General features: G+C 61.1%; 49 protein-coding genes, 3 tRNA genes and 8 pseudogenes (1 of these 60 only partly in view). 31 read left to right on the top strand and 29 right to left on the bottom strand.

Annotation, left to right across the window (positions count from 1 at the left end; translation table 11 throughout):
- Positions 1-149: 149 nt before the first annotated feature.
- The 3 genes from ACW4PC_RS03175 to ACW4PC_RS03165 form a co-directional block, all read right to left on the bottom strand.
- Complete coding sequence (locus tag ACW4PC_RS03175; RefSeq protein WP_455872806.1) at positions 150-452, bottom strand: hypothetical protein; 303 nt, start codon at positions 450-452, stop codon at positions 150-152.
- 130 nt (positions 453-582) lie between these two features.
- Positions 583-656: transfer RNA gene (locus ACW4PC_RS03170), tRNA-Gly, on the bottom strand.
- A gap of 25 nt (positions 657-681) precedes the next feature.
- A tRNA-Tyr gene (locus tag ACW4PC_RS03165) sits at positions 682-766 on the bottom strand.
- 203 nt (positions 767-969) lie between these two features.
- On the opposite strand from ACW4PC_RS03165, the pseudogene rlmB reads away from it, so the two are divergent.
- Together rlmB and ACW4PC_RS03155 are read left to right on the top strand one after the other, a co-directional pair.
- Positions 970-1,862, top strand: a pseudogene (gene rlmB, locus ACW4PC_RS03160) (23S rRNA (guanosine(2251)-2'-O)-methyltransferase RlmB).
- An 84-nt stretch (positions 1,863-1,946) separates the two neighbouring features.
- Positions 1,947-2,105, top strand: a complete 159-nt coding sequence (locus ACW4PC_RS03155) for a hypothetical protein (RefSeq protein WP_455872805.1) — start codon at positions 1,947-1,949, stop codon at positions 2,103-2,105.
- A 135-nt stretch (positions 2,106-2,240) separates the two neighbouring features.
- Here the strand turns inward: ACW4PC_RS03155 and ACW4PC_RS03150 are convergent, their stop codons facing one another.
- Entirely contained in the window at positions 2,241-2,561 is a 321-nt protein-coding gene (locus ACW4PC_RS03150) for a hypothetical protein (RefSeq protein ID WP_455872804.1), read from the bottom strand.
- 181 nt (positions 2,562-2,742) lie between these two features.
- Here ACW4PC_RS03150 and ACW4PC_RS03145 point away from each other — a divergent pair.
- Positions 2,743-2,818: transfer RNA gene (locus ACW4PC_RS03145), tRNA-Thr, on the top strand.
- 702 nt (positions 2,819-3,520) lie between these two features.
- Here the strand turns inward: ACW4PC_RS03145 and ACW4PC_RS03140 are convergent.
- Positions 3,521-3,694 carry a hypothetical protein gene (locus ACW4PC_RS03140; protein ID WP_455872803.1) on the bottom strand — a complete coding sequence of 58 codons (174 nt, stop codon included), beginning with the start codon at positions 3,692-3,694 and terminating at the stop codon, positions 3,521-3,523.
- Between the two features lie 193 nt (positions 3,695-3,887).
- On the opposite strand from ACW4PC_RS03140, the gene ACW4PC_RS03135 reads away from it, so the two are divergent.
- The 5 genes from ACW4PC_RS03135 to ACW4PC_RS03115 all read left to right on the top strand — a co-directional run bounded on the left by ACW4PC_RS03135 (position 3,888) and on the right by ACW4PC_RS03115 (position 6,653).
- Complete coding sequence (locus ACW4PC_RS03135) at positions 3,888-4,148, top strand: hypothetical protein (RefSeq protein ID WP_022714901.1); 261 nt, start codon at positions 3,888-3,890, stop codon at positions 4,146-4,148.
- Between the two features lie 149 nt (positions 4,149-4,297).
- The gene (locus ACW4PC_RS03130; RefSeq protein ID WP_246778478.1) at positions 4,298-4,441 is read left to right on the top strand and encodes a hypothetical protein; all 144 of its coding nucleotides are present in this window, start codon (positions 4,298-4,300) and stop codon (positions 4,439-4,441) included.
- A 558-nt stretch (positions 4,442-4,999) separates the two neighbouring features.
- Complete coding sequence (locus tag ACW4PC_RS03125; RefSeq protein WP_455872802.1) at positions 5,000-5,245, top strand: hypothetical protein; 246 nt, start codon at positions 5,000-5,002, stop codon at positions 5,243-5,245.
- A 120-nt stretch (positions 5,246-5,365) separates the two neighbouring features.
- The gene (locus tag ACW4PC_RS03120) at positions 5,366-6,139 is read left to right on the top strand and encodes an NAD kinase (RefSeq protein ID WP_455872801.1); all 774 of its coding nucleotides are present in this window, start codon (positions 5,366-5,368) and stop codon (positions 6,137-6,139) included.
- 4 nt (positions 6,140-6,143) lie between these two features.
- The gene (locus ACW4PC_RS03115) at positions 6,144-6,653 is read left to right on the top strand and encodes a hypothetical protein (RefSeq protein WP_455872800.1); all 510 of its coding nucleotides are present in this window, start codon (positions 6,144-6,146) and stop codon (positions 6,651-6,653) included.
- On the opposite strand, the pseudogene ACW4PC_RS03110 reads toward ACW4PC_RS03115, so the two are convergent.
- Positions 6,628-7,561, bottom strand: a pseudogene (locus ACW4PC_RS03110) (LysR family transcriptional regulator). The gene ACW4PC_RS03115 and the pseudogene ACW4PC_RS03110 sit on opposite strands and share 26 nt — an antisense overlap.
- Before the next feature lie 240 nt (positions 7,562-7,801).
- Between ACW4PC_RS03110 and ACW4PC_RS03105 the strand changes: the two are divergent.
- Positions 7,802-9,310, top strand: a complete 1,509-nt coding sequence (locus ACW4PC_RS03105) for an MFS transporter (RefSeq protein WP_455872799.1) — start codon at positions 7,802-7,804, stop codon at positions 9,308-9,310.
- 14 nt (positions 9,311-9,324) lie between these two features.
- Here the strand turns inward: ACW4PC_RS03105 and ACW4PC_RS03100 are convergent, their stop codons facing one another.
- Positions 9,325-11,163: an ABC transporter ATP-binding protein gene (locus ACW4PC_RS03100; RefSeq protein ID WP_455872798.1), complete on the bottom strand. Its 1,839-nt coding sequence runs from the start codon at positions 11,161-11,163 to the stop codon at positions 9,325-9,327.
- Positions 11,164-11,451: 288 nt separating this feature from the next.
- Between ACW4PC_RS03100 and ACW4PC_RS03095 the strand changes: the two genes are divergently transcribed.
- A complete protein-coding gene (locus ACW4PC_RS03095) occupies positions 11,452-11,628 on the top strand; it encodes a DUF1902 domain-containing protein (protein WP_455872797.1) in 177 nt (58 codons plus the stop codon).
- A gap of 181 nt (positions 11,629-11,809) precedes the next feature.
- Here the strand turns inward: ACW4PC_RS03095 and ACW4PC_RS03090 are convergent, their stop codons facing one another.
- The 4 genes and pseudogenes from ACW4PC_RS03090 to ACW4PC_RS03075 all read right to left on the bottom strand — a co-directional run bounded on the left by ACW4PC_RS03090 (position 11,810) and on the right by ACW4PC_RS03075 (position 17,969).
- A complete protein-coding gene (locus ACW4PC_RS03090; protein ID WP_455872796.1) occupies positions 11,810-12,592 on the bottom strand; it encodes an APH(3') family aminoglycoside O-phosphotransferase in 783 nt (260 codons plus the stop codon).
- A 142-nt stretch (positions 12,593-12,734) separates the two neighbouring features.
- Positions 12,735-13,873 (bottom strand): annotated as a pseudogene (gene prfB / locus ACW4PC_RS03085) (peptide chain release factor 2).
- Between the two features lie 112 nt (positions 13,874-13,985).
- A pseudogene (locus ACW4PC_RS03080) lies at positions 13,986-16,446 on the bottom strand (penicillin-binding protein 1A); the annotation flags it as partial.
- Positions 16,447-16,685: 239 nt separating this feature from the next.
- The gene (locus tag ACW4PC_RS03075) at positions 16,686-17,969 is read right to left on the bottom strand and encodes an N-acetylmuramoyl-L-alanine amidase (RefSeq protein ID WP_455872795.1); all 1,284 of its coding nucleotides are present in this window, start codon (positions 17,967-17,969) and stop codon (positions 16,686-16,688) included.
- A 606-nt stretch (positions 17,970-18,575) separates the two neighbouring features.
- Here ACW4PC_RS03075 and ACW4PC_RS03070 point away from each other — a divergent pair.
- Positions 18,576-21,401 (top strand): Rne/Rng family ribonuclease, encoded by a 2,826-nt coding sequence (locus ACW4PC_RS03070; protein ID WP_455872794.1) that lies wholly within the window; start codon positions 18,576-18,578, stop codon positions 21,399-21,401.
- A 524-nt stretch (positions 21,402-21,925) separates the two neighbouring features.
- Here ACW4PC_RS03070 and ACW4PC_RS03065 read toward each other — a convergent pair.
- A complete protein-coding gene (locus ACW4PC_RS03065) occupies positions 21,926-23,083 on the bottom strand; it encodes a pyridoxal phosphate-dependent aminotransferase (RefSeq protein ID WP_455872793.1) in 1,158 nt (385 codons plus the stop codon).
- 210 nt (positions 23,084-23,293) lie between these two features.
- Between ACW4PC_RS03065 and ACW4PC_RS03060 the strand changes: the two genes are divergently transcribed.
- From ACW4PC_RS03060 to aat, 5 genes and pseudogenes are all read left to right on the top strand, one after another.
- On the top strand, positions 23,294-24,052 hold the full coding sequence (locus ACW4PC_RS03060) for a DsbA family protein (RefSeq protein ID WP_455872792.1): 759 nt from the start codon (positions 23,294-23,296) through the stop codon (positions 24,050-24,052).
- A gap of 145 nt (positions 24,053-24,197) precedes the next feature.
- Entirely contained in the window at positions 24,198-24,635 is a 438-nt protein-coding gene (aroQ, locus tag ACW4PC_RS03055; RefSeq protein ID WP_455872791.1) for a type II 3-dehydroquinate dehydratase, read from the top strand.
- Between the two features lie 20 nt (positions 24,636-24,655).
- A pseudogene (gene accB / locus ACW4PC_RS03050) lies at positions 24,656-25,134 on the top strand (acetyl-CoA carboxylase biotin carboxyl carrier protein).
- Between the two features lie 10 nt (positions 25,135-25,144).
- Positions 25,145-26,493, top strand: a pseudogene (gene accC / locus ACW4PC_RS03045) (acetyl-CoA carboxylase biotin carboxylase subunit).
- A 5-nt stretch (positions 26,494-26,498) separates the two neighbouring features.
- Positions 26,499-27,113 (top strand): leucyl/phenylalanyl-tRNA--protein transferase, encoded by a 615-nt coding sequence (aat, locus tag ACW4PC_RS03040; RefSeq protein WP_455872790.1) that lies wholly within the window; start codon positions 26,499-26,501, stop codon positions 27,111-27,113.
- Positions 27,114-27,309: 196 nt separating this feature from the next.
- On the opposite strand, the gene ACW4PC_RS03035 is transcribed toward aat, so the two are convergent.
- The 6 genes and pseudogenes from ACW4PC_RS03035 to ACW4PC_RS03010 all read right to left on the bottom strand — a co-directional run bounded on the left by ACW4PC_RS03035 (position 27,310) and on the right by ACW4PC_RS03010 (position 31,220).
- Positions 27,310-27,741 carry a DUF2155 domain-containing protein gene (locus ACW4PC_RS03035; RefSeq protein ID WP_022714877.1) on the bottom strand — a complete coding sequence of 144 codons (432 nt, stop codon included), beginning with the start codon at positions 27,739-27,741 and terminating at the stop codon, positions 27,310-27,312.
- 115 nt (positions 27,742-27,856) lie between these two features.
- Positions 27,857-28,255, bottom strand: coding sequence for an NADH:ubiquinone oxidoreductase subunit NDUFA12 (locus ACW4PC_RS03030; RefSeq protein WP_455872789.1), 399 nt, complete (start codon positions 28,253-28,255; stop codon positions 27,857-27,859).
- 102 nt (positions 28,256-28,357) lie between these two features.
- Positions 28,358-28,534, bottom strand: a complete 177-nt coding sequence (locus ACW4PC_RS03025; protein WP_455872788.1) for a hypothetical protein — start codon at positions 28,532-28,534, stop codon at positions 28,358-28,360.
- A 68-nt stretch (positions 28,535-28,602) separates the two neighbouring features.
- Positions 28,603-29,106 (bottom strand): N-acetyltransferase family protein, encoded by a 504-nt coding sequence (locus ACW4PC_RS03020; RefSeq protein ID WP_455872787.1) that lies wholly within the window; start codon positions 29,104-29,106, stop codon positions 28,603-28,605.
- Between the two features lie 5 nt (positions 29,107-29,111).
- A pseudogene (gatB, locus tag ACW4PC_RS03015) lies at positions 29,112-30,623 on the bottom strand (Asp-tRNA(Asn)/Glu-tRNA(Gln) amidotransferase subunit GatB).
- Between the two features lie 81 nt (positions 30,624-30,704).
- Positions 30,705-31,220 carry an N-acetyltransferase family protein gene (locus ACW4PC_RS03010; protein ID WP_455872786.1) on the bottom strand — a complete coding sequence of 172 codons (516 nt, stop codon included), beginning with the start codon at positions 31,218-31,220 and terminating at the stop codon, positions 30,705-30,707.
- 295 nt (positions 31,221-31,515) lie between these two features.
- On the opposite strand from ACW4PC_RS03010, the gene ACW4PC_RS03005 reads away from it, so the two are divergent.
- Positions 31,516-31,773 carry a YjhX family toxin gene (locus tag ACW4PC_RS03005; protein WP_455872785.1) on the top strand — a complete coding sequence of 86 codons (258 nt, stop codon included), beginning with the start codon at positions 31,516-31,518 and terminating at the stop codon, positions 31,771-31,773.
- A gap of 56 nt (positions 31,774-31,829) precedes the next feature.
- Here ACW4PC_RS03005 and ACW4PC_RS03000 read toward each other — a convergent pair whose 3' ends face one another.
- From ACW4PC_RS03000 to ACW4PC_RS02985, 4 genes are all read right to left on the bottom strand, one after another.
- Positions 31,830-32,105: a hypothetical protein gene (locus ACW4PC_RS03000; RefSeq protein WP_074067481.1), complete on the bottom strand. Its 276-nt coding sequence runs from the start codon at positions 32,103-32,105 to the stop codon at positions 31,830-31,832.
- Positions 32,106-32,195: 90 nt separating this feature from the next.
- Complete coding sequence (gene gatA, locus ACW4PC_RS02995) at positions 32,196-33,677, bottom strand: Asp-tRNA(Asn)/Glu-tRNA(Gln) amidotransferase subunit GatA (protein ID WP_455872784.1); 1,482 nt, start codon at positions 33,675-33,677, stop codon at positions 32,196-32,198.
- A 52-nt stretch (positions 33,678-33,729) separates the two neighbouring features.
- Positions 33,730-34,017 carry an Asp-tRNA(Asn)/Glu-tRNA(Gln) amidotransferase subunit GatC gene (gene gatC / locus ACW4PC_RS02990; RefSeq protein ID WP_455872783.1) on the bottom strand — a complete coding sequence of 96 codons (288 nt, stop codon included), beginning with the start codon at positions 34,015-34,017 and terminating at the stop codon, positions 33,730-33,732.
- Positions 34,018-34,087: 70 nt separating this feature from the next.
- Positions 34,088-34,792: a metal-dependent hydrolase gene (locus ACW4PC_RS02985; RefSeq protein ID WP_455872782.1), complete on the bottom strand. Its 705-nt coding sequence runs from the start codon at positions 34,790-34,792 to the stop codon at positions 34,088-34,090.
- 115 nt (positions 34,793-34,907) lie between these two features.
- Here ACW4PC_RS02985 and ruvX point away from each other — a divergent pair, with 115 nt between their 5' ends.
- Complete coding sequence (gene ruvX / locus ACW4PC_RS02980) at positions 34,908-35,396, top strand: Holliday junction resolvase RuvX (RefSeq protein WP_039844596.1); 489 nt, start codon at positions 34,908-34,910, stop codon at positions 35,394-35,396.
- Here the strand turns inward: ruvX and ACW4PC_RS02975 are convergent.
- The 3 genes from ACW4PC_RS02975 to ACW4PC_RS02965 form a co-directional block, all read right to left on the bottom strand.
- Positions 35,339-35,665, bottom strand: coding sequence for a DUF6105 family protein (locus tag ACW4PC_RS02975; protein ID WP_074067474.1), 327 nt, complete (start codon positions 35,663-35,665; stop codon positions 35,339-35,341). The genes ruvX and ACW4PC_RS02975 overlap by 58 nt on opposite strands.
- Entirely contained in the window at positions 35,662-35,829 is a 168-nt protein-coding gene (locus ACW4PC_RS02970; protein ID WP_455872781.1) for a hypothetical protein, read from the bottom strand. The genes ACW4PC_RS02975 and ACW4PC_RS02970 overlap by 4 nt, the downstream gene beginning before the upstream one ends.
- A gap of 120 nt (positions 35,830-35,949) precedes the next feature.
- Entirely contained in the window at positions 35,950-36,609 is a 660-nt protein-coding gene (locus ACW4PC_RS02965) for a TetR/AcrR family transcriptional regulator (protein ID WP_455872780.1), read from the bottom strand.
- Positions 36,610-36,712: 103 nt separating this feature from the next.
- Between ACW4PC_RS02965 and ACW4PC_RS02960 the strand changes: the two genes are divergently transcribed.
- Positions 36,713-36,973, top strand: a complete 261-nt coding sequence (locus ACW4PC_RS02960) for a type II toxin-antitoxin system VapB family antitoxin (RefSeq protein WP_455872779.1) — start codon at positions 36,713-36,715, stop codon at positions 36,971-36,973.
- On the opposite strand, the gene ACW4PC_RS02955 is transcribed toward ACW4PC_RS02960, so the two are convergent.
- Positions 36,970-38,619 carry an acyl-CoA dehydrogenase family protein gene (locus ACW4PC_RS02955; protein WP_455872778.1) on the bottom strand — a complete coding sequence of 550 codons (1,650 nt, stop codon included), beginning with the start codon at positions 38,617-38,619 and terminating at the stop codon, positions 36,970-36,972. The genes ACW4PC_RS02960 and ACW4PC_RS02955 overlap by 4 nt on opposite strands.
- A 178-nt stretch (positions 38,620-38,797) precedes the next feature.
- On the opposite strand from ACW4PC_RS02955, the gene ACW4PC_RS02950 reads away from it, so the two are divergent.
- The 8 genes and pseudogenes from ACW4PC_RS02950 to rpmG all read left to right on the top strand — a co-directional run bounded on the left by ACW4PC_RS02950 (position 38,798) and on the right by rpmG (position 49,589).
- The gene (locus ACW4PC_RS02950) at positions 38,798-39,739 is read left to right on the top strand and encodes an aspartate carbamoyltransferase catalytic subunit (RefSeq protein WP_022714860.1); all 942 of its coding nucleotides are present in this window, start codon (positions 38,798-38,800) and stop codon (positions 39,737-39,739) included.
- Positions 39,736-41,029: pseudogene (locus ACW4PC_RS02945) on the top strand (dihydroorotase). The gene ACW4PC_RS02950 and the pseudogene ACW4PC_RS02945 overlap by 4 nt, the downstream one beginning before the upstream one ends.
- 171 nt (positions 41,030-41,200) lie before the next feature.
- On the top strand, positions 41,201-41,821 hold the full coding sequence (plsY, locus tag ACW4PC_RS02940; RefSeq protein ID WP_455872777.1) for a glycerol-3-phosphate 1-O-acyltransferase PlsY: 621 nt from the start codon (positions 41,201-41,203) through the stop codon (positions 41,819-41,821).
- Between the two features lie 476 nt (positions 41,822-42,297).
- Positions 42,298-44,967 (top strand): type I DNA topoisomerase, encoded by a 2,670-nt coding sequence (gene topA, locus ACW4PC_RS02935; RefSeq protein WP_455872941.1) that lies wholly within the window; start codon positions 42,298-42,300, stop codon positions 44,965-44,967.
- Positions 44,968-44,969: 2 nt separating this feature from the next.
- Entirely contained in the window at positions 44,970-47,342 is a 2,373-nt protein-coding gene (gene rnr / locus ACW4PC_RS02930) for a ribonuclease R (RefSeq protein ID WP_455872776.1), read from the top strand.
- A 108-nt stretch (positions 47,343-47,450) separates the two neighbouring features.
- The gene (locus ACW4PC_RS02925) at positions 47,451-47,912 is read left to right on the top strand and encodes a DUF983 domain-containing protein (protein WP_455872775.1); all 462 of its coding nucleotides are present in this window, start codon (positions 47,451-47,453) and stop codon (positions 47,910-47,912) included.
- 231 nt (positions 47,913-48,143) lie between these two features.
- Positions 48,144-49,328, top strand: a complete 1,185-nt coding sequence (locus ACW4PC_RS02920) for an MFS transporter (protein ID WP_455872774.1) — start codon at positions 48,144-48,146, stop codon at positions 49,326-49,328.
- A gap of 93 nt (positions 49,329-49,421) precedes the next feature.
- Positions 49,422-49,589, top strand: coding sequence for a 50S ribosomal protein L33 (rpmG, locus tag ACW4PC_RS02915; protein WP_003547442.1), 168 nt, complete (start codon positions 49,422-49,424; stop codon positions 49,587-49,589).
- A gap of 750 nt (positions 49,590-50,339) precedes the next feature.
- Here rpmG and ACW4PC_RS02910 read toward each other — a convergent pair.
- Positions 50,340-51,713, bottom strand: a complete 1,374-nt coding sequence (locus ACW4PC_RS02910; protein ID WP_455872773.1) for a PleD family two-component system response regulator — start codon at positions 51,711-51,713, stop codon at positions 50,340-50,342.
- Positions 51,714-51,731: 18 nt separating this feature from the next.
- Positions 51,732-52,103 (bottom strand): response regulator, encoded by a 372-nt coding sequence (locus tag ACW4PC_RS02905; RefSeq protein WP_022714852.1) that lies wholly within the window; start codon positions 52,101-52,103, stop codon positions 51,732-51,734.
- A 132-nt stretch (positions 52,104-52,235) separates the two neighbouring features.
- On the opposite strand from ACW4PC_RS02905, the gene ACW4PC_RS02900 reads away from it, so the two are divergent.
- Positions 52,236-52,544, top strand: coding sequence for a DUF3572 domain-containing protein (locus ACW4PC_RS02900; protein ID WP_455872772.1), 309 nt, complete (start codon positions 52,236-52,238; stop codon positions 52,542-52,544).
- Between the two features lie 5 nt (positions 52,545-52,549).
- Positions 52,550-53,233: a hypothetical protein gene (locus ACW4PC_RS02895; protein ID WP_455872771.1), complete on the top strand. Its 684-nt coding sequence runs from the start codon at positions 52,550-52,552 to the stop codon at positions 53,231-53,233.
- On the opposite strand, the gene ACW4PC_RS02890 is transcribed toward ACW4PC_RS02895, so the two are convergent.
- A complete protein-coding gene (locus tag ACW4PC_RS02890; RefSeq protein WP_455872770.1) occupies positions 53,208-53,795 on the bottom strand; it encodes an N-acetyltransferase family protein in 588 nt (195 codons plus the stop codon). The two genes, ACW4PC_RS02895 and ACW4PC_RS02890, sit on opposite strands and share 26 nt — an antisense overlap.
- Before the next feature lie 79 nt (positions 53,796-53,874).
- On the opposite strand from ACW4PC_RS02890, the gene ACW4PC_RS02885 reads away from it, so the two are divergent.
- Entirely contained in the window at positions 53,875-55,167 is a 1,293-nt protein-coding gene (locus ACW4PC_RS02885; RefSeq protein WP_455872769.1) for a DNA polymerase IV, read from the top strand.
- 129 nt (positions 55,168-55,296) lie between these two features.
- Positions 55,297-56,307, top strand: partial view of a L,D-transpeptidase family protein gene (locus ACW4PC_RS02880; RefSeq protein WP_455872768.1) — the 5' portion only. 228 nt of this gene lie beyond the right edge of the window; 1,011 of the gene's 1,239 nt are visible here — the first part of the coding sequence; it begins with the start codon at positions 55,297-55,299; the stop codon falls past the right edge of the window.

Raw genomic sequence — 56,307 nt, 5'->3', positions numbered from 1 at the left:
GAAACCAAGGGGAAAATCTGGAGCGGGCAGCGGTATCGAATGGGTGATCGCGCAGGCACCTCGTTCAAGCTGTCCTGGTCCCCGCGAACTCCCAAACGAGCGCGAGCGCTGCGAACCTTGGCGGCTGGTGGTGTGGCTTAGCGCCAACCCTAATTCGGGATCTTGTTATAAAAAGACTCTGGATCGTAGACGCAGGCATAATCGAGGACGCAGAGCTTTCCACCGGCATCCCGCAAACTGGTCGTCGAGTGCTTGTCCCCCAGCCTGCAGCGCGCCGGCGGATAGCGGAAGCTGCGGCCGCCGATGCCGATTCGGACGAATACTGTTTTGTTTTGCCGGATGAACTGCGCGAGTTCGCCACAGCTGAGATCGCGAGCCCTGACTTCCATGGCCTCGGCGGCAAGGGCGACCGACGGAAGCAAAAATGCAGCGGCCAAAATCACGTTTCGCATGGCACCTCTCAATGGAGGCCAGTTAAGCAGCAGTATCCGCGTCATTCAAACAGAAATTTTGCGCCCCTGAAGGCGCGGCGCCAGGAAAAAGCGCGCGCAATGCGCGCCATTGCCGAAGAATTGAAAGGCTTGGAGCGGGTAGCGGGAATCGAACCCGCGTATTCAGCTTGGAAGGCTGCTGCTCTACCATTGAGCTATACCCGCGGGGTGGTCCGATCCAAGTGACGAATGGTGGAGAGAGTTGGATTTGAACCAACGTAGGCTGAGCCAACGGATTTACAGTCCGTCCCCTTTAACCACTCGGGCATCTCTCCAGTTTTTCGTCTGGATCGTAACCAAGCTCGACAGACTCCAGGAGCGTTGCCGCCCCTCGATCTGCGCCGCGTATATGACCGGAGCATTTGCCCATGTCAACATGAAGACAATAGAAAAAACACGAAAAATTTCATCGCCTGCTGAAAGCCGCCGCCGGCAAAGAAACCCTATGCGCGGTGAAGCACCGCCGTTATAAAGCCGCATGAGCAAAGACAACAAATCCGGCGGCAAGCCCGCAACCGACAAGTCCCCCAAGGATACGCACTACGCCACTCTGCGGCGTGCCCACCGCGATGCCAAGCGCGAGCGCGGCGAAATCCCGACGCCGCCTGCCGCAGAAGCGCAAACGCGGCGGCGAGGACTGGAAGGCGCCGGCGCTTGCGGCCGACCAGGTCTATCTCTACGGCCTGCATACCGTGCGCGCCGCAATCGAAAATCCCGAGCGGAAAAACGTCAAGCTGACGGTGACGCAGAATGCGCTCACCCGCCTCGAAATCGATGCCGGCCAGCTCGGCATTCCAGTCGAGATCGTCTCGCCGCAGGATATCGACAAGGTGCTCGGCCCCGATGCGATCCACCAGGGCGTGATGCTGGAAACCCGCCCCCTGCCCGTCCGGCGCCTGGAGGCGCTGAAAGACAGCCCGCTGCTCCTCGTGCTCGACCAGGTCACCGATCCGCACAATGTCGGCGCCATCATGCGCTCGGCCGTCGCATTCAATGCCGGCGCCGTTATCACCACGCAAAGACACAGCCCGACCGAATCGGGCGTGCTTGCGAAATCGGCTTCCGGCGCGCTCGAACTCATTCCTTATATACAGATCACCAATCTTGCCGACGCGCTTGGTGAATTGCACCGGCTCGGCTTCTTCTCGATCGGCCTCGATTTCGGAAGGACCGGCGCCGATCGAAGGCACGTTCTCAGGCGACAAGGTTGCGCTCGTCCTCGGTTCCGAAGGCAAGGGTCTCAGGCAGAAGACGCGCGAGACCGTCAGCGCGCTTGCGCGGCTCGACATGCCGGGCGCGATCAAATCGCTGAACGTCTCGAATGCGGCTGCGATCGCGATGTATGCCGCACGCCTTCATCTGAAGAAATAAGCGGACGTCTCAAAATGAACGAATGGTGGGCCTAAGGTGCGCCGAAGCGCAGCGCAACAGCAAGAAAGAAGGAAAATACCCGGCATGGCAATCCGGCCCCTCCTGTTCGGCATCATGTTCATCGCAGTCTTCGTCGCCATCGTTCTCAGTATCATATGGGTCGATCCCACCCAGCCGACGCGCCAGCCGGATCCTCTGGCGCCTGTGACGCCGGTACCCACACCGACACCACCGGTGCAATAGCCGCCGGGAATCGCACCGGCGGCATCGCGTTTGCTGATCGACGGCTGCTCCAGCAGCCCCATTCTCGATATCCCGATAATGCCGCCCTTTTGAGGGCCGGCCACACGAAGCCGGCATCAGCAAGCCAGCGGGCGATCATAGGTTGATGCGGAAATACAAGTAGTGCGGCCGGTGGTGATGACGCCAGTAATGACGTTCGCTCCACCTGCGTTCGGCGCGCCAGGGCCGGTAGTGGCGGCGCTCATAGGCGTACGGATGATGGCGCCAGTAACGGCGCTCATGCCGCCACGAATGGCGCCCATGGCGGCGATGATCACGGTAGTGCACCTTCACGACGTCGCTCTTATCGACGGAAGCAACAGGTGCATATACGGGAGCGGCAACCACTGGCTCGACGGCAACGACGGCCAATCCGAACGACAGGAGCGCTGCAATGGCAAAACGGACAATTCTCATGGCTCATCTCCTTGATGAAAGTGAGCGAAATCTGCGCCTCCTGCCCTGAACTCCTCCTGAATCGCACCTTCAGCTTTTGTTCATGAAATGAAGAGGGATTGGGTCTATGATCGATCACGAAATCGCGCCCAGGCCGGATTTTTCTTTACAGACCGGAAGAATCTGCTAGTTGGCACGCATTGCCCTTGTAGCTCAGTTGGTAGAGCACCTGATTTGTAATCAGGGGGTCGCGGGTTCGAACCCTGCCGGGGGCACCATATATTAGTTAATAAAATCAGTGACTTGATGCTAGCCCGCGCTTAGTTGGCGGGTTTTTCATGCGCCAATGATTTAACCAGAATTGCCATGTTTTCCGGGCTTTCCCGAGGGTAGCGGCGATTCCTTGGAACATGAATCGCGCACAAGAAACAAGACGCCGCATACCAAGGGTCTAGCTTGAGACAACCAACGTATAATGTCGGGAGGCGCGGTCCATTGATATGTTGCCGCTATCGCCTCAACACCCCAACCATAGAGGCGATCAGCTGCGCCAAGCTGCTATCGACTTCGGTGTCTCTCACCCCTCTCTCACCGTGGTCGGCGGATAACGTATCCGCGTTGACCGCCTCGCAGATCGGGGCGGTCTTTTTTTGATGAGGCTGGAAAGAAAAACCCGCGCCAGCTGGTGAGGCCGGTTGCGCGGGCTTGGTGGTCTGCGGACAACGCCGCGATCCGAAACATGCCGCTCACCGGCCGGCGCGCAAATCGCGCCAAGAAAGGAACCGTCCGCCACTCGAGAGCACAAATGGTGCATGACGCGTAGAAGCACTGTAGAATAAGGCATTCTGATTTGTAGTCAGGGTTCGAACCCTGCCGGGGCCCATTTGCATCACGATTTTTTATGGCGCACGGGGCCACCCCGTGCAGCCCGGACGCCCCGATCGCATCGTCTGCCGAGGACAGGCTTTCCATCCTCGTCGTCAGTTGCTGCCGTCGTTCGAGCGTGACTTGCGCGCCTCGCTGTTGGTCGAGGATGACGTCTTTCCGTCGGGTTGCTGGCCGAAATAGGTGCCGCCGAGATGGCCGCCGGCGCTGGTGTTTTCGACTTGGCGCTCGGCCCTCTTCACGAGCTTTTTGACGTCTGTCTTGCTCATTTTATTGCTCCATTGGCTGGTGGTGACATGGGAACAACGACACGCGGCCAAGAGAGTTCCCTCTTCCCGGGGAGCCCGGCGCAACAGGAACCGCGGCGTTGCTTTGAATGGCTGTTTCCTTGACAAATCTACCAGGCGCACGTGAAAGTACCTCGCTCATGGACGCTGTGACAATTATGGATTGCGATATCGAATGCCCAAAAAACCGAAACTCGAATACTCGGAACTCGCCGGCGAATTCACCGAGGACGGCGTTACCGTGCTCGTCGATATCTTCCGGACAGCCGGTTCCAACGAGGACTGGTCGATGGAAGTCGTGACGCAGGAGGAGGACCTCATCCGCTGGGACGAACCGTTCGCGACCGACCGCGAGGCGTTTGACGAATTCCTGGCGACAATCGCCCGCGACGGCATTCGCTCGTTTCTGGACGATACCGAGCAATCCGTGCACTGACCGGCCCTGCATTCGCTATCCACCGACCGACCGGGCATATTCGCGCTGTTGCTAAAATATGATATGGTCGCCGCGGGAGAGCGGTGATGCGACGGTATAATCTCCGGCATGAAGCCGATGATCGGTGGCTTGTTGTTGACGGAATGACCATGCAGCCAGCCGCCCTGGACGGTATCCCGATCTGCGGCATGCAGTGGGCGGAGGCCTGCGATATGGTCGATCTCATGAATACCCTCGACAGCATCGAACGCGCAGCGGATCGCTACGCGGCTTCGTTCCGCCGGAGCGCCTGACGGCCGCCTTTCCGTCTCCTGAAAATCTACAGCCGCAGGCCCAACCGGCCGGTCCCCTTCGGGTCTTGCCGTTGCCGCAGCGGAACAAATCCGCCGTCCACCGGTTCGAATCGTCAAGGAGGATCGAAGCATGGTTGCAGAGTATCTTGGCTCTTTGCTATCGCTGGCGGCGCCTTCCTTCTCGGCTGCGCGATCGCCTACGGCATGCTCACAAACCGCGAGCTCTCGCGCAGTGAGCAGGACGCGCAGGAGGCCGCAAGGTGCGCAAACTCTACGAGAAGCCGCCGCATGAGGCATCGCGATGAGCCGGCGGTATGCTTGGGCGGTTGCCATCGCGCTGGCGCTTGCCGCCGTTCTTGCCGCCGAGAGCGCCGGTTACTTCCATTCGTCCGAAACGCCCGGCCGGCCCGCTCCCCACGCAATCGACCAGTCACGGTCGGAGCCAGTCACAGTAGGAGATCGACATGCCAGGGTCAGGACAAGAGCTTTGATTCCGGCACGGATGATGCACGCTGCTCGGACACTGCGGCCGCTGCCGAGCGTCGGGAGGAAGCCAAATTGCAGGCCGCGCGCGGGCTGGCTTCCGGAATGGGCCATCCGCACGAGGCCTTGCTGGATACCAAGCCGGATGACATCGATCGAGCGCAGGACGGCCGTTTTGGGGAAATCGAGCCCGATGAACGCGCGAAACAGGCCGCCCTGAAGGAACAGGCCCGCCTCCACGGCGATGTCTACATCGTCGAAACCGACCTGGAAGACAGGGATCAGCGCGAAGCAGCGCCGGGCACAAGAGAACAGAAATAGCAGCCGCCATCACCTCTTCGGCAGCCCACAGCGCAGGCGGCAGAGTCTGCCTGCGCGCAAAATACCTTGTCGCATAAGCCCTTTATCCATTAGCTAGGCGAAGTTCATAAAGGGCATCACATGGGCCGTTCATTTCAGACGCTTTGTTTCCTCGCTTCCTCGGCAACAGAGGCGCTTGCCGCGCGGGAAGAGTTGATTCGCCTTTATGGGGAGGTTCCCGCCGAGGAAGCCGATGTCATCGTGGCGCTCGGCGGCGACGGCTTCATGCTGCAAACGCTGCACAGCACGATGAATTCCGGCAAGCTCGTCTATGGCATGAACCGCGGTTCTGTCGGTTTCCTGATGAACGACTATCGCACCGACAAACTGCAGGACCGCATCTGCGCGGCCGTCGAGAATGCCTTCCATCCCCTGCAGATGACGACGGCCAACGCCGACGGCACCAATTCCACGGCACTCGCCATCAACGAAGTCTCGCTCTTCCGTCAGTCCTACCAAGCCGCCAAGCTGCGCGTCGAGGTCGACGGGCATGTGCGTCTCGCGGAACTGATCTGCGACGGCCTCATGGTGGCAACGCCGGCGGGCTCCACCGCCTATAATCTTTCGGCCCACGGCCCGATCCTGCCGCTGGAAGCGCCGCTGCTTGCCATGACGCCGGTCAGCGCCTTCCGCCCGCGGCGCTGGCGCGGCGCGCTGCTGCCGAACAAGGTGACGGTCGACATCCATATTCTCGAGGCCGAAAAGCGGCCCGTGAATGCGGTTGCCGACAATGCCGAGGTCAAATCCGTGCTGCATATCCGCATCGCCCAGTCGGAGCACATGACGGCGCGCATCCTTTCCGATCCGGACCGCTCATGGTCGGATCGCATTCTTGCCGAACAATTCGAGGATTGAGGCCATGCAGCTTCGAACCGCACTTCTTGCCGCAGCGCTCATCACCGGCCCGGCGGGCCTTGCGAAGGCTGTTACGCCGGCCGACACGATCCTTCCGCCCGCCGTGATCTTTGCAACCAGCACCGGCTATTGGGAGGAAAGCCGTGCGGATATCGCGATCGAGCGTGCGCCGGGCGCAGCAAGCGATCCGGCAAAGGCGGAACCTCAGCCGCGCCGCGGCTATTACAAGCTCTTTTCCGTCCGCCAGCCGGACAAGACTTCGAAAATCTACCTGCAGCAAATCGCGCAGGCCGACAGCGGCCCGGAAATCGTCTCCAGCGTCGAGCTGCACGAGTTCACGCAGCTCAAACCCTATGTCACCGATATCCGTCCGGAAAGTTCCACGGGCATGGGCAAGCAGCCCGGCCTCTTCGCCACGGTCTACCTGAAGACCGATCCGAATGCCGAATCCGAGGGCTGGACCGTGCTGATCGACGAATTCGGCGAGATCACCATCGAGAAGGCGACGAACTGACTGCTCGAACCGGCGGCCTGCCCGCACAAACCTCCCGAACGCACTCGCGCAGCCAGCGATGCGCCGGATCGAGGTCCGTCCGCGGGTGCCACAACAGCGAGATCGTAATGTCCGGCGGCGAAACCGGCAGAGGGAAAGAGAACATCCCGTCACGCAGGTTTCCCGTATAGCGTTCGGGGACGCTGGCGATCAGATCCGAGGCACGCGCCAGAGCCAGAGCTTCCGAAAAGCCGCCAACGACCGTTACGATCTCCCGTTTCAGGCCGAATGGCTCAAGCGCGTCATCGATCGGTCCCCTGTCGAGCCCGCGCCGCGAGATGAGGATATGCCGGCCGGCAGCGTAATCCGCAGGCGTGATCGCAACCTCGCACAACGGATGCCCCATCCGGACAACGCCGACGAAGCGGTCTCGGAACAGCGCTTGTGCGCGCACCTCCGGCCCCATGGCTTTTCCGACGACGCCCGTTTCCAGGTCAACGCTGCCGTCGCGCAGCGGCGCGCTGTCCCTGTCCGGCTTTGGTACGAAACGCAACTGCACGCCCGGCGCCTGTTTGCCGACACGTGCAATGAGATCAGGTCCGAAATTCTCGACAAAGCCATCCTGGTTTCTGAGTGTGAATGTCTGCACAAGCCGTGTTCAGGTCGAGTGTCTCGACGGGACGCAGAACGGCTTCGGCGTCCTGCACGATCTGGCCGACGCGCTCGCGAAGCTCGAGCGCCCGCGGCGTCGCAACAAGGCCGCGTCCGGCCCGAACCAGCAGCGGATCGCCGGTCGCCTCCCGCAATCGCGCCAGCGCGCGGCTCATCGCGGACGGGCTTAGCCGCAGCCTTTTGGCGGCGCGGGCGACGCTGCATTCCGTCAGAAGCACATCAAGGGTGATAAGCAGATTGAGATCGGGATGCGACATGCAGCGACCATAGCACGGCCGGTGCAGGATGACATGGCGTCAAACGCACGAATGAGATGCATATGATGCAGCTTCCGCCCTATCTGGCCCCGAGCTATCTCTGTTCCAAACGCAATTTTGGAGTAGCTCTTCATGATATCGGTCCGATTTGTTCCTGCTGCCTTGGCTGTCGTCTTCGTAGTCGCGCCGCTCGCGCGCCGGGTCGTCAACAGCCTCGTAGAAGCCTGAGGGGCAAGGGCAATGACCTCCTGCACAGATGACGCCACCAACGATGGCATAACCCCGGCAACCTCGGCTCGACGGGCGCTTGCCGGCCTTTGCCTATCCATGCTGCTATCTTCGCTCGGCACCAGCATCGCCAATGTCGCCTTGCCGACATTGGCTCAGGTGTTCGCCGCACCATTCCAACAGGTGCAGTGGGTCATTCTTGCCTACCTCCTGGCGATCACGATCTTGATTGTCGGCGTCGGACGGCTGGGCGACATTGCCGGGCGCCGCCGGGTTCTCCTGGCGGGGCTGGTCGTGTTTACTGTCGCCTCGGCGCTCTGCGGCCTTGCGCCCTCGCTCTGGTGGCTGATTGTCGCCCGGGCCGCGCAGGGCCTCGGCGCCGCCGTCCTGATGGCGCTTACCATGGCGTTCGTCGGCGAGACGGTCCCCAAGCAAAGAACCGGCAGCGCCATCGGACTGCTCGGAGCGATGTCGGCAATCGGCACTGCGCTCGGTCCGTCGCTTGGCGGCATTACGATCGCCTGGCTCGGCTGGCGGGCAATCTTTCTCGTCAATATCCCGCTCGGTCTGCTGGCCTTTTTTCTTGCCCACCGTTTCCTGCCCGTCGACCGCGATACGCCGAAAACGGACCGCCCTGGCTTCGACGCTCTGGGCACGCTGCTGCTTGCAGGCGCGCTCGCCGCCTATGCTCTCGCCATGACGATAGGGCGCGGCCATTTCGGCACGCTGAATGCGACGCTCCTGATGGCTGCACTCACCGGCACCGTCCTCTTTGTTTTCACTGAGGCGAAGGTGGCATCGCCCTTGATCCCATTGGCAGCATTCCGCAATTCGGAGTTCAGCGCCAGCCTTGCCATGAACGCCCTCGTCTCGACGATAATGATGGCGACGCTGGTGGTGAGCCCGTTCTATCTTTCCCGTGCGCTCGGGCTCAACGCGGCGTTCGTTGGAATGGTCATGTCGATTGGCCCGGTTGTCTCGGCGCTGACCGGCGCCCCGGCTGGCCGTCTCGTCGACCGTTTGGGCGCGCCGTTCGTGGTCATCGTCGGGCTCATCGAAATGGCCGTCGGTGCAGTTGCCCTATCCGTTCTTCCGGCAATGTTTCCCGGCGTTGCCGGCTACATTGCCGCCATCGCCGTCCTGACCCCTGGTTATCAGTTATTCCAGGCAGCCAACAACACCGCCGTCATGACGGACATCCCCGCCGATCGGCGGGGCGTCGTTTCCGGCCTGCTCAGCCTGTCGCGCAATCTCGGGCTCATCACCGGCGCTTCCGTCATGGGCGCCGTGTTCGCTTTTGCCGCGATGACGGCCGATATCACGACGGCACGTCCCGAAGCCGTTGCCACCGGCATGCAGGTCACCTTCGCCGTCGCGGCGGCTCTGACCGCCTTAGCGATCGCCATCGCCGTCCAAGGCCGCGCCCTTGCCATGCGTCCCCTCGCCTCGTGGAGACAGGTCGGCTTAAGACGGCCTGAAGCCCGCTTTGGCCGCTTTTTAACTCCCCGCCCGCCGCCGTAGCGGCGGGCCAGTGGTCAAATGCTTGCCTGCACGCTGTGCAGGTTGGCATAGACGCCTTGCTGCGCCATGAGGTCGTTATGGGTGCCCTGTTCGATGATGCCAACGCCTGTGAGCACCAGGATGCGGTCGGCATGGCGGACGGTGGAGAGACGGTGAGCGATGACCAGGGTGGTTCGGCCGTTGGCGAGATTGAGCAGCGCCTTCTGAACCGCCCGTTCGCTCTCGTTGTCGAGCGCGCTGGTTGCCTCGTCGAAGATCAGGATCGCCGGATCCTTGAGGAAAGCGCGCGCTATCGTGAGGCGCTGCCGCTGGCCGCCCGAAAGCTTGACACCGCGTTGGCCGATATCGGTCGCGTAGCCATTTGGCAGAGCCGTTATGAAGTCGTGAGCGTTGGCGGCACGGGCGGCGGCCTCCACCTCGGCATCGGTCGCGTCAGGCCGGCCGTAGCGAAGATTCTCCGCCACGGTGCCGGCAAAGAGATAGACGTCCTGCTGCACGACCCCGACATGTCGCCGCAGTGACGAGAGCGTCACGTCGCGAATGTCGGTACCGTCAATGCGGATCACCCCGGCCTGCACATCGTAGAAGCGCGGTATAAGCGCGCAAAGCGTGCTCTTGCCCACTCCTGAAGGACCAACCAAGGCCACGAACTCGCCCGGCGCAATGGTAAGCGAGAGCCGCTCGAGCACCTTGGGGCCATCGAACTCGTAGCCGAAGGCGACGTCGGAAAAACTGATCTCACCCCTTGGGGCCGGCATGGGACGGGCGGCCGGGCGGTCGAAGACGTCCGGTGCGATCTCCAGGATCTCCATGGCCCGAACGAAACCGGTGTAGCCCTCCTGCCAGAGGCGGACGAAATTGGCGAGCCGCTGCATCGGATCGACCAGCACCGCCACGCAGAGCAGAAAGGTGAGGATGTCCGCCACGGACAGCTCCGCCGTCAGGATGCGCAGCCCCCCGATCACGATGACAAGTATGGTGATGAGCTGTGCGAAAGTTTCGGTGCCTACCGAAAACCAGGCCTCGCTGCGGTAGCCGTCGGCGCGGCCCTGCAGGAACCGCCGGTTCAGCTTGGCAAAACGCTCCTGTTCCAGCGCCTCGTTGGCGAAGGACTGGACGACGCGAATGCCGGCCAGTGCGTCCTCCACGCGTTCGTTGACGGCGGCGATCTGCCGTTTGCTCGCTTCGAGCGCGCGGTTCATGCGCCGGTTGAAATGCAGCGCATAAGCCGCCGCCACCGGCGTGAGCAGCAGGATGAGGCTGGCCAAAGGTGGATCGATGAAGAACAGCACCAGCATGGCGCCGCCATATTTGAGTACGGCGATGGAGAGGTCCTCCGGGCCGTGGTGGAAGAGCTCGCCCAGCCACAGGGAATCGTTCGTGATGCGGCTCATCAACTGCCCAGTGCGTTGACGGTCGTAGAAGCTGAACGAGAGCTTCTGGCAGTGTTCAAAGAGCTCCTGCCGGACGGCGGCCTCGATACGGGCGCCCATCACGTGCCCCTGATAGTCGACGAAGAAGATGGCAACGGTTTGGATCGCCAGGATGGCAAGCATGAAGGCGCCGACGGCAAGGATCTGCTCGTAGGCCTCCGGCATGTTGGGCAGAGCCAGAAGGCGGCTTGTGACGAAGTTGGCACAGAGCGGCAGCGCCACCGCCGTACCGGCGACGAGGATTGCGCAGAGCAGATCCGCCAGCAGCAAAGGCAGGTGTGGGCGATAGTAGGAGAGGAACTTGCGCATGCGCAAGCGGCGCCGGTCGCGGTCAGCGTTGCGCGGATTGTCGCGGAAGAATTTCAGGAAGCGGTTATGGCGCGGCGGGCTTTTCCTCGCGCGGGGGAACAGAGTGTGCATGAAGCAGAATGTCCTTGTGGGCGATGTTTCCTTTCTGGTTGGACAGGTTCGCTTTCATGTCAGTCTCCCCGGGGATCGGACCAATGAGAGCCTAAGCATCGCGGACAACCGCGACCGTTTCAACCCGGCAGCGGAAAGAGATCGGCCGGTGTTGTCACTATGCAACAGCCGGTGGCCCGCCGCTGCCGCTCAGCGTGTGGCTTTCTGCAGTATGGATTTTTGTCGCGAAATGAGAAGGCGACGAACTGATGAGATTTTCGTTCGCAGCAACTGACCAAATCCGTAGGTATGTTTTTCGAAGTCGAGCTCGCAGAGATTAAAGCGCTGTCGATCATTGTCCGCACCGCCTGGCACGAGGACGCGAATGTCCAGGTCGCATCGAGCAACGACGTGGAAGCACTGCCGGTAGAGGCTGAAATGCTGGAATTGCTCGGGAAAAGGCTCTCGCTGCACTTTCCGATCTGATCGAACTGAACGGAATTGCGTCCGATCTGCCTGAAATCCCGGTCCATATCATGGCAGAGCATCTGACCAAGATCCCCAATCCGTCGATCTGATTGAAGCGAACCGGGCTGACGAAGGCCTACCAGCTCATGAAAGGCCCGAGCGCTGGGCCGGTTTGGTCGTAAGGCAAAATTTGCGCGAACTAAAAGAACTCGTCAAGCGCCATATAGTAGGCGACTTTCGCGTCATTGATGCCGGAAAGCCCATAACAATCGAGGAAATGCCGAACCCACGCTTCCCCGACATTGTATCGGATGCTTCGCAGTGCCAAGGCAATATCCTGGTATCGATCCGCAACGCCCAGACGGCCGCAATCGACATATCCACTGAATTGCCCTTCATGCGTCATGAAGTTCGGCAAACAGGCGTCGCCGTGGGCAACGACGGGATCCGTGACGTCAGGCTGGTTGGCTTCCAGGTATGCAAAAAGGCTCGCAGCGGTTGCGCTTTGCCGCTCTTCATCAAAATCACTCTCGTCTACGGCTCCCGCTTCCATCCGCGCCTTGGCAAGCCTCAAACGAGCTGTCAGCCTGTGGTCGAAAGGGCAGGTTTCCGGATGAAGTTGGTGCAATCGACGCAAAGCGGCCGCCAGGATCTCGATGCGCTGCCTATCTGTGGTCGATTTGGACGAAGCCAGGTCGCTTCCCGCGAGCGCGCTCAGCAGCAGCCAGTTTCTGCCCTCATGGCTTTCCAGGGCGACGACGCTGGGGCACTGCAGTCCTTGCTCGGCAAGCCACAGCAGACGCTCCGCCTCCAACGGCAATTCCGCAAAAGGACCCGCAATTTCGGCTTTCAGGAAATACCGCGTCCGGCCACCTTCTGCGAGCCTGAACACGTCTGCAGACGAACATCCCAGATCGTCCTGCTTCCACTCGTGTCGAGATAGCAGCGCCCTTAGATCGGGAGGTAAGGCAGTGTTCTCCATCGGCACATCATGATCGTTTGCCATAGGCTTGGCGCACACGCCAAGCCGCTTGCAACCGCCTGCTGCAAGCGGATTTAGCCGCTAAGCCAAACTCCACACGTTTAAGTCAGGCTCACCGTCTCTGACGGTTCTCCCTCCAATCTCAATCAACGTCCTCGAGAACAGCGTCCGGCTTGCCGCTGATGCGGTGCGCAAGCGCTGCTTCCATGAACTCGTTGAGGTCGCCGTCGAGCACGTCGCCGCGGTGCCGTGCTCGCAACGCCGGTGCGCAGGTCCTTGACCAGCTGATAGGGCTGCAGCACGTAGGAGCGGATCTGGTGGCCCCAGCCGATATCGGTCTTGGACGCCGCTTCGGCGCTTGCTGCCTCTTCGCGCTTCTTCAGCTCCGCTTCGTACATGCGGGCGCGCAGCATGTCCCAGGCCTTGGCGCGGTTCTTGTGCTGCGAGCGCTCCTGCTGGCACGGCGACGACGATGCCGGTCGGGATGTGGGTGATGCGCACTGCCGAGTCGGTCGTGTTGACGTGCTGGCCGCCCGCGCCAGACGAGCGGTAGGTGTCGATGCGGCAGTCGCTTTCGTTGATCTCGATGTTGATAGAATCATCGACCACCGGATAGACCCAGATCGACGAGAAGGACGTATGGCGGCGCGCGTTGCTGTCGTAGGGCGAGATGCGCACGAGCCGGTGCACGCCCGATTCCGTCTTCAGCCAGCCATAGGCATTGTGTCCCTTGACGAGCAGCGTCGCGGACTTGATGCCCGCCTCTTCGCCGTCATGGACTTCGAGCAAGCTCGACCTTGAAGCGCTGGCGTTCGGCCCAGCGGGTGTACATGCGCAAGCAGCATGTTTGCCCAGTCCTGGCTTTCGGTGCCGCCGGCGCCCGAATGCACTTCGAGATAGGTATCGTTGGCATCGGCCTCGCCGGATAGCATGGCTTCCACCTGGCGGCGCGCGGCCTCGGCCTTCAGGCTCTTCAGCGCGTCCTCGGCCTCCTTGACGATGCTTTCATCGCCCTCTTCCTCGCCCATCTCGATGAGTTCGACATGGTCGTTCAGCTGCTGTTCGAGCTGCTTCGAACGCCGTTGATTCCGTCATCGAGCTGCTGGCGCTCGCGCATCAGCTTCTGAGCTTCGTGCAGCATCGTTCCACAGATTCGGGTCCTCTGCCTTGTTGTTCAACCAGTCCAGCCGTCTTATCGCCTGGTCCCAGTCAAAGATGCCTCCTCAGCAGGGTGATAGCCTGCTTGGTTTCATCGACTACGTTTTCGATTTCCGCTCGCATTTTCCTGCTTCTTTGCGTTGGTCTTGAGTTGGTCCGTCGAGAATAGTTGCGGCGGCCGCGGATGTAAAGAGCCGCGGCCGTCGCATCCATGACGGAGGATTAGGTTCAGTAGAAGGCCGCCTGCGCCAGACTGCACGGCCTGGTTCGCCTGCGGCGAGGTCTTCAGGATTTCCTCCGGCGCCATGGTGCTGTCCATGCCGATGACGGACAAGCTGTCGGCCGGGCCGGTGCCGGGCTTGAAGGCCTCGATGATGGTGTTCGGGTCGCCCTCGATCGCCGCCATGCCGGTCTTGCGGTCGATCGGGATCAGGTTCATGCCCTGCGGGATGACGAATTTCGATTCCGGCATCTCCTTGACGGCTGCCTGCATGAATTCGTTGAAGATCGGAGCCGCAGAGGCCGCCGCCCGTACCGCCGCGGCCAAGCGGCGCCGGATTGTCGAAGCCCATGTAGAGGCCGGCCACGAGGTCGGGCGTGAAGCCGACGAACCAGGCATCCTTCTCGTCGTTGGTGGTGCCGGTCTTGCCGGCCACGTCGCGCCGGCCGAGGTCGATCTTGCCGGCAGCAGTGCCGCGCGGTGATGACGCCCTGCATCATCGAGGTGATCTGATAGGCCGTCATCGGGTCGAGAACCTGCTCGCGGTTGTCGACGATGTTCGGCTCTTCCTGGTTCTGCCAGTCGCCGGCATTGCAGCTGTCGCAGAGGCGTTCCTCATGTCTGAAGATCGTCTTGCCGTAGCGGTCCTGGATGCGGTCGATCAGCGTCGGCTTGATCTGCTTGCCGCCGTTGGCGATCACCGAATAGGCCGAAACCATGCGCAACACGGTCGTCTCGCCGGAGCCGAGCGACATGGCAAGCAGCGCCAGCATCTTGTCGTAGATGCCGAAGCGCTCGGCATATTCGGCAACGATGTTCATGCCGAGGTCATTGGCGAGGCGCACGGTCATCAGGTTGCGCGAGTGCTCGATGCCGGAGCGCAGCGTCGACGGACCGTTGAACTCACCGCCGTAGTTTTCCGGCCTCCAGACCTGGCCGCCGGAGACGACCTCAATCGGCGCGTCCATGATCACCGAAGCCGGCGTGTAGCCGTTGTCCATGCGCCGCAGCATAGACGAACGGCTTGAACGAAGAGCCCGGCTGGCGCATCGCCTGCGTCGCGCGGTTGAATTCCGATTGCCCATAGGAAAAACCGCCTGCCATCGCAAGAACGCGGCCGGTCTTCGGGTCCATGGCAACGAAGCCCCCCTGAACCTTCGGCGGTTGGCGAAGACGGTAGGAGGTCGAGCCTTCGCCCCCAAGCCTGCTCGACATAGACGACGTCGCCCGGCGAAAGCACGCCTTCCGGCGACTTGGCCGTCTTGCGCTCGCCGCTCGAGGAGCGATAGGCCCACTGCATGTCCTTCGCCTCGATCGTGCCATGCTCGCGCTCGGCGGCAGCCTTTCCGGCACCGTCCCTGGCGGGCTGGAGGCCGATGTCGACTGCTTTCGGTGGAAACGGCAAGTACGACGGCGAAGCTGCCATTCGGGCACGTCGGAGAGTGCTGGGATTTCCGCGAGCGCCTTGCCCCAATCGGCGGTGGTGTCGATCGTCTTTAGCGGTCCATGGAAGCCGCGGCGTTCGTCGTAGGTCGATCAGGCCGTCCTGCAGCGCCTTGCGGGCGGCGAGCTGCATCTGCGGATCGAGCGAGGTGCGGACCGAAAGCCCGCCTTCGTAAAGCGCCTTTTCGCCATACTGGCCGATGAGCTGGCGGCGGACAGCCTCGGCGAAGTAATCCGAAGCAAAGAGCGAAGGGCCGTTGCTGCGGGCGGTCACGCCGAGCAGCTGCTTCTTGGCTTCCGCCCCGTCGCTCTGGCTCACATAGCCGTTTTCGACCATGCGGTCGATGACCCAGTTGCGGCGCTCCACCGCGGCATCCGGATGGCGGAAGGGATGATAGTTTGCCGGGCCTTTCGGCAGCGAGGCGAGATAGGCGGCTTCGGCAACGGTCAGTTCGGTGACCGACTTGTTGAAGTAGGTGAGTGCTGCCCCGGCGATGCCGTAGGAGTTCAGGCCGAAGAAGATCTCGTTCAGATAGAGCTCGAGGATCTTGTCCTTGCTGTAGGCCTGCTCGATGCGGAAGGAGAGGATCGCTTCCTTGATCTTGCGGTCGATCGTCTGGTCGGATGTCAGGAGGAAGTTCTTCGCCACCTGCTGGGTGATCGTCGAGGCGCCCACCGGACGGCGGCCGGAGCCGAAATTCTGCAGGTTGACGACGATGGCGCGCGCAAGGCCGCTCAAGTCGACGCCGGGATGGTTATAGAAATTCTTGTCTTCAGCCGAAAGGAAGGCCGCCTTGACGCGATCGGGAATCGCCTGGATCGGCAGGAAAAGACGCTTCTCCTTGGCATATTCGGCCATCAGCGCGCCGTTTCCGGCATGAACGCGGGTGGTGACCGGCGGCGCGTAGCTGTTCAGGACGGCGTAATCGGGGAGATCCTTCGCCACGTTTGCCAGGTAGACGGCAACGACGGCAGCAGCGCCGAGAAACAGGACGCACGCAATTCCGAAGAAATATCCAAGAAGTCTGATCATATTGAGCTACCGGTATTCCAAATTTTCAATCGGCGCAGGCGCTATATTTGCATGGAAGCGGGCGATTTGCACGTCGCGCGGGCTTACTCCATGAGCGCCATCGCGACAAGCCGTCCAACCCGCCTGTCGAAAAACATAGCGGCGAGTAACGGCCTGAATGTGAGCAAAATAGGGCTCCCCTGCCCCATTCACATGCTCCGCTTTGCTTTCGCCGCGGGTGTCACATCTCAGCCACGGCCTCAGCCGCCATTTGCAACCACGGAGGAGCGGTAGCGCTTGACGGCGTCGGTCAAAAGCTCGGCGATCTTCACCCGCCATTTCTCGTCGAGCAGCAGCTTTTCGTCTTCCGCGTTGGAGAGGAAGCCGAGTTCGAGCAGGATCGAGGGCACATCCGGCGCCCGCAGAACCTGGAAGCCCGCATGCCGATGCGGATTGTTGATCGTACTGATCTGATCCTTGAAGGAGCCGAGCACGCTTTCGGCCAGCGAGATCGAGAAGGCCTGGGTCTCGCGGCGCGTCAGGTCGAGCAGGATATCGGCCACCTCCGGCGGTTCGGCGGCGGTTTCCTTGCCGGCGATCTGATCGGACAGGTTTTCGCGCTCGGCAAGATCGGCTGCAAGCTTGTCGGAGGCCTTGTCCGAGATCGTATAAACCGTCGCGCCGCGGATATCCTTCTGCTTCAGCGTATCGGCGTGCAGCGAGATGAAGAGGCCAGCATGGTTCTGCCTGGCGATCTGCACGCGCTCGGCAAGCGACAGGAATTCATCCTCGCTGCGGGTGAGGAACGCCTTGATCCCATGCTCGCGGTTCAGCCGGTCGGTCAGCGCCTTGGCGAAGGCGAGCGTCACCTGCTTTTCCTCGGTCTTGGTATCGACGCCGATGGCGCCGGTATCGATGCCGCCATGGCCGGCGTCGACGGCGATGATGAAATCGCCGGGCTTTGCCGCCTCGGGTGCCGGCATTGCGTTCGCCGGCTGCGGACGGTCTGCCGGATCGCTCCAGGACTGCGCCTTGACGAGGGCCGCAAACTCCTCCTTGCCGGTCATCTCGGCATCGAGCACGAGGCGGTAGCCCCTGCCATCCTCGTCGGCCTGCACCTTGGCCGTCGCCAGCTTCACCGGCTTGACGGCGCTCAGCACGATGCGGGCGCTGCCTTCGTCCATCGTGCCGTAGCGGATGTCCTTGAAAAGCCCCCTCGCCGCCAGATCCTTGGCCTGGAATCCGAAAGCGGTCGCCGGCAGATCGACGACGATGCGCTCGGGATTGGCGATATAGTGGACCGAAAAACTCGGCTGCCGGTCGAAATCGATGACGACGCGGGTACGGGCGTCGTCGCCGATGATGCGTGCGCCATAGGCAAGCAACGCCTCGGGCTTCTTCTGATCGGCGGCAAGTGCGATGATGGCCTGGAGCGAAACCGCCGCCGCTGCGAGCACGCCTACGAATCTCACCTTCCGCTTGCCGGGTTCCCCCGCTGCGTGCCGCACCCTCTTAGACAATCGACCGCACACCCTATCTGTCATTGCAATGGATCCTTGCGGCCTAATGCACGCACCGCCCAGCTTTCAGCGCTTGCACGCCGCCGCCGAATCAGGACCGCTATTCCCCCATTGTCTATGCGTTTCGAAATCCATCAATATTATGGCGCATTTGGCTTTTCCCTTGCTATTGTGACAGAGAAACCATACAACGATTTTCAGGTTAGAAAGTGTTGACGGGATAGAGTCGCCGCGCGGCTGCCAACCCCACGAGGACCTGGCGCCACAACCGGCAATCGTCCGCCGTCTTACGCGCTTCTCTCCATGGTAAACTGGATCCTGAATTTTCCGGCGTATGCGGAAACTTCATCGGTGGATAGCCACCAAACGCTCTGAGGAGCAAACTCATCGGACCCCAAGGGGTCTTAAGTATTGTCGATCTCGCTTGGTCATAATGGTTTCGCAGCAGGTTTTATCCAAAGTCTACAGGCCCCGGGAGAATGATTTCCCCGCTGTTGCCTGGCTGCTGCTGTCCCGCCCGAACCAAGCGCGACTTTCATTATCCGGCGCACCCACGTTCGACCGCATGCCCCCTGTTATCAATACAGGCGGGAATGCGCGTCTGCGGCTGCGCCGAGGAGCACACCTTACATGGCAGACAAAATGCTTATCGACGCGTCTCACGAGGAAGAGACACGTGTCGTTGTCGTTCGCGGGAACCGTATAGAAGAATTTGACTTCGAGTCGCAGCACAAGAAGCAGATACGCGGCAACATCTATCTCGCAAAAGTAACGAGGGTCGAACCCTCGCTGCAGGCCGCTTTCGTCGATTACGGCGGCAACCGGCACGGCTTCCTGGCCTTTGCCGAAATCCATCCGGACTATTACCAGATCCCGCTGGCCGACCGTCAGGCTCTGCTTCGCGCCGAGGCCGAGGAGCACCGCCGAGACGACGATGTCGAGCATGTCGAAACCGCGCCGGTGAGTGACCTGTCGACCCAGGAGCAGCCCGACATCGGCATCGTGCCGAAGCAAGAGCCGGCCGCCGAAAAGGTTTCCGAAGACGCCGCTCCGGTTGAAGCAAGCGCTCCGGCCGCCGAAGAGGCTCCGGCCAAGAAGGCCAAGCCGCGCCGCAGCCGCAAGAAGGCCGTCGAAACCACCGCAACCGAAGATGCCGTCCCGACCGATGTCGAAGCACCTTCCGCCTCCGTCGTCGACAATGATGACGAAGGCCCCGTCGGCGGCAGCATGGCTGCTGCTGTCGAGACCGACTCGATCTCCGAAGACGTCGATTCCCGCCGCCGCGGCAATGACGACGATGACGACGACGACCATGAAGAGGAAGTGATCGAATCCGTCGGCGCCGAAGATGCGATGGAAGAGGTTCCGGACCGCGTGCAGCGCAAGCCGCGCAAGCAGTACCGCATTCAGGAAGTCATCAAGCGCCGCCAGATCCTGCTTGTGCAGGTCGCCAAGGAAGAGCGTGGCAACAAGGGCGCGGCGCTCACCACCTATCTCTCGCTCGCAGGCCGCTACTCGGTTCTGATGCCGAACACGGCTCGCGGCGGCGGCATTTCCCGGAAGATCACCAATCCGCAGGACCGCAAGCGTCTCAAGGAAATCGCCCGGATGCTCGAAGTCCCGCAGGGCATGGGCGTCATCCTGCGCACGGCCGGCGCCAACCGCACCAAGGTCGAGGTCAAGCGCGACTTCGAATATCTGATGCGCCTGTGGGAAAACGTCCGCACGCTGACGCTCGCATCCACCGCGCCCTGCCTCGTCTACGAGGAAGGCTCGCTCATCAAGCGCTCGATCCGCGACCTCTACAACAAGGACATCAGCGAAATCATCGTTTCCGGCGAGGAAGGCTATCGTGAAGCGAAAGACTTCATGAAGATGCTGATGCCGAGCCACGCCAAGGTGGTTCAGCCCTACCGCGACATCCATCCGATCTTCTCGCGCTCCGGCATCGAGGCCCAACTCGACCGCATGCTGCAGCCACAGGTGACGCTGAAGTCCGGCGGCTACCTGATCATGAACCAGACGGAAGCGCTCGTTTCGATCGACGTCAACTCCGGCCGCTCGACGCGTGAACATTCGATCGAGGACACCGCACTCCAGACGAATCTCGAGGCTGCCGATGAAGTCGCCCGCCAGCTTCGCCTGCGTGACCTTGCCGGTCTCATCGTCATCGACTTCATCGACATGGAAGAGAAGCGCAACAACCGCGCCGTCGAGAAGAAGCTGAAGGAATGCCTGAAGAACGACCGTGCCCGCATCCAGGTCGGCCGCATCTCGCATTTCGGCCTGCTCGAAATGTCCCGCCAGCGCATCCGCGCTTCCGTGCTTGAATCCACGACCCAGGTCTGCTCGCATTGCGGCGGTACCGGCCATGTGCGCTCGCAGTCCTCCGTCGCCTTGCATGTGCTGCGCGGCATCGAGGAATACCTGCTGAAGAACACGACGCACGACATCACCGTGCGCACCACGCCGGAAATCGCGCTCTACCTGCTCAACCACAAGCGCCAGTCGATCGTCGATTATGAAACCCGCTTCGGCGTCGCGATTGTCGTCGATGCCGATAGCGCAGTCGGCTCGCAGCATTTCGCAATCGATCGGGGCGAACCGGTCGAAAATCCGGTCAAGATCGAAACCCTCTTCAACTTCGCAGCCATCCCTGACGATGACGACGAAGATATCGTCATCGAGACGGAGGAGGAAGAAGACGAGGAGCTTGAAGAAAAGCCCGCAGCCGCCGAGCGCGCGCCCCAGCAGCGCGCCGAAGGTGATGGCGAAGGCAGCCGGAAGCGCAAGCGCCGCCGCCGCCGCCGTGGCCGCAATGGTGCCGGTGAGCAGATCGCTGCCCAAGATACCGTTTCCGGCGAAACCGGAAACGAGGATGAAGGCGACGAGGAGGGTAGCGAGGGCGATGATACAGCCGCAGCAACCTCCGAAACGGGGGCCGAAAGCGAAGAATCCCAGCGCCGCAAACGCCGGCGCCGCGGCAAACGTGGCGGACGCCGCAACCGCGAGGAAGGCGAAGAACTGAGCGCCGGCGCTGAAGCCGTCGACGAAAACGCCGCTGATGCCGGGGATGGCACCGAGGCCGAAACGCAGGCTGAGATCGTCGAGGCCGTTGCCGAAGAAGCCGCCGATGGCCAGCCGGCGATGGCAGCCGTCGAGTCCGGCGCATTTGTCACGGAAGCAAAGCCCGCAAAGGGCCGCAGCCGCCGCAAGGCCGCCGCGTCTCCCGTCGAAGAACCGGTTGCCGAAGCCGTACTTGCGGAAGCCGAAACGGCCGAAGCCTACGCCGATCTCGCGAGTCCGGCAGAGGACGAAGCCAAGCCGGTCCGCGCCAACCGCGAATCGAACATCTCCTCTTCGGCGACCCCGACGGTCAAATCCACGCGCAGCGAGGCCGATAATGACGGCAAGCCGAAAAAAGCCGGCTGGTGGCAACGCCGCGGCTTCTTCTGAGACGCCGACCCAGGATCATGAAGCGACAATCCGGCTGCGGCAACGCGGCCGGATTTTTTTTGTCCGCTCGTCTGGTTGCGCGAAAGATGTAGCAAGAGGCTCTCGCGAGGTTTGCCAGTTTGTATCAAGCTGCACAGCTGATCGACAAGCTCCGCCACGCCCCACGTGAAAACGTATCCTGGCGGGCTGCAAGCATTGCCTTATTTGCATTGTTGATTGATGCAAAATCCGATTGCCGCTGTCACATTTCCTTCATAAACCTACTCTGGTCGGTGGAGGTGTAGGAACGTGATTCAATCTATTTGGCCATATCGGCTGTTGGCATTTACAGTATTTGTATTGGCCTATCCACTTTCATTCGTCCTGCCACAGCACGCGGCAAATTCCAGCCCGTCCGAGCGGAACGCATGACGCAAGACGCGGGGTGAAACCCACCGCGTGAACGCGAGACCATGATTGCGATTTTGATTCAAGTACTTTCAAAATTCCTTTCGAAATCCTTGGCAAGCCTCGGAAATCAGACTCTATTTCAGCCAGACGCGGATGCGCTCCACGGCCTCGGCGATCTCGGCCTCGGAGCCCGCATAGGACATGCGCATCGTCCGGTTGCCCTCCAAGGGATCGAAGTCGAAGCCGGGTGTGGCGGCGACATCGATTTCCGCCAGCATGCGCTTGGCGAAGGCCATGCTGTCATTGGTGAAGCGGGTGACGTCGACATAGGCATAGAAGGCGCCGTCCATGGGCGAAGCGATCGAAAGCCCGATCTCGGGAAGACGCCGCATCAGGAAATCGCGGTTCCTGGCATAGCTTGCCCTATAGACATCGAGCTCCGCCGTTGCGTTGAGTGCCGCCGTCGCGGCGATCTGGGAAAGCTCCGGCGGCGAGATGTAGAGGCTTTGCGCCACGCGCTCGATCGGCCGGACCAGACGCTCCGGCAGCACCATCCAGCCGATGCGCCAGCCGGTCATGCAATAATATTTCGAGAAGGAGTTGATGACGATCGCCTCGCCGGTCAGCTCCAGCGCGCTCGTCTCCTCGCCGGCGAATGTCAGCCCGTGGTAGATTTCGTCGGAGATGAAGGCGATCGAGTTGGCGGCGCAATAATCGGCGAGCGCCTTCAGCGCCTCCCTGCCCGTCACCGTGCCCGTCGGATTGGCCGGGCTTGCAAGCAGTACGCCTTTCAGCCTCACGCCGCCTTCCTGCTGCGCCGCCTCCAGGCTTTCCGGCGTCAGCGTGAAATGCGTCTCGGCCGTCACCGGCACTTCAATAATCTTCAAGCCGAGCGCGCCGAGGATGTTGCGATAGGCCGGATAACCGGGCCTGGCGATCGCCACGGCATCGCCGGCATCGAAGAGCGAAAGAAAGGCAAGGTTGAAGCCCGCAGACGAGCCGGTGGTGACGGCGATCCGCAGCGGGTCGATGTCAAGCCCGTGCCGGTCGCGGTAGTGCTGAGCCAGCGCTTGCTTCAGCCGTGCGGTGCCGAGGGCGTCGGTATAGCCGACCCTGCCCTTGGCGAGCGCTGCGCGTGCCGCATCGAGCGCTGCCTGCGGCGCCGGATGGGAAGGCTGGCCGACCGCCATCGAAATGACCGGATGACCGCTTGCGCGCCGTCTGGTCGCCTCGGCGAGCACGTCCATGGCGTGGAAGGGTTCGACTTCGCTGCGTCTCGATATGGAAAACAAGGCTGCATATCTCCGGAAGTTCACTTGCGGCCAGACAATTGCCGCAATAATCGGCTCATCACAATCCCGCGATTGCGTCGCACCTGCGAAAAATCCTGTTTGAGGACGGGACCATGCGCCGTAATTTGGTGCTTCGCAGTTCTACCTGTTAACACGGCGATGATAAGATGCAGCAAATATCGCGCCCCATCCGCCGTAGACGAGGATAAAATGACCTTCTTCCCGAAAGCCTTCACCGCCCTTGCGCTCGCAGCGAGCGTTGCCCTGCCCCTTCCGGCGGCAGCCCTCGATGACGCGCAGAAGAAGGAGTTCGGCGAGTTCATCAAGGAATACCTGATCCAGAACCCCGAGATCATGATTGACGTTCAAAATGCCCTGCAGAAGAAGCAGGAAGAGGCTCGCCTCGTGAAAGCCAACAGGGCGATCGAAGACAACGAGAAGGAAATCTTCGACGCGAAATACGACGCGACCATCGGCAATCCGAAGGGCGACGTCACGATCGTCGAGTTCTTCGACTACAATTGCGGTTATTGCCGCCACGCTCTTTCAGACATGCAGACCATGCTCGAAAAAGACAAGAACGTCCGTTTCGTGCTGAAGGAACTTCCGATCCTCGGGCCGGAATCGGCTGCCGCTCACAAGGTCTCGGACGCCTTGCGAAAGCTTGCGCCTGAAAAATACGGCGAGTTCCACATCGCCCTGCTCGGCAGCGATGGACGGGCTGACGAAGAGAAGGCTCTCGGCGTTGCGGAATCGCTCGGCGTCAGCAAGGAGCAGATCCTCGCGGAGATGAAGAAGAGCCCGAGTGACGAGAGCGTTCAGAAGACCTATCAGCTTGCCCAGAACCTCGGCATCACCGGCACGCCGTCCTATGTGATCGGCAACGAGCTGGTGCAGGGCGCGGTCGGCTTCGACGACCTGGAGGCCAAGGTCAAGAACATGCGCGCCTGCGGCAAGACGAGCTGCTGAGGCCGCGCCCATCAATTCGCCAAAATCCAAGTGTTTCAGCCATGTGGACAAATATGGCACGATTCCGGCTGCCTTCCCCAAAGGGCTTTCAATCAAGGCATGGGGAGTCTTATAGGTGGCCCTCGTGCTTTTGACGGAACATTCGATGACGCAGACCATTTTCGTCCTGAACGGACCTAACCTGAATTTGCTGGGCACCAGAGAGCCCGGCATTTACGGCGGAAAGACGCTCACGGATATCGAGACGGATTGCAAGGCGGTGGGCGGCGAGCTCGGCTTGGAGATCGACTTCCGCCAGAGCAATCATGAAGGCGTCCTCATCGACTGGCTCCACGAGGCAAACGGCAAGGCGGCGGGCGTCATGCTCAATGCCGGCGCCTACACGCACACCTCGCTCGCACTGCACGATGCAATCCGCGCTATTTCCATTCCGGTGGTGGAACTCCATATCACCAACGTTCATGCTCGCGAAGAATTTCGCCACAAGTCGTTGATTGCGCCCGCTGTGAAGGGTGTCATCTGCGGTTTTGGCCCCCATAGCTATATCCTGGCGCTCCACGCGCTGAAGAACCTCACGGCATAAGAAGAAGACAGGGCACACTCATGGCTGAGACGAAAAAAGGTATCGATCAGGCGCTGATCCGCGATCTCGCAAACATCCTCAACGACACGGACCTGACGGAGATCGAGGTCGAGCAGGACGATCTGCGTATCCGCGTTTCGCGCGCCGGCAACACGCATTATGTCCAGGCGCCGATTGGTGTTCCTGCCTATGCTGCAGCCGCGTCTTCCGCAGCCGCACCGCAGCCTGCTCCTGCTGCTCCGGCCGCCGCAGTGCGTAACCCGGCCAACACCATCAACGCGCCGATGGTCGGCACTGTCTACATGGCTCCGGCTCCCGGCGCCCGTGCCTTCATCGAAGTCGGCGCGACCGGTCAAGGAAGGCCAAACGCTTCTCATCATCGAAGCAATGAAGACGATGAACCAGATCCCATCTCCGCAAGTCCGGTAAGGTCACGGAGATCCTCGTCGAGGATGGTCAGCCCGTCGAATATGGCCAACTCCTCGTCGTCATCGAATAAGGCAGGCGTCATGGTCTCCAAAATCCTCATAGCCAATCGCGGGGAAATCGCGCTGCGCGTGCTGCGCGCCTGCAAGGAGCTCGGCATTCCCTGACGTCGTGGTTCACTCCACCGCCGATGCCGATGCCATGCATGTGCGCCTTGCCGACGAGAGCGTCTGCATTGGCCCGCCGCCCTCGCGCGATAGCTATCTGAACATCCATCAGATCGTTGCCGCCTGCGAAATCACCGGTGCGGATGCCGTGCATCCGGGCTATGGCTTCCTTTCGGAAAATGCCAAGTTCGCGGACATCCTCGATGCCCACGACATCACCTTCATCGGTCCGACGGCGGACCATATCCGCATCATGGGCGACAAGATCACCGCCAAGACGACCGCGCTGGAACTCGGCATCCCGGTTGTTCCAGGCTCGGACGGCGAAGTGAAGACCGAGGAAGATGCGATCAAGACGGCAGCCTTGATCGGCTATCCGGTGCTCATCAAGGCAACGGCAGGCGGTGGCGGCCGCGGCATGAAGGTCGCAAAATCCGAGGCCGACCTCATCGAGGCTTGGTCGACGGCACGCGCGGAAGCGGCGGCGGCCTTCGGCAACGACGCCGTCTACATGGAAAAGTATCTCGGCAAGCCGCGCCACATCGAAATCCAGGTGTTTGGCGACGGTGAAGGCAATGCGATCCACCTTGGCGAACGTGACTGCTCGCTACAGCGCCGTCACCAGAAAGTCTGGGAAGAGGCAAACTCGCCGGCGCTCAACGTCGAGCAGCGCATGAAGATCGGCCAGATCTGCGCCGACGCCATGACAGAAGCTGAAGTATCGCGGCGCCGGCACGATCGAATTCCTCTACGAAAACGGCGAATTCTATTTCATCGAAATGAACACCCGCCTGCAGGTGGAGCATCCGATCACCGAAGCGATCACCGGCATCGATCTCGTGCATGAGCAGATCCGCGTCGCCTCCGGCCGCGGCCTCTCCGTCACGCAGGAAGAGGTCACCTTCGAGGGTCACGCCATCGAATGCCGCATCAATGCCGAGGACCCGCGCACTTTCGTGCCTTCGCCCGGCACGATCACGCATTTCCATGCGCCGGGCGGCCTCGGTGTGCGCATCGATAGCGGCGCCTATCAGGGCTACAAGATCCCGCCCTACTATGATAGCCTCATCGGCAAGCTCATCGTGCATGGACGTACCCGCGTCGAATGCATGATGCGTCTGCGCCGTGCTCTTGACGAATTCGTCGTCGACGGCATCAAGACGACGCTACCACTGTTCCAGGATCTCGTGTCCAATCAGGATATCGCCAACGGCGACTATGATATCCACTGGCTGGAACACTACCTGGCCAACCATCCGGCATAACGGAAATGGCAGGCTCGCGCAGGAAGTCCCCAGGCATTACCCCGGAGATTCTCCTGCGCGCCTATTCCATCGGCCTCTTCCCGATGGCCGAATCCGCCGACGATCCGGAGATCTTCTGGGTCGAGCCGGAGCTTCGCGGCGTGCTGCCGCTCGACAACTTCCATGTCTCTAAAAGCCTTGCGAAGACTATCCGCAGGCAGCCCTTCGATATCCGCTTTGATCATGATTTCGATGCCGTGATCGCGGCCTGTGCCGAGGCGACCTCCGACCGTCCGAGCACCTGGATAAACCATACGATCAGATCACTCTATTCGACGCTCCACCGCATGGGCCATGCCCATTCCGTCGAAGCATGGCGCGACGATGAACTGGTCGGCGGCCTCTATGGCGTCTCGCTCGGTTCCGCGTTCTTCGGCGAAAGCATGTTCTCCCGCCGCACCGATGCCTCGAAGATCTGTCTCGTTCATCTGGTTGCGCGTCTGCGCGACAAAGACTTCACCCTGCTCGACACGCAATTCACCACCGAGCATCTGAAGACCTTCGGCGCCATCGACGTGCCCAAGGACGACTATGCGGCGATGCTCGCCGCGGCGATGGATTCACCGCACCTGAAGTTTTGAGGGCTGCGGCAAGCGTCTTTCCCGCGCCCGCCCTCGCCCTTTGAGGGTCGCTTCGCTCTCGCCTCAGGGTGAAGGCTTCTCACGGCGTCGGCGCTTGGCAAATATCGGTGCTGCCTCCATCCTCATTTTGAGGGGGAAGCCCACACGGCGTATCCTCGAACGACGAGGATGGCCACGCTGCTCATGAAATGGAACGCTACTTCGCCGCGCCTTCGGGCGCCGGCACCTCGGACTGCGCCTTGCAGTCCTTCAGCCAGACGTCATAAATCGGGTGTTCCACAGCGTTGAGGCCGGGGCTGTCTGCGAACATCCAGCCGGTGAAGATGCGGCGGATCTTTCGGTCAAGGGTGATCTCGTCGACTTCGACGAAACCGTCGATCTTCTGGGCTTCCGCCTGGTCGCGCGAATAGCAGGCCTTCGGCGTGACCTGAAGCGCGCCGAACTGCACGGTCTCGTTGACATAGACGTCGAAGGTGGTGATGCGGCCGGTGATTTTGTCGAGGCCGGAGAAGACGGCAACGGGATTGTCGATGCGTGCGGCAGACGCCGCCTGCGGCAAGAAGGAAGAACCAAGCGCCAGGGCAAACCCAGCAGCACGCAGGACATGATTCCGCGTGAAAAGCTTCATATCTACCCGTCTCCAGCGCATTTCAGATCAAGGCCGCAGCTCCTGCGACCAATCTGCGGGTAAAGGTCAATTGTGGCCAAAAGCCGGGCCGGACGGCTCGCCTGGCACAGAGACATCAGTTGCCGGGCGTCCAGGCGTCGTAGTCGCCGGTCACCCGCGGGCGCTCGCCGGCAACGGTAAGCGAGCCCGGCGGGCGGTACGCCTGCGCAGAGCCGGTGAGGTTGGGACGGTGCGTCTTCTGCCATTCCTTGGCGACGTAGTTTTCCTTCGACGGCGGAACATCGGTGCGGTGGTGCATCCAACCGTGCCAGCCCGGGGGGATGGCGGAGGCTTCGGCATATCCCTTGTAGATCACCCAGCGCTTCGGCAGGCCGTAGGAGGACATGCCGCCTTCATAGTAGACGTTGCCGAATTCATCCTCACCGACGCGCTTGCCGAAACGCCAGGTCGCAAAACGCGTGCCCAGCGTCTGGCCGTTCCACCAGGTGAAGATTTGCAAAAGAAGGTTCTTCATGTCTTTTCCTTGTGCTTGCCGAAGGCGAGCGGGACTGGAATTCGTTCTTCGCTTATGCCGCCGGAACGCTGGATTGTCCAGCGATTCCCATCGGGCGAAACCTCATTTCAGGGCCGTCTTGAAGCCCAAATGCGACGGCTTGAAACTGAGGCGCTTGGAGAAACGATGCCCATCCCGGCGCTTGGCGTTGGAGATCAATTGCAGGTGCGAAAGGCCGCGGCCTTTTGCCTCGCCGACGTAGAATTCGATTATCTGCGCACCAATTCCGCTGCCGCGCATGTCGCCACGTGTCTGAAAGGCCGCCTTCGCGTGCCTCGCGGATCTCAACTTTGGCCATCGTTGCCGGTTCAATGGGTTTCGAGCTGCTTTTCGAGGATCAGCGTCGCGATCCCCGATTGGCCCGGTCCGTCGTTTTCGTTGCGGCCGGCGTCGGCAAAACCGTGCGCGTGATAGAAGGCAATCGCCTTTTCGTTCCTTGGCTCGACCTCCAGACGCATGATCTCTGCATCCGGAAAGCAGGTCTCGAGCTCGGCGAAGATTTGTCGTCCGATGCCCTGGCGATGCAGCGACGGCCGCACGTAAAGCAAATGCAGCATAACCGTCTTCGTTCTCTCGTCCGACATGGCGGCATAGCCAATGCCGCCCACGGCCTTGCCGTTGTCGGCGACGAGGAATTCCGCGTTCTTCTTCGCCAGCCGCGCCTGGAGCGCTGCTGGAGAAAACAGGTGCGCCATCAGCTCGCTCACCTTCGCCTCGCCATAGAGATCGGCATAGGCGGAACGAAACGCCTCGACCAGCAGGGCGCGGACCTTGTCGAGGTCCCGCTCGCTTGCCGTGCGCACGAAATACACGGCCCCTACTCCTCGATTCCGAGCTTGGCCTTGACCGAGCGCCTGGACGGCCTGCGGATTGGCCTTGCCGCCGGTTGCCTTCATCACCTGGCCGACGAACCAGCCGGCAAGCGTCGGCTTTGCCTGAACCTTGGCCACCTGATCCGGGTTGGCGGCGATGATCTCGTCGACGGCCTTTTCGATGGCGCCGGTATCGGTCACCTGCTTCATGCCGCGGGCTTCGACGATCTCAACCGGATCGCCGCCTTCGTTCGAGCACGATCTCGAAGAGGTCCTTGGCAATCTTGCCGGAGATGGTCTCGGCCTTAATGAGATCGATGATCGCGCCCAGCTGAGCCGGCGAAACCGGCGTCTCTTCGATGTCCTTGCCGGTCCTGTTCAAGGCGCCGAGCAGGTCGTTGATGACCCAGTTTGCAGCCGTCTTGCCGTCGCGGCCTTCGGCCACGGCCTCGAAATAATCGGCAATCGCCTTTTCGGAGACCAGCACCGAAGCGTCGTAGACCGAAAGCCCGAGTTCGCGGACGAAGCGCTCCTTCTTGTCGTCCGGCAGCTCCGGCAGGTAGGCTGCAAGATCCTTGATGAAGCCATCGTCGAATTCGAGCGGCAGCAGGTCCGGATCGGGGAAGTAGCGATAATCATGCGCTTCTTCCTTGGAACGCATGGAGCGCGTTTCGCCCTTGTTCGCGTCAAAAAGGCGGGTTTCCTGATCAATCGTACCGCCGTCCTCCAGGATGCCGATCTGGCGGCGGGCTTCGTATTCGATCGCCTGGCCGATGAAGCGGATGGAATTGACGTTCTTGATCTCGCAGCGCGTGCCGAAGGGTTCGCCGGGGCGGCGGACGGAGACGTTGACGTCGGCGCGCATCGAGCCTTCGTCCATGTTGCCGTCGCAGGTGCCGAGATATCGCACGATCGAGCGAAGCTTCGTCATGTAGGCCTTCGCCTCGTCCGACGAGCGCATATCGGGCTTCGAGACAATTTCCATCAGCGCGACGCCGGAGCGATTGAGGTCGACGTAGGACATCGTCGCATGCTGGTCGTGCATCGACTTGCCGGCATCCTGTTCGAGATGCAGGCGCTCGATGCCGATCTCGATATCCTCGAACTGGCCTTGGCGGTCGGGACCAAGCGAAATGATCGATCGTGCCTTCGCCGACGATCGGATCCTTGTACTGCGAGATCTGATAGCCCTGCGGCAGGTCGGGATAGAAATAGTTCTTGCGGTCGAAGACCGAACGTTTGTTGATCTGAGCCTTCAGACCGAGGCCGGTGCGCACCGCCTGGCTTGACGCATTCACTCGTTGATGACCGGCAGCATGCCGGGCATGGCGGCATCGACGAGCGAGACGTTCGAATTGTTGCGGCTGGTGCCGAATTCCGTCGAGGCGCCAGAGAAGAGCTTCGCATTCGACAGTCACCTGCGCATGGACTTCCATGCCGATGATGACTTCCCAATCGCCGGTGGCGCCGGGAATGAAGCGTTTCGGATCAGGCGTGCGAACGTCGACAATGGTCATTTGATGCTCTTTGGAGGCTGTTCTTTTCAACTGGTGAGGTAAAGGAAATGGTCTGCCGGTGCAAGGCTTTCGGCACGTCAGTCAGAAGCTAGAGCCAGGCCCGTAGCTAGCGTCGCCCTCGGTTTCCAGGTCCTTCGCCAATCCGACCGATGGTACGTCGCGGTCGAGCTTCGGATTATAGGCGATTGAAAGCCAGTGGATGGCGTAACCGTGCTTCTGGAAAAAGCTGATCGCCTCGGTATTTCCCGAATGCGTTTGCATTGCCGCCTTCGCGAAACCCTGCTCGGTGATGTCCTTTTCGATCTCTTCCAGAAGTGCAGAGCCGAGGCCTTGGCGGGTATAGGCTGGATCGATCCAGAAATCGGATATTGTCTCGTCCAGGTGTTCGCGCGCCGCCCAGCCGGCAACAATACCGTTGAGCTCGATCACCGTGATCGTCAGCCATGTGACTTGCGTAAAATTGACGAAGGCACTGCGCGCCGCATCCAGCAGCGCGTCCGACTCGCCCATTGCCGTCATCGCCTTTTGCCAGGCTCTGAGGCCGATCTCACTCAAAAGGTCCGCTTCGCCCTCGCGGGCATTGCGAATGTGGATCAATGGCACCTCCGCTCAACGCTTTCAGTAGAACACCGAATCGGTGGTTTTTCCAATGATTTGCGCGCTCGTGCCATCGTTATCAGCCGATTTTCGGAAGCCCGGCGCCTGCTTGACCTCCTGTTCGAGGCGAGCTACCAAGTCCTTATGTTGAGCCACTCTCAGACCCGGTAAAGGCCCTGCCTGCAAGCCTGCTTGCGCGCATGGGCCAGAAAAAAACGAAGCCCCGGCGCTCGCCTCGAACGCCGGATCGTTTTTTTACGCGCTTTTTCGGCGCGAAGACCGGATCAACATTCAAATGGACATTTCCCGCACGGAGCAGCGCATCCTGCACCTATTGGCCCAGGGCGGCCGCATCGAAATCACACGCGACGAAAAGAAAAAGATCGAAAAACTGCAGCTCTATACCCGCGAAGGCTGGGTCTTCTCCGGCCTTGACCTGATCACCTTCCGCAAACTCAAAAAGAAGAAGGCGATCAGATCTTCGAGCGGTAAGCCCTACAGCATCACGGAGCGCGGCTTGGTGCTGGTAAGAGCCGAGCAGGATAATCGATAGTTTCGCAGCATCATCCAAGCCGCGTGTCGTGATCGGCGCGCGGCCTTGGGGCGATGTTAGAGCTGCGCCGAAAGCTCTGCCCTCATCGCCGACCACTCTTCAGCCACGGTACCAGCTGCGCGCTTCTTACCCGCGCGTCGGTACCAGTAATCAGCATTCCAGTCGTCGCCTTCGATGCGATGGCAAAGGGCATGACCCCAGTCGAAGGGCTTTTCACCCTCGTGGGCCTGGCAGATTTCGTGCACGGCCTGCCAGTCTGCGCCCATGTGAAAACCGCCGGCCGCGAGACGATCGAATGCCTGGATCAACGGCGCGAGATCTGTCTTGTCCATGAAGCCTCCTTGCGCCGCAGCTATTGACGACTGAGCACAATCTCAAGATGCATCTTATCGGAAGCCGTCATCTTGCAGATGATGAGCCCGTTACCACCACTTCGCCGGCGTGAACCTGCCCGCGGCCTGTTCGATGACATGCGCGGTCTTGAAGAGGGTCTCTTCATCGAAGGGCTTGCCGATGAGCTGGAGGCCGAGCGGCAGGCCTTTGTGGTCGAGGCCGGCAGGCACGGCGATGCCCGGGAGGCCCGCCATGTTGACCGTCACGGTGAAGATGTCGTTCAAGTACATCTTGACCGGGTCGGAGGCGAGGTTCTCGTCGGCGATGCCGAAGGCCGAGGACGGGGTGGCGGGCGTCAGGATAGCGTCGACGCCGGCGTCGAAGGCGAGTTCGAAGTCGCGCTTGATCAGCGTGCGGACCTTCTGGGCGCGCAGGTAATAGGCGTCGTAGTAGCCGGCCGACAGCACGTAGGTGCCGATCATGATGCGGCGTTTGACTTCGTTGCCGAAGCCCGCGGCGCGGGTCTTCTCGTACATGTCGACGATATCCTTGCCGTCGACGCGCAAGCCGTAGCGCACGCCGTCGTAGCGGGCGAGGTTCGAGGAGGCTTCGGCCGGAGCCACGATGTAATAGGCCGGCAGCGCGTATTTGGTATGCGGCAGCGAGATGTTGACGATCTCGGCGCCGGCGTCCTTCAGCCAGGCGATGCCCTGCTGCCAGAGGGTCTCGATTTCTTCCGGCATGCCGTCGACGCGGTATTCGTTCGGAATGCCGATCTTCATGCCCTTCAGCGACTTGCCGAGCGAGGCTTCGTAATCCGGCACCGGCAGGTCGACGCAGGTCGTGTCCTTCGCATCGACACTTGCCATCGACTTCAACAGGATCGCGGCATCGCGCACGTCGCGGGCGATCGGGCCGGCCTGATCGAGCGAGGATGCGAAGGCGACCGTGCCCCAGCGCGAGCAGCGGCCATAGGTCGGCTTGATGCCGACGGTGCCGGTGAAGGCGGCCGGCTGGCGGATCGAACCGCCGGTATCGGTGGCGGTGGCGCCGGCGCAAAGATGGGCCGCAACCGCCGCCGCCGAGCCGCCCGATGAGCCGCCCGGAACGAGCTGCTGGTTCGTGCCCGCCGCACGCCACGGATTGATGACCGCGCCGTAGTGCGAGGTCTCGTTGGAGGAGCCCATGGCGAACTCGTCCATGTTCAGCTTGCCGAGCATGACGGCGCCGTCGTCCCAAAGGTTCTGGGTGACGGTCGATTCGTAGCGCGGCTCGAAGCCGTCGAGGATGTGGCTGCAAGCCTGGGTGTGGACGCCAACGGTCGCAAAGAGGTCCTTGATGCCGAGGGGGATTCCTTCGAGATCGCCGGCCTGGCCTGCGGCGATGCGCTCGTCGGATTTCTTCGCCATGACGCGGGCGAGATCGGGCGTGACTTTGATATAGGCGTTCAGCCGGTCATTGGCCGCATCGATAGCCGAAATATAGGCTTCCGTCAGTTCGGTCGCGGTGATCTCCTTGGCGCGCAGCTTTTCGCGGGATTCGGCAATGGTCAGGCTGGTGAGTTCGCTCATCGTGTTCGCTCGGATTATTGAATTGGCAACGGGGTCGGAAAAAGCGCTGGGCTTATTCGACGACTTTCGGCACCAGGAAGAAATTGTGGTCGCTGACCGGCGCATTGGCGACGATGTCCTCGGCCTTGCTGCCGTCGGTGACCTCGTCCCTCCGCTTTTTCATCGCCATCGGCGTGACGGAGGTCATCGGCTCGACGCCTTCGACATTCACCTCGGAAAGCTGCTCGACGAAACCGAGGATGCCATTCAGCTCGCCGACCATGCGATTTGCCTCTTCTTCCGAAACGGCAATACGGGCAAGGTGCGCGACGCGCTTAACAGTGGCAAGATCGACGGACATGGCATTCTCCGAATGGGAAATTTCCCACCCGCTATAAAGGCCATATCCGCCCAGTGCAACGGCGTTTTGCTTAGATGGACAGCGTCTCGCCCTGCTTCGGCGTCCTCACCTGCGTCTTCGAGCCTTCCATGCCGGAGACGAATTTATCCGGCGTCTGGTCGATGATCGGGAAGGTGCCGTAGTGGCAGGGGATTGCGGTCTTGAAGTTGAAGTAACGCCGGCAGGCGAGTGCTGCGACGGCACCGCCCATGGTGAAGCGGTCGCCGATCGGCACGATGCCGATGTCCGGCTGATGCAGTTCATTGAGGAGCGCCATGTCGGAGAAGATGTCGGTATCGCCCATATGGAGCAGGCTCGCCTCGTCGTCGAAATGCAGCATCAGGCCATTCGAATTGCCGAGCGAATGGGAGACGCCGTCCTCGGTGATCTGGGCGGAGGAGTGCAGCGCGTTGGTGAAGGTGGCGGTGAAACTTCCGAGCGAAACCGTGCCGCCCGTGTTGCCCATCTCGATCCTCTCGACGCCTTTGGAGCCGAGCCAGGCGGCAAGATCTGCATTGGCGAGCACAACGGCTCCCGTCTCGCGGGCAAGCGAAATGGTATCGCCGACATGGTCGCCATGGCCGTGCGTCAGGAGGATATGGGTGATGCCGCTCGCAACCTGCTTAATGTCCTGACCGGCGAAGGACGGGTTGTGGGTGAGAAACGGGTCAATCAGTATCTTTGCCGCATTCGTCTCGATGCGGAAAGCGGAATGGCCGAGCCAGGTGATCTTCATGGAATTGCTCCTTAATACGTGATGCAAAAGCAAAATTGGATGCTAAGGACATATCCGGTATGGCCACAAAGAAAAGCGGCCAATGCTTCAATTTCTTTTGACGGGATGAACGACGATGACGGTGCTGACGATCGAGGAACTGGCGGCTGTGTTGCGGTCCGGACAGGCGATCGCCGGGCTTGATCTTGGCACAAAGACGATCGGCCTTGCGATGTCCGATCTCGGACGGCGTTTCGCAACGCCGCGGCCGGTCATCAAACGGCAGAAGTTCACGATTGACGCCGAAGTGCTGCTTGCTTTTGCCGCGAAGGAAAAAGTCTCCGGTTTCGTCATCGGGCTGCCGATGAACATGGATGGCTCGGCCGGTCCGCGCGTTCAGGCGACGAGAGCCTTCGTGCGCAACATGGAGCAAAAGACGGCCCTGCCTTTTGTCTATTGGGACGAGCGGCTTTCGACGGTTGCGGCGGAACGGGCGCTGATCGAGATGGATGTGTCGCGCGCCAAACGTGCCGGGCGGATCGATTCGGCCGCCGCCAGCTTCATTCTTCAGGGGGCGCTGGACAGGCTCTCGCTGCTCGCCAGATCGGACGATTTCGAGGCCTGACGCGCCTTCCACCAGGCAATGAGCTTCCTGCGCTTGCGAAAGCCTATGATGGCGAAGACGACGAGGCTGTCGACAGCGATCGCGCGTGCGACAAGCGGCGGAATGGTTTCCGGCGGTACGCCGAGCACATCGCCGTAAATCTGGAAGGTCAGGTCATGAACCTGGCGCGTCAGCATGAAGATGCCGAAGTTCATGTCGTAGTAGGAAAGCCAGTACCAGCCGCCCAGAAAGGCGATCGGTCCCAACCAGAAGACCAGGAACCACTTCATGCGGCCTCCCCTTCCTGCCTCAAAGACGCGTCGGGAGTGACCGCCCATGTCGACAATGCCATGACGCTCAAAACCAGTGCAGGCACGGCGATATCCAGCGCAAGCACCGCGAAAAACATCATCGCGGCAAAGAGCAGCATGGCTTTGGCAGCTTTGGTTCCCATGATTCCGACAGCTAAGATTTAGACTGCGGATACCCTGTCCCGTTAAGCCGCAGGGTGCAATGTAAACCATTCGTTAAGGTTAACGGGTGGGTCGTCGCCTGTGGATGACACCAAGCCGCGTCAGCCATAAACACCGCGAACGATGCGCTTCAAAGCGGTTGCGGCTTTTTCCCAATCCTTGGGGGTCTTCAGCGCAAGGCCCGCACACTGGCCGCCTGCCGAAGCCGAAAGCACGAGGTGTTGGATCGCGGCAATGAGAATTGCGTTGACGGCGGCGGCATCGACGCCCTTCGGCGGCGCCAGCGAGCCCTTCATGCGCTCCAGCCATTGCGACAGCGCCTTCGAGCGGGATTCGGCAAGCCGCCTCACCTGCTCCGTATTCTCGGAGACTTCCCAGGCGACGATGCGGCGCATCAGCGGGTCGTCGCGAAGCGCCTGGAGGAAAAGCAACGCCAGGCGCTCCATGAGATCGCCGTAGGTGAGCAGAAACATGCCGCCGGTATCTTCCGGAATGCGGTCCCTGACCCAGGTGCCGAGATCGGAGCCGATCGCTTCGACAAGGCCGTTCAGGCCGCCATAATAGCGATAGATCAGCTGCTTGTCGCATCCGGCCCGGCGGGCAACCGCGTTAATGCCGAAATTCTGGAACCCCTCTTCCGAGAGCAGCGCCTTGGCCGCCCTGAGGATCGCCTTTTCGGTCGCACCGCGGTCGCGGACGCGCTTATCGGCTTCGCTTGCAGCCTGCGGAAGAGCTTCAAGAACCGCGGATTCATTCAACATATCGGATCGCCCAGCCTGTCACTATGCGGTGAGTAGCGAAGCCTTTGCTTGCCGACAATGGGCAAGTCTCGGAAAGCCTGGGGATATTGTTTGAAATGGACGAATGTGTCATCCGGCCAAAGATGCACATGCGGCCAACATGCGAACCAATGTGGACATCGACGACGAGCTCAGGGAACAGGCAATGCGCCTCAAAGGCTTGCCGACGAAGAAAGCGACCATCGAGGAAGCCCTGCAAGATCTCATCCGGCGCCGGGCACAGCGCAAAGCCATGGACGAACTCTGGGAGCGGTCACAGCCTGCTGCATCACGATTTAGATTTCGAACCCATGCGCAAGTACCTCAGGCCGTTATCTTGCCCTAACCTGCCGGCGGATAGAGCAGGTCCACGATGTAGGTCGCGTCGAAGCGGGAATCGAGCATGCCGTAGGTCGCGCGCCAGCCGCCTGCGAGGCGCGTTTCGATGAAGGCGTCGGCGATGCGGCCGGCACCGAGGCGGTAGAGCTCGGCAGCGGCGGCGGCGAGCGCAAGCTGTTCAACCAGCAGACGGGCCGCGCCCTCGTCCCGTTCGCAAAGCGCCATTGCGGCGCGAAGGACGTCGATCGTCTTCTTGCCGGCCGGGCCGAGATCGCGGGCAAGGCCGGTGAACACCGTTTCGAAGAGATCCTTGCCGCGCGTCAGCACACGCAGCACATCGAGCGCCATCACGTTACCGGAGCCTTCCCAGATGGCGTTGACCGGTGCTTCACGGTAGTGGCGGGCGATCGGGCGCTCCTCGATGTAGCCGCTGCCGCCGATGCATTCCATCGCCTCATAGATCAGCGCCGGCGCGATCTTGCAGCACCAGTATTTCGCAACCGGCGTCATGACGCGGGCGTAGGCAGCCTCTTCCGCATTGCCGCGGGCCTTGTCGAAAGCATCAGCGAGGCGGAAGGACAGAGCCGTTGCGGCCGCGACGTCGAGCGCCATATCGGCCAGCACGCGGGTCATGATCGGCTGGTTGACGAGCATCTTGCCGAAGGCGCTGCGGCCGCGGGTGTGGTGCACGGCTTCGGCAAGCGAGGCACGCATGATGCCCGACGAGGCAAGCGCGCAGTCAAGACGCGTCAACGTCACCATGTCGAGGATCGTGCGGATGCCTGCATCCGGGCCGCCAAGCAGGAAGCCGAAGGTGTCGCTGAACTCGACTTCGGAGGAGGCGTTCGAGCGGTTGCCGACCTTGTCCTTGAGGCGCTGGAATTGCAGGCCATTGGCCGAACCGTCTTCCAGCAGGCGCGGAACCAGGAAGCAGCCCATGCCTTCCTTCGTCTGCGCCAGCATGATGAAGGCATCGCTCATCGGCGCCGACATGAACCATTTGTGGCCCGACAGGCGGTAAATGCCTTCGCTGACCTTTTCGGCCGTGGTCTTGTTGGAGCGGACGTCGGTGCCGCCCTGCTTTTCGGTCATGCCCATGCCGATCGTCACGGCAGACTTCTGCATGGCAGGCTTGTTCGACGAATTATATTTGCGCGAGAGGATCTTCGGCGCCCAATCCTTCTGCACGGCAGGCGAAGCGGAGAGTGCTGCCACCGAAGCGCTCGTCATGGTCAGCGGGCAAAGGTGGCCGGATTCGAGCTGGGCAGTCAGGTAAAAGCGCGCCGCACGGATCTTGTGCGCCTGATCCTTGGCGTCGGCATCGGCCTGTGGATCCCAGACAGAGGAATGCAGGCCGACGGACATCGAGCGGCGCATCAGTGCATGCCATGCCGGGTGAAACTCGACGACATCCAGACGCTCGCCGCGCGGGCCATGGGTGCGCAGCTGCGGCGTACCCTGGTTTGCCATGCGCGCCAGCTCCTGCGCCTCAGGCGAGGTCACGTAGCGGCCCATGTTTTCCAGGTCCTCGCGCGTGCCGCGCGGCAGCGCCGCCGTCAAGTCGACGATCAGCGGATCGGACCGGTAGGCATTGATGCCGGACCAGAGACTTGGCTGGTTCAGCTCGGCGAGTTTTTCTTCAGCGGATGTCATGGTTCGCTTCTAGTGCAAGAGACAGGCAAAGGGAAAGCGGAAGTTCGAGCTTTCCCGCTTCAGCTCTAGCGGATTTACGACAAAATTGCATGGGGACGTAAGCCTTTGTCCGCAGCACATGCTTGCCCCTCACCGCGCCACTCATTATAGAGCGCGTGACACAGCAAGAGGCAGGTTCATGGTCTTCTTTCCCCACCGCCACCTCATCGGCATAAAAGGCCTCACGGAGCAGGATATCACCTACCTGCTCGACAAGGCGGATGAGGCCGTCAAGATCAGCCGGCAGCGCGAGAAGAAGACATCGACCCTTCGCGGCCTGACGCAGATCAACCTCTTCTTCGAAGCCTCGACACGGACGCAAGCCTCCTTCGAACTCGCCGGAAAGCGCCTCGGCGCCGACGTCATGAATATGTCGGTCGGCAATTCCTCGGTAAAGAAGGGCGAAACGCTGATCGATACGGCGATGACGCTGAATGCGATGCGGCCGGACGTGCTGGTGATCCGCCATTCGAGCGCCGGTGCCGCCGCACTCCTGGCGCAAAAGGTCTCCTGCTCGGTGGTCAATGCCGGCGACGGCCAGCACGAGCATCCGACGCAAGCGCTGCTCGACGCGCTGACGATCCGCCGCGCCAAGGGCAGGCTGTCGCGCATCATCGTGGCGATCTGCGGCGACGTGCTCCATTCGCGGGTGGCGCGCTCGAACATCCTGCTTCTGAATGCCATGGGCGCGCGGGTCCGTGTCGTCGCACCGGCGACGCTGCTTCCGGCCGGCATCGCGGAGATGGGCGTCGAGGTCTTCCACTCGATGAAGGAAGGCCTGAAGGACGCCGACGTGGTTATGATGCTGCGCCTCCAGCGCGAGCGGATGTCCGGCGCCTTCGTGCCTTCAGTGCGGGAATATTTCCATTTCTATGGGCTTGATGCGGAAACTCTGAAAGCTGCCAAGGACGACGCGCTGGTGATGCATCCGGGACCGATGAACCGCGGGGTGGAAATCTCATCCGAGGTTGCGGATGGACCGCAGAGCGTGATTGCCGAACAGGTGGAAATGGGGGTCGCGGTGCGCATGGCGGTGATGGAGACTTTGCTTGTGTCTCAGAACCGGGGGCCGCGGGCATGACGAACTCGATCGTTCTCAAGAATGTTCGCATCATCGATCCTTCGCGCAATCTCGATGAGATCGGCACGATCATCGTCAAGTCCGGCATGATTGCGGCAGCCGGAAAGGATGCGCAGAACCAGGGGGCGCCGGAAGGTGCCACGGTTCGCGATTGCAGCGGTCTCGTCGCAACGCCGGGCCTGGTCGATGCATGCGTCAATATCGGCGAGCCGGGCGCCGAACACCGCGAGACGATCGCTTCGGCGAGCCGGGCGGCCGCCGCAGGAGGCGTCACCTCGATCATCATGATGCCAGACACCGATCCTGTCATCGATGACATCGCGCTGGTCGAGTTCGTCAAGAAAACGGCGAGGGACACGGCGCTCGTCAACATCTATCCGGCTGCGGCGATCACCAAGCATCTGGCCGGCGAGGAGATGACCGAGATCGGCCTGCTGATGGAAGCCGGAGCCGTCGCCTTCACGGATGGCCGTTCCAGCGTTCACGACACGCAGGTGCTGCGGCGGGTGATGACCTATGCGCGGGAATTCGGCGCCGTCATCTCCTGCGAGACCCGCGACAAATATCTCGGCGCCACCGGCGTCATGCATGAAGGATTGCTTGCCAGCTGGCTCGGTCTCGGGGGCATTCCGAAGGAAGCGGAACTCATTCCTCTTGAACGAGACCTCCGCATCGCACAGCTGACACGCGGCACGTATCATGCGGCGATGATCTCTGTACCGGAGTCGGTCGAGGCGATCGAGCTTGCGAAAAGCCGCGGCGCCAAGGTGACCTGCGGCATCTCGATCAACAACCTGGCGCTTAACGAAAACGACATCGGCGAGTACCGTACCTTCTTCAAACTCTATCCGCCGCTGCGCTCCGAAGACGACCGCGTGGCGATGGTGGATGCACTGGCGAGAGGTGCAATCGACATCATCGTTTCTTCGCATGATCCGCAGGATGTCGATACCAAACGGCTGCCTTTCGGCGAAGCGGCTGATGGCGCAGTGGGTCTTGAGACGATGCTTGCAGCGGCCCTGCGCCTCCACCACAGCGGCCAGGTGAGTTCTGATGCGGCTGATCGATGCGATGTCGACGCGCCCTGCGCAGATCTTCGGCCTGAAAGCCGGCACGCTAAAGCCGGGTGCCAAAGCCGATATCGCGCTGATCGATCTCGACGAGCCTTGGCTTGTTTCGAAAGACATGCTTCTCTCGCGCTCGAAGAATACGCCTTTCGAGGATGCGCGCTTCAGCGGACGGGCCGTCGCGACCTATGTCGCGGGGAAGCTGGTTTACGGATTGGAATAAAGTGGGAGTTGCCCCTCATCCGCCTTGCCGGGCACCTTCTCCCCGCAGGCGTGGTGAAGGTGACTCGCGTTTCGTCCTTCGCAAAAGGGCGTGCTGTGCAGGTTCGCTCGCCCCGCTTGCGGGGAGAGTCACGGTGAGGGGTAAGTCCATTGGACGAAAGGGATGGAGTAAATGATCTCTGACTTGATGACCTGGCAGATTACACCGCCGCTGGCGCTTGCGGCGGCCGCCATCGGCTACCTGCTGGGCTCCATCCCCTTCGGCCTTATCCTGACGCAGGCGGCGGGGCTCGGCGATGTGCGCAGCATCGGCTCCGGCAATATCGGCGCGACCAATGTGCTGCGCACCGGCAACAAGAAGCTTGCGGCTGCGACCCTGTTGCTCGATGCGCTGAAGGCGTCGGCCGCAGCCTGGATCGTCGGTTATTTCCTTGGCGGGGAAGCGGGCATCATTGCCGGTTTCTTTGCCTTCATCGGCCACCTTTTCCCCGTCTGGATCGGCTTCAAGGGCGGCAAAGGTGTTGCCACCTATATCGGCACGCTGCTTGGCGTCGCGCCGATCATGGTTTTGCTTTTCGGCGCCGTATGGCTCGCGGTTGCCTTTACGACCCGTTACTCCTCGCTGTCGGCGCTGGTCGCGATGCTTGTCATCCCGGTTGCATTGTGGATATTGGGGACCGAGAAGGTTGCAGCGGTCATGGCGGTGATGTCGGTCATCTCCTATTACAAGCACAAGGCCAACATTTCCCGCCTCATGAGTGGGACGGAGAGCAAGATCGGGGCAAAGGGATAAGATGCCGCGGCAAGCGCAAGGCCGAAGGGAATTGCGCTGACGTAACGGCAACGAATTGCCTGGCTGCGGCTGATCGCTCCGACAATGTCGGCCCCGCCCACCTTCCGCGACCTCATCAATCATTTCGGCTCGCGCAAGCAGCGTCGAGACCGAAGCCGAGGCGCATCGGGAACCGGAACCGGCCGATCCATCGCTGTTCTTCTTTTCAACCTTGGCCGCCATGACGGGTCTCTGGACGATTACGGACCGCTGCTTGCAAGGAGCCCTGGCCGCACTTGAAAAACGATAACTATAACACTTTAAATTGTAATTCGTTCTTAATCTCCCTTTGGTTGCGCTGGATTGTAACGCCTAAAATTCAGCAAACCCCTTGACCGGAACGATTTCCCTGTCCATGTCGGAGGGCCGGTATTCTTCGAGCGGCAAGTATTACGCTCTTCTCCTCGCCGGGCGCGGTAGTTTTTTAGAGAATCATGATGAATGTTGTAGTGGTGGAATCGCCTGCCAAGGCCAAGACGATCAACAAGTATCTGGGCTCCGGATACAAGGTGCTCGCCTCCTTCGGCCATGTGCGCGATCTGCCTGCCAAGGACGGCTCTGTTCTTCCTGACCAGGACTTCGAAATGCTTTGGGAGGTCGACAGCGCCTCGGCCAAGCGCATGAAGGATATCGCAGACGCGGTGAAGTCTTCCGACGGGCTCATCCTCGCAACCGACCCGGATCGCGAGGGTGAAGCGATCTCCTGGCACGTGCTCGACGTCCTGAACAAGAAGCGCTTGCTGAACGGCAAGTCGGTGAAGCGCGTCGTCTTCAACGCCATCACCAAGAAGGCGGTTCTGGACGCGATGGCCGAGCCCCGGGACATCGACGTACCGCTGGTCGATGCCTATCTCGCACGCCGCGCGCTCGATTACCTCGTCGGCTTCAATCTTTCGCCGGTTCTCTGGCGCAAATTGCCGGGCGCCCGTTCGGCCGGTCGCGTGCAATCGGTCGCACTGCGTCTCGTGTGCGACCGCGAAACCGAGATCGAGCGCTTCATCTCGGAAGAATACTGGAACATCTCGGCCCTCCTGAAGACGCCGCGCGGGGATGAATTCGAGGCCAAGCTGGTTGCAGCCAATGGCAAACGGTTGCAGGCGCGATCGATCGCCAATGGCGAAGACGCCGCCAAGCTGAAATCCCTGCTCGAGGGTGCAGCCTATGTCGTCGACAGCGTCGAGGCAAAGCCGGTCAAGCGCAACCCGGGACCGCCGTTCACGACTTCGACGCTGCAGCAGGCGGCCTCCTCCAAGCTTGGTTTCTCTGCATCGCGCACGATGCAGATCGCCCAGAGACTCTACGAGGGTGTTGATATCGGCGGCGAGACGGTCGGTCTCATCACTTATATGCGTACCGATGGCGTGCAGATGGCACCCGAAGCGATCGATGCGGCGCGACGCGCCATCGTCGATCAGTTCGGCGAGCGCTACATGCCGGAGAAGGCCCGTTTCTATTCCACCAAGGCGAAGAACGCCCAGGAAGCGCACGAAGCAATCCGTCCGACGGATTTCTACCGTTCGCCTGACCGCGTGCGGAAATTCCTCGATGCCGATCAGATCAAGCTCTACGACCTGATCTGGAAGCGCGGCATTGCGAGCCAGATGGCCTCGGCCGAAATCGAGCGCACGACGGCCGAAATCACTGCTGACAACAATGGCCAGAAGGCCGGTCTGCGCGCCGTCGGATCCGTCATCCGGTTTGACGGCTTCATTGCGGCTTACACCGACCAGAAGGAAGACGGCGAACAAAGCGACGAAGGCGACGAAGGCGACGAAGGCGGCCGCCTGCCGGAGATCAATGCGCGCGAGAACCTCGCAAAGCAGAAAATCAACTCGACGCAGCACTTCACCGAACCGCCGCCGCGCTATTCGGAAGCGACACTGATCAAGAAGATGGAAGAGCTCGGCATCGGCCGTCCCTCCACCTACGCCGCGACGCTCGCAACGCTCCGCGACCGCGAATATGTGACGATCGACAAGCGCAAGCTGATCCCCCATTCCAAAGGACGGCTGGTGACGGCGTTCCTCGAGAGCTTCTTCACCAAATATGTCGAATACGATTTCACAGCCGACCTTGAAGAGAAGCTCGACCGGATCTCGGCAGGCGAGCTCAACTGGAAACAGGTGCTTCGCGATTTCTGGAAGGATTTCTTCTCGCAGATCGAGGATACAAAGGAACTGCGCGTCACCAATGTGCTCGACTCGCTGAACGAACAGCTGGCGCCGCTCGTCTTCCCGAAGCGGGAGGACGGTAGCGATCCGCGCATCTGCCAGGTCTGCGGTACCGGCAACCTGTCGCTGAAGCTCGGCAAATACGGCGCCTTCGTCGGCTGCTCGAACTATCCGGAATGCAATTACACCCGCCAGCTCACCTCGGAAAACGGCGCAGAAGCCGAAGGTGGGGCACAAAACGAACCGAAGAACCTCGGCACCGATCCGGTGACCGGCGAGGAGCTGACGCTGCGCTCCGGCCGCTTCGGCCCTTACATCCAGCGCGGCGACGGCAAGGATGCCAAGCGCGCTTCGCTTCCGAAGGGCTGGAAGCCGGAAGACATCGACTACGAGAAGGCGATGGCGCTGATCGCGCTGCCGCGCGACATCGGCAAGCACCCGGAAACCGGCAAGATGATCTCCTCCGGTATCGGGCGCTACGGCCCATTCCTGCTGCATGACGGCGGCTATGCCAATCTGGAAAGCGTCGAGGACGTGTTTTCGATCGGCCTCAACCGTGCGGTAACGCTGATTGCCGAGAAGGCGAACAAGGCTCCGGGCGGCCGCGGACGTGGAACACCGGCGGCGCTCAAGGAGTTGGGCGAGCATCCGGATGGCGGCGCAATCACCGTTCGTGACGGCAAGTATGGTCCCTATGTGAGCTGGGGCAAAGTGAACGCCACGCTGCCGAGGGGCAAGGATCCGCAGGCAATCACGGTCGAGGAGGCACTGGCCCTGATCGCCGCCAAGGCCAGCAAGGCGCCGACGGCCAAGGGCAGAGCAAAACCGAAGGCAAAGGCTGCCGCTTCCGAAGGCAAGGCGACGAAAAGCGCCGCCAAGCCCAAGGCTAAAGCCGCTGCGAAAGCGAAAGCGCCCGCGAAAACGAAGAAGAGCTGAGAGTGAGCAGGAATCCGCGCGAAAGAACGAAGACCATGGGCAAGCGCCCGGGGAAGATCGGCCGCGCGAGCCGCGATGCCGCTCCCGTCGAACCGCTGAACATCGTGCACGGCGCATTGCCGTCGCGCGAAGTCATTTTGCGCTTCATCGCCGAACATCCGCAAAAGGCGTCCAAACGCGAGCTCGCCAAGGCCTTCGGCCTCAAGGGCGACAGCCGCGTCGAACTCAAGCACATGCTACGGGACCTCGAACAGGAAGGCATGCTGCAGAAGACACGGAAGTCGCTGATCCGGCCGGGCGCACTGCCGCCCGTAACCGTTCTCGACATCACCACACGCGACAAGGACGGCGAACTGATCGCCCGGCCGGCGGAATGGCCGGAGGATCAGGGCGTTGCGCCTGCCGTCGCGATCCGCCAGACGTCGCCTGCCGGACGTCAGGGCAAGGGAAAGACACCCGTTGCCGGAATGGGCGACCGCGTCGTGGCGAAGATTTTCCCGGCGGCTGACCGCGGCGGACCGGCCTATACCGCGCGCATCATCAAGATCATCGACAAGCGCCGCGGCGCGACCATGGGTGTTTTCCGCACCGCCCCCGGCGGCGCTGGACGGCTGCTGCCGATCGAACGGCGCGGCGAAGAAATGCTGATCGATCCCAACTATACCGGCGACGCCAAGGACGGCGACCTCGTAGAAGTCGAGATCGCGCGCCTCGGACGTTTCGGCCTGCCGCGCGCAAAGGTGCTGTCGGTCGTCGGTTCCGTCGCCTCGGAAAAGGCGATCTCGATGATCGCGATCCACGCGCACGGCATTCCGCATGTCTTTCCGCAGCCGGTGATCGACGAAGCCGATGCGGCCAGGCCCGTGACGATGTCGCATCGCGAGGATTGGCGCGACGTGCCGCTGATCACCATCGACCCGGCCGATGCGAAGGATCACGACGACGCGGTCTATGCCGAACCGGACCCTTCCCCCGACAACCCGGGCGGCGTGATCATTACCGTGGCGATCGCCGATGTCTCCTACTATGTGAGGTCCAATTCGGCACTCGACCGCGAAGCGCTGAAGCGCGGCAATTCGGTCTACTTCCCCGATCGCGTCGTGCCGATGCTGCCGGAGCGCATCTCCAACGATCTCTGCTCGCTGAAGGAAGGCGTCGACCGGCCGGCGCTTGCCGTGCGCATGGTCTTTTCGAAGGAAGGCCGCAAGGCCGGGCATACGTTCCACCGCATCATGATGAAAAGTGCGGCGAAGCTTTCCTACAGCAACGCGCAGGCGGCGATCGACGGCAAGCCAGACGACAAGACCGGGCCGATGCTGGAACCGATCCTGAAGCCGCTCTGGCACGCCTACGAAGTGATAAGGCGCGGCCGTGAGAGGCGCCAGCCGCTCGAACTCGATATGCCCGAGCGCAAGATCCTGCTGAAACCGGACGGCACGGTGGACCGCGTCGTCGTGCCGCCGCGGCTCGACGCGCACAAGCTCATCGAAGAAATGATGATCCAGGCCAATGTCTGCGCGGCCGAAACGCTCGAGAAGAAGCGTCAGGTGCTGATCTATCGCGTCCACGACGGCCCGACGCTCGCCAAGCAGGAGATCCTGCGCGAATTTCTGGCAACGCTCGGCATCTCGCTTGCTAAGGGCGGCAATGTGCGGGCGAACAGCTTCAACGGCATCCTGGCAAAAGCCGAGAACACACCGCATCAGACGATGGTCAACGAGATGGTCCTGCGCTCGCAGAGCCAGGCAATCTACAGCCCCGAAAATATCGGCCATTTCGGGCTGAACCTGATGAAATATGCGCATTTCACCTCGCCGATCCGCCGCTATGCTGACCTGATCGTTCATCGTGCGCTGGTCGGCTCGCTCGGTCTCGGCGAAGGCGGCATCACACCGCAGGAAGAGGCCGCGCTCGACGACATCGCCGCCGAAATCTCCACCTTCGAGCGCCGTGCAATGGCCGCGGAGCGCGAGACGGTCGACCGGCTGGTCGCCCATCATCTCAGCACGCGTGTCGGGGAAGAGTTCAAGGGGCGCGTATCGGGCGTCACGAAATCGGGACTATTTGTCGCCCTCCCCGACTATGGAGCCGACGGCTTCGTACCTATATCTACGCTCGGAACGGACTACTTCATCTACGATGAGGCGCATCAGGCGCTGTCGGGTGAGAGGACCGGGCTGGGGTACCGCCTCGGAGACGATGTCACCGTAAAGCTTGCCGAAGCGATCCCGCTCGCCGGCGCGCTTCGCTTCGAGATGATAAGCGAAGGACGCAACATGCCGACGGCAGTGCGCTCGTTCCACAAGGCAGGCCGCCGTGACAACCGGCAGGCCCGCAAGATGGCCGGGACAAGGCCGCCAAGGGGGCGGCGATAGGGCATCCTTTTCGGGATGCTCTGCATTTGAAGTAAGGAGCGTCCCTTCTCTGCAAGGCGGCGGATTGCGGCGCTCCATGCGTGTAGGGACGCTCGAAAAGGAACGATCATGACCAGTGCATCGACCGAACAACCGGTCCGCTATGGGGACGCAGAAAAGGCCGAGCGTCCGCTCGGCCGCTCCATCATGCGCGGCATGCTGAACCGTTGTCCGCATTGCGAAAGCGGCAAGCTTTTCAGGGCTTTTCTGAAGCCCGTCGACCATTGCGCCGCCTGCGGCGAGGCAATGCACCATCACCGCTCCGACGACCTGCCGCCCTATCTCGTCATCCTCGTTCTCGGCCACGTCGTGGTCGGCGGCTACATGATGACCGACATGATCTGGCCGCTGCCGCTCTGGCTGACGCTGGCGATCTGGGCTCCCATCACCGTTCTGACCGCCCTCATCTCGATCCAGCCGATCAAGGGCGGCGTGATCGGCCTGCAATGGGCGCTTCGCCTGCATGGTTTCGGCGACCAGAACGACGATCACGACGATTACGATATCCCCGGCCGCGGGCGCTCATCGTAAGCAGTCCTGAACCTTCACCGTCCAGACATAATTCGCGTGTAGTGGGCAACGCTCGCCGGCGCTGCAGGATCGCAGCGCCAGTCCTGAGTGAATACGAGCTGGATTATTTGATCTATTGCCATCGGCACCGGACTTTCCGTAAAGCACAACCCGTCACTTGGATTTGGCACGCGTGTGCCTTTCTATGTGCCACAAACGGGCGATTCGTTTCAGTCATTCAAGGATGGATTCATGTCTCAGCCGAGAAACGGCACACCGGGCGATGTCGAGGAAATCCATTGGCCGTCGCTGGTTGCCGCCGTCTCGTCGATTTCCGCTGTCGGCATCGCGATCGGCCTCGGACTTCCGCTTCTCAGCATCATCCTGGAAAAGCGCGGTATCCCCTCAACGCTCATCGGCCTGAATACGGCCATGGCGGGGATCGCCGCCATGGCTGCCGCCCCGATCACCACAAAGCTCGCGCATAAATACGGGGTCGCCCCGACAATGCTCTGGGCGGTGGTGATTTCCGCGCTCAGCTCGCTCGGATTTTACTATGCCGAGAATTTCTGGCTTTGGTTCCCCTTGCGCTTTGCATTCCATGGCGCGACCACGACCCTGTTCATCCTGTCCGAGTTCTGGATCAATGCCGCCTCACCGCCTACGAAACGAGGCTTCGTGCTTGGAATCTATGCGACAGTGCTTTCGCTCGGTTTCGCGGCGGGCCCCCTGCTCTTCTCGATTCTCGGCAGCGACGGCATACTGCCGTTTCTGGTTGGCGCAGCCGCGATCCTGCTTGCGGCCATCCCAATCTTTATCGCGCGACACGAAAGCCCGATCCTAGAAGAGAAGCCGGAGCTGCACTTCATGCGCTACGTCTTTTTGGTACCGACGGCGACGGCCGCAGTCTTCATTTTCGGCGCGGTCGAGGCGGGCGGCCTTTCACTGTTCCCGATCTATGCGATCCGCGCGAACTTCACCGAATTGCAGGCGGCGCTGCTGCTGACGGTCATGGGTATCGGCAATGTGATCTTTCAGATCCCGGTCGGAATGCTCTCCGACCGGATTTCCGACAAGCGCCCGCTGCTTGCCGCCATGGCCTTCATGGGTCTTATCGGCTCGCTGATGCTTCCGCTGCTGTCCCACAGCTGGATCATGATGGCAGGGGTCCTGCTTTTCTGGGGCGGTTGCGTCGCTGGCCTCTACACCGTCGGCCTCAGCCACCTCGGATCCCGGTTGACAGGTTCCGATCTTGCAGCGGCGAATGCCGCCTTCGTCTTCTGTTATGCCGTCGGCACCGTCGCCGGCCCGCAGGCAATCGGAGCTGCTATCGACGTTGCCGGAAACAATGGTTTTGCATATGCGATTGCCTGTTTCTTCGGGCTTTATGCCTTGCTGGCCGGCATAAGACTGCTTTTCCTCCGAAAGCGGGCTTGACTTTTCGGGCCGGATTCGTAGTTTCGCGCCAGAATTTGCCGTGGAGCCCATCCGGCTTTCCACGGCTTTCATTTTCGTAAAGGCAGGACAACCATGGCCAAGGCTACCACTATCAAGATCAAGCTGCTGTCGACGGCCGACACCGGTTTCTTCTACGTCACGACGAAGAACAGCCGTACGATGACGGACAAGATGACGAAGACCAAGTATGACCCGGTCGCTAAGAAGCACGTCGAGTTCAAGGAAACCAAGATCAAGTAATTCTTGATCTCAGGTTGTTTAAAAAGCGCGCGCCGTCTGGCTGCGCGCTTTTTTTCATTCGTGGATTGTGTTTTTTGCCCTGTCGGCGCAAACAAAAACGCCGTCTTTCTCCGTGATGGGAAAGACGGCGTTTTTCAGGCAAAGGGGGTCGGCCAGCAGGCAAGGCGGCACGAGGAACCGCGAAAAGTTGCGAGCTAGCCGACCGGACCCCACGACCCAGGAGATGCGGCGGACCTGAGCATCATGGGGTATGCGGACTCCTCAAGAGGGAGTGCTTTTCTCTTATGAGCCAATAATTTGCGCAAAAATGAAAGAAAATCAACAAATTCTTAATGATGAGCAATTCCTGCCTGCTCCTATGGTTAAAAGTCCAATTTTGGGGCAGGTGGAGATCAGCCTAATGACTTAGGCGCTCAGGAAATGAACCAGCTTTGCAAAGAAACCAATAGGCACATAGCAGTAACTTTGCCGGATGTTGACGTTACGTAAGGTCTCAACATTTCCCTTCGGGAAATAGCACTGCTTGCATAGCGGCCTGCCGCTATCCGTGTATTCTTTGACAGAGCGCCTTTGTTCTTCCCGCCGGGGCGGATGCACCCTAAGAGGGTCACCGACGGCAGTGATCCATTTCCGGGTCTTTTCCACAAAAGAAGCGTGTCCTTTGCAAGGGCCACGATTAAAAATTTGTAATGTTCAGCGTTTTCCGGTGGAAAACCATGTCCTGCGCCGGGTCCTGAGACAGTATTGCCTTCAGGCTGCGGCAGCAACGACGCGGTTCCGGCCGGTGTTCTTTGCTTCATAAAGAGCAAGATCGGCCTGCTTCATAAGCTGGTCCGGCGTGATGACCGAGGACAGGCGCGAAGAGATACCGAAGGAGGCGGTGACTTTCAGCTCCTGCCCTGCCGATTTCAACCCAAATGGAATGCTTTCGACGGAGGCCCGCAGGCGCTCGGCAACTGCGGCAGCCACCTCAGGCGACGTATCCGGCATTACCACGACGAACTCCTCGCCGCCATAGCGGCAGGCGAGATCGGCGCCGCGGACGGTCGAGCGGATGCGGTTGGCAAATTCCTTGAGCACTTCGTCGCCGGCATCATGGCCGTGGGTGTCGTTCACCTGCTTGAAGCGGTCGATGTCGGTGATCAGCACGGATAGCGGCCGCCCCCGGGCCATCGAGCGGTTGAAGAGAACCTTGAGATGATTGTCGAGGTAACGGCGGTTGTTGAGACCCGTCAGGGGATCGGTGACGGCAAGCTCGATGGTCTGCTTGACGCTGGCGCGCAGGCGGTCGTTGAAGCGCTTGCGGCGGATCTGCGTCAGGCCGCGGGCGATGAGTTCGTTCGTATCGACCGGACGGACAATGTAGTCGTTGACGCCGAGATCAAGCGCCCGGATGACCATGTCGTCAGCGCCCTGCTCCGTTATGATCAGGATCGGCAGAAAACGGGTACGCTCCAGCGAGCGGAACTGCGAGCAGAGCCGCAAGGGATCGTAATCGTCGAAATTGGCATTGACGATCACGAGTTCGAAGGCGTTCTCGGCAGCTTCGAACAGGGCTGCCTGCGGGTCGGAGATGGCCGTGACATCGGCGATCGGCTTCAGCGCCTTGATGATACGCTCCTGCGAATTGGCGCGGCTGTCGACCAATAGAATCTGTCCGGCTTCTTCCGGGCGCCCTTCGCCGGCACGCAGCAGATCGTCGATCCCCATCGTCTCGGCCGTTTCGGCGCGGATGCGCAGTTCATCGCTCAGCGTCTTCAGGCGCAGAAGGCTCTTCACGCGGGAGATGAGCTGCAGGTCGTTGACCGGCTTGGTCAGGAAATCATCGGCGCCCGCCTTCAGGCCGCGCACGCGATCAGCCGGCTGGTCCAGCGCCGTCACCATCACGACGGGAATATGCGACGTCTTCGCGCTCGCCTTCAGACGCGCGCAGACCTCGAAGCCGTCAAGCCCCGGCATCATCACATCGAGCAGGATGAGATCGACCTGGTTGCGCTCGCATATCGCCAGTGCCTGATAGCCGTCCGCCGCCGTCAGCACGTCGAAATATTCCGCGAGAAGCCGCGCTTCGAGCAGCTTCACATTCGCCGGAATATCATCAACCACCAATATGCGCGCAGTCATAAACGTCTTTCAGATGCGCTAGGCATCACCGAGATAGGTCTTGATCGTTTCAATGAACTTCGGAACCGAGATGGGCTTGGAGACATAGGCTTCGCAGCCGCCCTGACGGATACGCTCCTCGTCGCCCTTCATTGCAAAGGCCGTCACCGCAATCACTGGGATGACATGCAGTTCGTCGTCTTCCTTCAGCCATTTGGTAACCTCCAGGCCGGAAACCTCCGGAAGCTGGATATCCATAAGGATCAGGTCCGGCTTGTATTTTCTAGCAAGATCAAGCGCTTCCATCCCGTTTCGGGTCTGAATTGTCGTATAGCCGGACGCCTCGATCAGGTCGCGAAAGAGCTTCATGTTGAGCTCGTTATCTTCTACAATCATCACCTGTTTGGGCATGGCACGCTTGTCCCTACGTCTCGTCCCTGCAGCCGATCGCGCCGTGTCAGAAGACTGGGCGCACGAATCCAGGAAACCGATAGTGGTAAACTACCGGTATTTGGTTGAAGAAAAGGTAACTTACCCAGCGAAATGCAAAGCAACTTCAAGACTTCCAAACAATTCGCCGCAGACCCCCAGGAGACGGCGATTGCCGTTCTCAGCTGGCTGGCGAACGAACCCGACATGTTCTCGCGTTTCCTGGCGCTGACGGGCGTCGAGCCTGCCCAGGTCCGCAACGCCGTCCACGATCCTGGCTTCCTCGCCGGCATGCTGGATTTCCTGATGAACCACGAGCCAACGGCGGTGGCGTTTTGCGAGGCGACCGGCACGAAGCCCGATACGCTCGCTGCCGTATGGCGGCATTTCTCCTCTCCCGGCCTCGAACCCGGAGAATACTGAGCGCAATGGAGACCGGGACTTTCGACATCTCGCATGTGCGCCTCGGCGACCGGCCGCTGATCGTCTGCGACGTTGACGACGTCGTGCTGCAGTTCATCGATCCCTTTCAGCGGTTTCTTCTCGAAGAAGGGCATGAGCTTTTGCCGCGTTCGTTTCATCTTCATGGCAATATCGTTTCTAAAGATGGGGTTGCGCTCGAGGTTATCCATGTCAGCCGGCTGATCGAAACCTTCTTCGAACGGCAGGAGGAGTGGCAGCTGCCACTTTCGCGGGCCACGGAGACGCTCGGCAGGCTCTCCGCCACTGCCGATATCGTTTTCCTGACCGCAATGCCGCCGGTCTATGCGGATCAACGGCGGCGGTTGCTCGACCGCTTCAGCCTCCCCTACCCGCTGCTTGCGACCCGTCAGCCGAAAGGGCCGGTCGTCAAGGCGCTGCATGGCGCGCGTCCCCTGCCCGTTGCTTTCATCGACGACATGGCGGTCAATCTTCATTCGGTGCGCGAACATGTCGACAACTGCCTTCTGCTGCATCTGATGCCGGTCTCCGAAATTCACCGTTTCGCGCCTGCGGCCATGGACGACATTCAGCGGATCTACGACTGGAACGAGGCTGCATCGCTGATCGGCCGTCATTTCACTGAAGCCGACGCAGCTCGAAGCCTCACTGCGCCAAATCCAACCGCATGAGCGGCCGCCCGTCCTTTCGCCGTGCCACCGGCTCGAAGCCCACCGCATCGAAGATCGCGGTCGAGCCGATGCAGAGCGTGACCGACTTCGACTGCTTCGTATGGTCGATGGGACAGCCTTCGAGACAGCGCGCGCCGTTTTGCCGCGCGTGATCGACCGCGCCCTGCAGCAGGCGATGACTGAGACCTTTGCCACGCAGTGGCGGCGAAAGAAAGAAACAGCTCACAGCCCAGATGGACGGGTCCAGCGTATCGCCCCCCTCCAGCGGCCGGGAAACCGTGCGCGGCGAGTTGAATTGAGCAACATCTTGGCGCGGTCCCACCTGCACCCAGGCGACCGGCTGGCCATCCGCATAGGCGAGAATGCCGGGCGGCGGACCGGCGGCGATGCGGTTTCTGATATACTCTTTCCGCTCATCGGGCCGCATTTTGGTGCGCACTGCATGCGGCAATCTGAGAGCCACGCACCAGCAGTCACAAAAGGCACCGCGCGGACCGAAGAGCGTCTCGAAATCTGTCCAGCGCTCCGGCGTCACCGGCTCAAAACGCAGATCGATATCCAAAGCCAAACCTCTCTGGTCTCTTGAAGACTCGGAAGTTTAAAGCGTAGTCTCACAATGTTCAATCTTTGTTCTCACCACGATGACCCTCACCCCTGACAAGACGCCCGGCTTCTGTCGCGACTGCCTTGCCGAGCAGAAGGGCGAGGCGCGCCGCTGCATGGCTTGTGGCAGCCCGCGCCTCGTGCGGCACAAGGAACTCTATGATCTGACCCTCGCACATATCGATTGCGACGCGTTCTATGCGGCGGTGGAAAAGCGCGACAATCCGGAGCTCGCCGACAAGCCGGTCATCATCGGCGGCGGCAAGCGCGGCGTGGTGTCCACTGCCTGTTACATCGCCCGCATCCACGGTGTTCGCTCCGCCATGCCGATGTTCAAGGCGCTGGAGGCATGCCCGCAGGCGGTCGTCATCCGTCCCGATATGGAGAAATACATCAAGGTCGGCCGCGAGGTCCGCACCATGATGCAGGAGCTGACGCCGCTTGTGCAGCCGCTTTCGATCGATGAGGCATTCCTCGAACTCGGCGGCACCCAGCGCCTGCACCATGACCCGCCGGCCCGCACACTCGCGAAATTCGCCCGTCGAGTGGAAAAGGAGATCGGTATCACGGTTTCCGTCGGGCTGTCCTACTGCAAGTTCCTCGCCAAGGTGGCCTCAGACCTGCAGAAGCCGCGCGGCTTTTCCGTCATTGGCCGCGAAGAAGCCGTGGCGTTTCTGGCGCCGCGCCCGGTGACGACGATCTGGGGCGTGGGCAAGGCTTTCGCGGCAACGCTCGAAGCGAATGGCATCCGCACAATCGGACAATTGCAGACGATGGAGGAAACGGACCTGATGCGCCGCTACGGCAGTATCGGCCAGAGGCTCGCGCGCCTTTCGCGCGGCATCGACGACCGCGAGGTTCACCTCAACGATCCGGCAAAGAGCGTCTCCTCGGAGACGACCTTCTTCGACGATATTTCACGCCATGACGAGCTGGTGCCGATCCTGCGCAGTCTCTCCGAGAAGGTCTCCTGGCGGCTGAAGAAGAGCGGCATTGCCGGCAATACCGTCGTCTTGAAGATGAAGACGGCGGACTTCAAGTCCCGCACGCGCAACCGTAAGCTGGAAGACCCGACGCAGCTTGCCGACAGGATTTTCCGGACCGGCATCGAGCTTCTGGAAAAGGAAACGGACGGCACGAAATTCCGCCTGATCGGCATCGGCGTCACCGACCTTTGCGACCCGGCGCGCGCCGACCCGCCGGACCTCATCGACCAGCAATCCACGCGGCGCGCGGCGGCGGAAACCGCGATGGACAAGCTGCGCGAGAAATTCGGCAAGAAGACCGTGGAGACCGGCTATACGTTCGGCAGCGGCAAACGCGACGGATAATCGGGCAATCGCAAGTACACGGCTGCTGTGGCGGCCAAAGATCACGCCGATCCAACGACGAACGCTCAAGCCTTCCTTAAGCATCGTGCCGTAATATGAAGGACAAGTATTGCGTATTGGTTGGCTCACATGTTCTCGCGTTTTGTTTTCGGCCTCGGCTTGCTGTCGGCGACCGCACTCGTGCATCACCCGGCCTTTGCGGTGGATGCCCGCACCCTGCAAATCTTTGTTTCCAAGGACAAGCAGTCGCTTGTCGTCTATGACGGCACAGAAGTGATCGCGACCTCGAAGGTGTCAACCGGCAAGGCCGGCCACACGACACCGAACGGTATCTTTTCCGTTCTCGAAAAAAAGAAATACCACGAGTCCAACCTCTACTCGGCAGCTCCGATGCCGTGGATGCAGCGACTGACCTGGTCTGGCATCGCGCTTCATGAATTGAATTCCGTGCCGCGCTATCCGGCCTCCCACGGCTGCGTGCGCATGCCCGCCGCCTTTGCCAAGCAACTCTACAAGATGACGGATCTCAGCGTGCCGGTCATCATCAGCGATGCCGAAGTGGCGCCCGAGCCGATCGCGCATCCAAATCTCTTCCGTCCGGATCTGCCGGAACCGCCACTGCTGCTTTCGGATGCGGAACTGCGCCCGGCGATCGGCGAAAACCGCGGAGAGCCTGTTCAGTTGGCGATGAACAGCGCCGCGCCACCGCCCGTCGCGCAGGTCGCGGCACCGGAAAACACCGATCCGATCCGCATTCTCATCTCCCGGCGCACCGAGCGCGAGACGGTGATCGATATCCAGACCTATCTCAACCAGCTGGGTTTCTCGACGGGCACACCTGACGGCCTTGTCGGCACGGCCACCATTCAGGCCATCAACACCTTCAAGGCGCTGCGGCCTGCACAATTCAAAGGTGACAAAGCGCTCGTCAGCGACACTCTCCTAAGGGAAGTTTACGCTGCGGCAGGCAAGGGCGAGCCGCCGAACGGCATTATCATGGTGCGGCAGGATTTCATGTCGGTCTTCGAAGCGCCGCTGACGATCGACAATCCACGGCAGGCACTTGGCACGCATTTCTTCGCGCTGCACGCCGTCGACGCCAAGAACGGCAAGGCCGACTGGCTCGGCGTAACGCTCAAG

It is taken from the genome of Rhizobium yanglingense, from assembly GCF_977109285.1.
This window is presented reverse-complemented; position numbering and strand designations above follow the sequence as displayed.

Coding starts and splice junctions, on each gene's coding strand:
- ACW4PC_RS03175 (WP_455872806.1), bottom strand. CDS start 452: ATGCGAAACGTGATTTTGGCCGCTGCATTTTTGCTTCCGTCGGTCGCC.
- ACW4PC_RS03155 (WP_455872805.1), top strand. CDS start 1,947: ATGGCAATCCGGCCCCTCCTGTTCGGCATCATGTTCATCGCAGTCTTC.
- ACW4PC_RS03150 (WP_455872804.1), bottom strand. CDS start 2,561: ATGAGAATTGTCCGTTTTGCCATTGCAGCGCTCCTGTCGTTCGGATTG.
- ACW4PC_RS03140 (WP_455872803.1), bottom strand. CDS start 3,694: ATGAGCAAGACAGACGTCAAAAAGCTCGTGAAGAGGGCCGAGCGCCAA.
- ACW4PC_RS03135 (WP_022714901.1), top strand. CDS start 3,888: ATGCCCAAAAAACCGAAACTCGAATACTCGGAACTCGCCGGCGAATTC.
- ACW4PC_RS03130 (WP_246778478.1), top strand. CDS start 4,298: ATGCAGCCAGCCGCCCTGGACGGTATCCCGATCTGCGGCATGCAGTGG.
- ACW4PC_RS03120 (WP_455872801.1), top strand. CDS start 5,366: ATGGGCCGTTCATTTCAGACGCTTTGTTTCCTCGCTTCCTCGGCAACA.
- ACW4PC_RS03115 (WP_455872800.1), top strand. CDS start 6,144: ATGCAGCTTCGAACCGCACTTCTTGCCGCAGCGCTCATCACCGGCCCG.
- ACW4PC_RS03105 (WP_455872799.1), top strand. CDS start 7,802: ATGACCTCCTGCACAGATGACGCCACCAACGATGGCATAACCCCGGCA.
- ACW4PC_RS03100 (WP_455872798.1), bottom strand. CDS start 11,163: ATGCACACTCTGTTCCCCCGCGCGAGGAAAAGCCCGCCGCGCCATAAC.
- ACW4PC_RS03095 (WP_455872797.1), top strand. CDS start 11,452: ATGTTTTTCGAAGTCGAGCTCGCAGAGATTAAAGCGCTGTCGATCATT.
- ACW4PC_RS03090 (WP_455872796.1), bottom strand. CDS start 12,592: ATGGAGAACACTGCCTTACCTCCCGATCTAAGGGCGCTGCTATCTCGA.
- ACW4PC_RS03075 (WP_455872795.1), bottom strand. CDS start 17,969: ATGACAGATAGGGTGTGCGGTCGATTGTCTAAGAGGGTGCGGCACGCA.
- ACW4PC_RS03070 (WP_455872794.1), top strand. CDS start 18,576: ATGGCAGACAAAATGCTTATCGACGCGTCTCACGAGGAAGAGACACGT.
- ACW4PC_RS03060 (WP_455872792.1), top strand. CDS start 23,294: ATGACCTTCTTCCCGAAAGCCTTCACCGCCCTTGCGCTCGCAGCGAGC.
- aroQ (WP_455872791.1), top strand. CDS start 24,198: ATGACGCAGACCATTTTCGTCCTGAACGGACCTAACCTGAATTTGCTG.
- aat (WP_455872790.1), top strand. CDS start 26,499: ATGGCAGGCTCGCGCAGGAAGTCCCCAGGCATTACCCCGGAGATTCTC.
- ACW4PC_RS03035 (WP_022714877.1), bottom strand. CDS start 27,741: ATGAAGCTTTTCACGCGGAATCATGTCCTGCGTGCTGCTGGGTTTGCC.
- ACW4PC_RS03030 (WP_455872789.1), bottom strand. CDS start 28,255: ATGAAGAACCTTCTTTTGCAAATCTTCACCTGGTGGAACGGCCAGACG.
- ACW4PC_RS03025 (WP_455872788.1), bottom strand. CDS start 28,534: ATGCGCGGCAGCGGAATTGGTGCGCAGATAATCGAATTCTACGTCGGC.
- ACW4PC_RS03005 (WP_455872785.1), top strand. CDS start 31,516: ATGGACATTTCCCGCACGGAGCAGCGCATCCTGCACCTATTGGCCCAG.
- ACW4PC_RS03000 (WP_074067481.1), bottom strand. CDS start 32,105: ATGGACAAGACAGATCTCGCGCCGTTGATCCAGGCATTCGATCGTCTC.
- gatA (WP_455872784.1), bottom strand. CDS start 33,677: ATGAGCGAACTCACCAGCCTGACCATTGCCGAATCCCGCGAAAAGCTG.
- gatC (WP_455872783.1), bottom strand. CDS start 34,017: ATGTCCGTCGATCTTGCCACTGTTAAGCGCGTCGCGCACCTTGCCCGT.
- ACW4PC_RS02985 (WP_455872782.1), bottom strand. CDS start 34,792: ATGAAGATCACCTGGCTCGGCCATTCCGCTTTCCGCATCGAGACGAAT.
- ruvX (WP_039844596.1), top strand. CDS start 34,908: ATGACGGTGCTGACGATCGAGGAACTGGCGGCTGTGTTGCGGTCCGGA.
- ACW4PC_RS02975 (WP_074067474.1), bottom strand. CDS start 35,665: ATGAAGTGGTTCCTGGTCTTCTGGTTGGGACCGATCGCCTTTCTGGGC.
- ACW4PC_RS02970 (WP_455872781.1), bottom strand. CDS start 35,829: ATGGGAACCAAAGCTGCCAAAGCCATGCTGCTCTTTGCCGCGATGATG.
- ACW4PC_RS02965 (WP_455872780.1), bottom strand. CDS start 36,609: ATGTTGAATGAATCCGCGGTTCTTGAAGCTCTTCCGCAGGCTGCAAGC.
- ACW4PC_RS02960 (WP_455872779.1), top strand. CDS start 36,713: ATGTGTCATCCGGCCAAAGATGCACATGCGGCCAACATGCGAACCAAT.
- ACW4PC_RS02955 (WP_455872778.1), bottom strand. CDS start 38,619: ATGACATCCGCTGAAGAAAAACTCGCCGAGCTGAACCAGCCAAGTCTC.
- ACW4PC_RS02950 (WP_022714860.1), top strand. CDS start 38,798: ATGGTCTTCTTTCCCCACCGCCACCTCATCGGCATAAAAGGCCTCACG.
- plsY (WP_455872777.1), top strand. CDS start 41,201: ATGATCTCTGACTTGATGACCTGGCAGATTACACCGCCGCTGGCGCTT.
- topA (WP_455872941.1), top strand. CDS start 42,298: ATGAATGTTGTAGTGGTGGAATCGCCTGCCAAGGCCAAGACGATCAAC.
- ACW4PC_RS02925 (WP_455872775.1), top strand. CDS start 47,451: ATGACCAGTGCATCGACCGAACAACCGGTCCGCTATGGGGACGCAGAA.
- ACW4PC_RS02920 (WP_455872774.1), top strand. CDS start 48,144: ATGTCTCAGCCGAGAAACGGCACACCGGGCGATGTCGAGGAAATCCAT.
- rpmG (WP_003547442.1), top strand. CDS start 49,422: ATGGCCAAGGCTACCACTATCAAGATCAAGCTGCTGTCGACGGCCGAC.
- ACW4PC_RS02910 (WP_455872773.1), bottom strand. CDS start 51,713: ATGACTGCGCGCATATTGGTGGTTGATGATATTCCGGCGAATGTGAAG.
- ACW4PC_RS02905 (WP_022714852.1), bottom strand. CDS start 52,103: ATGCCCAAACAGGTGATGATTGTAGAAGATAACGAGCTCAACATGAAG.
- ACW4PC_RS02900 (WP_455872772.1), top strand. CDS start 52,236: ATGCAAAGCAACTTCAAGACTTCCAAACAATTCGCCGCAGACCCCCAG.
- ACW4PC_RS02895 (WP_455872771.1), top strand. CDS start 52,550: ATGGAGACCGGGACTTTCGACATCTCGCATGTGCGCCTCGGCGACCGG.
- ACW4PC_RS02885 (WP_455872769.1), top strand. CDS start 53,875: ATGACCCTCACCCCTGACAAGACGCCCGGCTTCTGTCGCGACTGCCTT.